Origin of the sequence: Arthrobacter sp. NicSoilB11, assembly GCF_019977375.1 — a bacterium.
GTDB lineage: Bacteria > Actinomycetota > Actinomycetes > Actinomycetales > Micrococcaceae > Arthrobacter.
The window spans coordinates 2799047-2856717 of record NZ_AP024657.1; the positions used below are offsets into that span (position 1 = coordinate 2799047).

General features: G+C 60.9%; 45 protein-coding genes and 1 pseudogene (2 of these 46 running past the window's edge). 14 read left to right on the plus strand and 32 right to left on the minus strand.

Annotated features, from left to right (window positions below; all coding sequences use genetic code 11):
• From LDO14_RS13020 to LDO14_RS13065, 10 genes and pseudogenes are all read right to left on the minus strand, one after another.
• Positions 1-670 carry the 5' portion of a phage major capsid protein gene (locus tag LDO14_RS13020; protein WP_223992051.1) on the minus strand. The gene continues 479 nt to the left of window position 1, outside the view, so 670 of the gene's 1149 nt are visible here — the first part of the coding sequence; it begins with the start codon at positions 668-670; the stop codon falls past the left edge of the window.
• Between the two features lie 559 nt (positions 671-1229).
• Positions 1230-1487, minus strand: a complete 258-nt coding sequence (locus LDO14_RS13025) for a hypothetical protein (protein ID WP_223992053.1) — start codon at positions 1485-1487, stop codon at positions 1230-1232.
• Positions 1484-1672, minus strand: coding sequence for a hypothetical protein (locus LDO14_RS13030; RefSeq protein WP_223992055.1), 189 nt, complete (start codon positions 1670-1672; stop codon positions 1484-1486). Before LDO14_RS13030 ends, LDO14_RS13025 begins: the two co-directional genes overlap by 4 nt.
• A gap of 187 nt (positions 1673-1859) precedes the next feature.
• Positions 1860-2531: a hypothetical protein gene (locus LDO14_RS13035; protein ID WP_223992057.1), complete on the minus strand. Its 672-nt coding sequence runs from the start codon at positions 2529-2531 to the stop codon at positions 1860-1862.
• Between the two features lie 2 nt (positions 2532-2533).
• Complete coding sequence (locus tag LDO14_RS13040; protein ID WP_223992058.1) at positions 2534-2722, minus strand: hypothetical protein; 189 nt, start codon at positions 2720-2722, stop codon at positions 2534-2536.
• Positions 2719-4110 (minus strand): DUF3631 domain-containing protein, encoded by a 1392-nt coding sequence (locus LDO14_RS13045; RefSeq protein ID WP_223992062.1) that lies wholly within the window; start codon positions 4108-4110, stop codon positions 2719-2721. Before LDO14_RS13045 ends, LDO14_RS13040 begins: the two co-directional genes overlap by 4 nt.
• 141 nt (positions 4111-4251) lie before the next feature.
• A complete protein-coding gene (locus tag LDO14_RS13050; protein ID WP_223992064.1) occupies positions 4252-4461 on the minus strand; it encodes a hypothetical protein in 210 nt (69 codons plus the stop codon).
• 635 nt (positions 4462-5096) lie between these two features.
• Positions 5097-6509, minus strand: a complete 1413-nt coding sequence (locus LDO14_RS13055; RefSeq protein ID WP_223992066.1) for a recombinase family protein — start codon at positions 6507-6509, stop codon at positions 5097-5099.
• Positions 6510-6550: 41 nt separating this feature from the next.
• Positions 6551-7525 (minus strand): annotated as a pseudogene (locus LDO14_RS13060) (ATPase, T2SS/T4P/T4SS family); the annotation flags it as partial.
• Positions 7526-7871: 346 nt separating this feature from the next.
• Positions 7872-8228: a hypothetical protein gene (locus LDO14_RS13065; protein ID WP_018768479.1), complete on the minus strand. Its 357-nt coding sequence runs from the start codon at positions 8226-8228 to the stop codon at positions 7872-7874.
• Positions 8229-8232: 4 nt separating this feature from the next.
• On the opposite strand from LDO14_RS13065, the gene LDO14_RS13070 reads away from it, so the two are divergent.
• Positions 8233-10731 (plus strand): GH25 family lysozyme, encoded by a 2499-nt coding sequence (locus LDO14_RS13070; protein ID WP_223992068.1) that lies wholly within the window; start codon positions 8233-8235, stop codon positions 10729-10731.
• A 109-nt stretch (positions 10732-10840) separates the two neighbouring features.
• Here LDO14_RS13070 and rfbA read toward each other — a convergent pair whose 3' ends face one another.
• Entirely contained in the window at positions 10841-11707 is an 867-nt protein-coding gene (rfbA, locus tag LDO14_RS13075; RefSeq protein ID WP_018768481.1) for a glucose-1-phosphate thymidylyltransferase RfbA, read from the minus strand.
• 55 nt (positions 11708-11762) lie between these two features.
• On the opposite strand from rfbA, the gene rfbB reads away from it, so the two are divergent.
• Genes rfbB through LDO14_RS13095 form a run of 4 tightly spaced genes read left to right on the plus strand, consistent with a single transcriptional unit; the run spans position 11763 to position 15336 of the window.
• On the plus strand, positions 11763-12761 hold the full coding sequence (rfbB, locus tag LDO14_RS13080) for a dTDP-glucose 4,6-dehydratase (RefSeq protein WP_134163811.1): 999 nt from the start codon (positions 11763-11765) through the stop codon (positions 12759-12761).
• A 3-nt stretch (positions 12762-12764) separates the two neighbouring features.
• Positions 12765-14189, plus strand: coding sequence for a bifunctional dTDP-4-dehydrorhamnose 3,5-epimerase family protein/NAD(P)-dependent oxidoreductase (locus tag LDO14_RS13085; protein ID WP_223992072.1), 1425 nt, complete (start codon positions 12765-12767; stop codon positions 14187-14189).
• Entirely contained in the window at positions 14186-14917 is a 732-nt protein-coding gene (locus tag LDO14_RS13090; RefSeq protein WP_144599918.1) for a glycosyltransferase family 2 protein, read from the plus strand. The genes LDO14_RS13085 and LDO14_RS13090 overlap by 4 nt, the downstream gene beginning before the upstream one ends.
• An 8-nt stretch (positions 14918-14925) precedes the next feature.
• On the plus strand, positions 14926-15336 hold the full coding sequence (locus LDO14_RS13095; protein ID WP_142072158.1) for a DUF2304 domain-containing protein: 411 nt from the start codon (positions 14926-14928) through the stop codon (positions 15334-15336).
• Positions 15337-15391: 55 nt separating this feature from the next.
• On the opposite strand, the gene LDO14_RS13100 is transcribed toward LDO14_RS13095, so the two are convergent.
• Together LDO14_RS13100 and LDO14_RS13105 are read right to left on the minus strand one after the other, a co-directional pair.
• A complete protein-coding gene (locus LDO14_RS13100) occupies positions 15392-16273 on the minus strand; it encodes a glycosyltransferase (protein WP_018768486.1) in 882 nt (293 codons plus the stop codon).
• A gap of 86 nt (positions 16274-16359) precedes the next feature.
• The gene (locus tag LDO14_RS13105; protein ID WP_223992078.1) at positions 16360-16830 is read right to left on the minus strand and encodes a GtrA family protein; all 471 of its coding nucleotides are present in this window, start codon (positions 16828-16830) and stop codon (positions 16360-16362) included.
• A gap of 517 nt (positions 16831-17347) precedes the next feature.
• Here LDO14_RS13105 and LDO14_RS13110 point away from each other — a divergent pair.
• Entirely contained in the window at positions 17348-19219 is a 1872-nt protein-coding gene (locus tag LDO14_RS13110) for a hypothetical protein (protein WP_223992079.1), read from the plus strand.
• 185 nt (positions 19220-19404) lie between these two features.
• Here the strand turns inward: LDO14_RS13110 and LDO14_RS13115 are convergent, their stop codons facing one another.
• Positions 19405-20340 carry a glycosyltransferase family 2 protein gene (locus LDO14_RS13115; RefSeq protein ID WP_223992081.1) on the minus strand — a complete coding sequence of 312 codons (936 nt, stop codon included), beginning with the start codon at positions 20338-20340 and terminating at the stop codon, positions 19405-19407.
• Positions 20341-20664: 324 nt separating this feature from the next.
• Between LDO14_RS13115 and LDO14_RS13120 the strand changes: the two genes are divergently transcribed.
• Both LDO14_RS13120 and LDO14_RS13125 read left to right on the plus strand, forming a co-directional pair.
• Positions 20665-21426 carry a glycosyltransferase gene (locus LDO14_RS13120; RefSeq protein ID WP_223992083.1) on the plus strand — a complete coding sequence of 254 codons (762 nt, stop codon included), beginning with the start codon at positions 20665-20667 and terminating at the stop codon, positions 21424-21426.
• A gap of 45 nt (positions 21427-21471) precedes the next feature.
• The gene (locus tag LDO14_RS13125) at positions 21472-22398 is read left to right on the plus strand and encodes a glycosyltransferase (protein ID WP_223992085.1); all 927 of its coding nucleotides are present in this window, start codon (positions 21472-21474) and stop codon (positions 22396-22398) included.
• 22 nt (positions 22399-22420) lie between these two features.
• Here the strand turns inward: LDO14_RS13125 and LDO14_RS13130 are convergent, their stop codons facing one another.
• Together LDO14_RS13130 and LDO14_RS13135 are read right to left on the minus strand one after the other, a co-directional pair.
• Positions 22421-23404 carry a glycosyltransferase gene (locus tag LDO14_RS13130; RefSeq protein ID WP_223992086.1) on the minus strand — a complete coding sequence of 328 codons (984 nt, stop codon included), beginning with the start codon at positions 23402-23404 and terminating at the stop codon, positions 22421-22423.
• A 33-nt stretch (positions 23405-23437) separates the two neighbouring features.
• Complete coding sequence (locus tag LDO14_RS13135; protein WP_144599934.1) at positions 23438-24346, minus strand: glycosyltransferase; 909 nt, start codon at positions 24344-24346, stop codon at positions 23438-23440.
• A 585-nt stretch (positions 24347-24931) separates the two neighbouring features.
• Here LDO14_RS13135 and LDO14_RS13140 point away from each other — a divergent pair.
• Positions 24932-26158: a hypothetical protein gene (locus LDO14_RS13140; protein ID WP_223992088.1), complete on the plus strand. Its 1227-nt coding sequence runs from the start codon at positions 24932-24934 to the stop codon at positions 26156-26158.
• 1748 nt (positions 26159-27906) lie between these two features.
• Here LDO14_RS13140 and LDO14_RS13150 read toward each other — a convergent pair.
• From LDO14_RS13150 to glf, 5 genes are all read right to left on the minus strand, one after another.
• Positions 27907-29922, minus strand: a complete 2016-nt coding sequence (locus LDO14_RS13150) for a DUF6541 family protein (protein WP_223992090.1) — start codon at positions 29920-29922, stop codon at positions 27907-27909.
• A gap of 106 nt (positions 29923-30028) precedes the next feature.
• Positions 30029-30754, minus strand: a complete 726-nt coding sequence (locus LDO14_RS13155) for an ABC transporter ATP-binding protein (protein WP_144599941.1) — start codon at positions 30752-30754, stop codon at positions 30029-30031.
• The gene (locus LDO14_RS13160) at positions 30755-31636 is read right to left on the minus strand and encodes an ABC transporter permease (protein WP_223992093.1); all 882 of its coding nucleotides are present in this window, start codon (positions 31634-31636) and stop codon (positions 30755-30757) included.
• A complete protein-coding gene (locus LDO14_RS13165; protein ID WP_223992095.1) occupies positions 31633-33657 on the minus strand; it encodes a glycosyltransferase in 2025 nt (674 codons plus the stop codon). The genes LDO14_RS13160 and LDO14_RS13165 overlap by 4 nt, the downstream gene beginning before the upstream one ends.
• Positions 33654-34841 (minus strand): UDP-galactopyranose mutase, encoded by a 1188-nt coding sequence (gene glf, locus LDO14_RS13170; protein ID WP_018768498.1) that lies wholly within the window; start codon positions 34839-34841, stop codon positions 33654-33656. Before glf ends, LDO14_RS13165 begins: the two co-directional genes overlap by 4 nt.
• Before the next feature lie 242 nt (positions 34842-35083).
• Between glf and LDO14_RS13175 the strand changes: the two genes are divergently transcribed.
• Entirely contained in the window at positions 35084-39169 is a 4086-nt protein-coding gene (locus LDO14_RS13175; protein ID WP_223992103.1) for an FtsK/SpoIIIE domain-containing protein, read from the plus strand.
• Between the two features lie 61 nt (positions 39170-39230).
• On the opposite strand, the gene LDO14_RS13180 is transcribed toward LDO14_RS13175, so the two are convergent.
• Positions 39231-39623 (minus strand): hypothetical protein, encoded by a 393-nt coding sequence (locus tag LDO14_RS13180; protein WP_223995223.1) that lies wholly within the window; start codon positions 39621-39623, stop codon positions 39231-39233.
• Between the two features lie 325 nt (positions 39624-39948).
• Between LDO14_RS13180 and LDO14_RS13185 the strand changes: the two genes are divergently transcribed.
• On the plus strand, positions 39949-40197 hold the full coding sequence (locus LDO14_RS13185; protein WP_003804966.1) for a WhiB family transcriptional regulator: 249 nt from the start codon (positions 39949-39951) through the stop codon (positions 40195-40197).
• 159 nt (positions 40198-40356) lie between these two features.
• Here the strand turns inward: LDO14_RS13185 and LDO14_RS13190 are convergent, their stop codons facing one another.
• Genes LDO14_RS13190 through LDO14_RS13205 form a run of 4 tightly spaced genes read right to left on the minus strand, consistent with a single transcriptional unit; the run spans position 40357 to position 48702 of the window.
• Positions 40357-41823, minus strand: coding sequence for a PAS domain-containing sensor histidine kinase (locus LDO14_RS13190; protein WP_018768501.1), 1467 nt, complete (start codon positions 41821-41823; stop codon positions 40357-40359).
• Between the two features lie 27 nt (positions 41824-41850).
• A complete protein-coding gene (locus LDO14_RS13195; protein ID WP_223992105.1) occupies positions 41851-46704 on the minus strand; it encodes an NAD-glutamate dehydrogenase in 4854 nt (1617 codons plus the stop codon).
• Positions 46705-46759: 55 nt separating this feature from the next.
• Positions 46760-48064 (minus strand): P-loop NTPase, encoded by a 1305-nt coding sequence (locus tag LDO14_RS13200; protein WP_223992107.1) that lies wholly within the window; start codon positions 48062-48064, stop codon positions 46760-46762.
• Positions 48061-48702 carry a hypothetical protein gene (locus tag LDO14_RS13205; protein WP_223992108.1) on the minus strand — a complete coding sequence of 214 codons (642 nt, stop codon included), beginning with the start codon at positions 48700-48702 and terminating at the stop codon, positions 48061-48063. The genes LDO14_RS13200 and LDO14_RS13205 overlap by 4 nt, the downstream gene beginning before the upstream one ends.
• Positions 48703-48855: 153 nt before the next feature.
• Here LDO14_RS13205 and LDO14_RS13210 point away from each other — a divergent pair, with 153 nt between their 5' ends.
• Positions 48856-49071 (plus strand): helix-turn-helix domain-containing protein, encoded by a 216-nt coding sequence (locus tag LDO14_RS13210; protein ID WP_018768505.1) that lies wholly within the window; start codon positions 48856-48858, stop codon positions 49069-49071.
• Positions 49072-49076: 5 nt separating this feature from the next.
• Here LDO14_RS13210 and LDO14_RS13215 read toward each other — a convergent pair whose 3' ends face one another.
• Positions 49077-49646, minus strand: a complete 570-nt coding sequence (locus LDO14_RS13215; protein ID WP_223992109.1) for a hypothetical protein — start codon at positions 49644-49646, stop codon at positions 49077-49079.
• Between the two features lie 139 nt (positions 49647-49785).
• Here LDO14_RS13215 and LDO14_RS13220 point away from each other — a divergent pair, with 139 nt between their 5' ends.
• On the plus strand, positions 49786-50688 hold the full coding sequence (locus LDO14_RS13220; RefSeq protein WP_223992110.1) for a LysM peptidoglycan-binding domain-containing protein: 903 nt from the start codon (positions 49786-49788) through the stop codon (positions 50686-50688).
• A gap of 104 nt (positions 50689-50792) precedes the next feature.
• Entirely contained in the window at positions 50793-51296 is a 504-nt protein-coding gene (locus LDO14_RS13225; RefSeq protein ID WP_056388089.1) for an Rv3235 family protein, read from the plus strand.
• 115 nt (positions 51297-51411) lie between these two features.
• On the opposite strand, the gene secA is transcribed toward LDO14_RS13225, so the two are convergent.
• From secA to LDO14_RS13250, 5 genes are all read right to left on the minus strand, one after another.
• Positions 51412-54153, minus strand: a complete 2742-nt coding sequence (gene secA, locus LDO14_RS13230; RefSeq protein WP_223992111.1) for a preprotein translocase subunit SecA — start codon at positions 54151-54153, stop codon at positions 51412-51414.
• 100 nt (positions 54154-54253) lie between these two features.
• On the minus strand, positions 54254-55465 hold the full coding sequence (locus LDO14_RS13235; RefSeq protein WP_223992112.1) for a crosslink repair DNA glycosylase YcaQ family protein: 1212 nt from the start codon (positions 55463-55465) through the stop codon (positions 54254-54256).
• A 32-nt stretch (positions 55466-55497) separates the two neighbouring features.
• Positions 55498-56223 carry a ribosome-associated translation inhibitor RaiA gene (raiA, locus tag LDO14_RS13240; protein WP_026265659.1) on the minus strand — a complete coding sequence of 242 codons (726 nt, stop codon included), beginning with the start codon at positions 56221-56223 and terminating at the stop codon, positions 55498-55500.
• 144 nt (positions 56224-56367) lie between these two features.
• Complete coding sequence (locus LDO14_RS13245; RefSeq protein WP_223992113.1) at positions 56368-57336, minus strand: phosphoribosyltransferase family protein; 969 nt, start codon at positions 57334-57336, stop codon at positions 56368-56370.
• Between the two features lie 116 nt (positions 57337-57452).
• A protein-coding gene (locus tag LDO14_RS13250; protein ID WP_056388097.1) for an LpqB family beta-propeller domain-containing protein crosses the window boundary here: on the minus strand, positions 57453-57671 show its 3' portion. 1497 nt of this gene lie beyond the right edge of the window; only the last 219 of its 1716 coding nucleotides appear in the window; its start codon lies off the right edge, out of view; its stop codon occupies positions 57453-57455.

Below are 57671 nucleotides of genomic sequence, written 5' to 3' on the forward strand. Positions count from 1 at the left end.
GGATCTGCGCGTTTTCGGCGTCGATCACAGAGCGGGACAGTTCGCTGGTCAGGTAAGCCAGGAAGGTACTGAAGTCAGCCAGGACTTCATCCGGTACGCCGGACTGCACTGCGATCTTCCGGGCGGTCAGGGTGGTCGGGGTCCAGTCGATCAGCAGTTCGGGCTTCAGTCCGCCACGTGCCACGGTTGCCGCAGCGCCCGTGGTGCTGGTGTGGGTGAGGAAGTCCACGGAACCGGCGGTGATGGTCTTCTGCGGGATGTAGCTGAGGATCCGGGCGGGCTCGTGGGCCTTGCCGATGAGCTGGCCATTCATCTGGGTCTGGGTCAGTGCGGCCGTTGCGGTCTTGTAGGACAGTGCGGCGTCTCCGGTCTTTGCCTGTACGCGGTAGGTCTGCTTTTTCAGGGCTGCCTCGTACATGCCCTTTACCTCGTCCTGGGTGAGGTTCAGGGCGTTGCCGGTTGCCTGGGTGCCGGGGGCCTTGGGGCTGCCGGCGCCTTTGAGCTGGGCCATAAGGGCGTCACCTTCGGCGATGCGGTCGGCCTGCTTGGCGGCTTCGATGTCGTCCTTGATGGTGTCCATGCGGGCGATCTGGGCGGTGGTCAGGGTGCCGGCTTTGCCAGCTTCTACGAGGCTTTTTGCTTCGGTCATGAGTTCGGCGTAAGTAGCCATTGTGTGCTCCAAAGAGGGTGGCCCTGTTCAGATAAGGGCGGTGAATGTTTGGCTGCGTGGCCCTGTCAGATAAGGGCTTCACGTCTTACGGCGCTGCGGGGTCCTGGGCCTTGCCCTCGGAAGGTTCTTCCGCCTTGCCCGTGAGGGTCCTAAGCGGTTCCCGTTCCTGGGTTCCTAAGCCTTGCCGCCGGCTGCTGCCGGTACTGCTCTCTCCCTGGCGGACACTTTGCTGGCGGTTCCTCAGAGTGGCTTGGCTGGGTTCCTCAGGCTTTCGCCCTTGCCCTCGCCTTGCCTGGTCCTTGACCGCGGACAAACATGCTGGCCGGTTACTGCTATCCCTTGGGTTGGGGCGCCATCTGGAGGAATGGCGCCCCTCCCTGAAAGGGGATGAGCTATGACACTCAAGTTCAGTTTAACAGGTGAAATGCTGTTTCTGTGGACGTTTTGCCAAGATTCTTACTTTCTCAGAGACGCCCGTTTGGCGTGAACAAGGAATTTCAGATATTCGCGCCGCTGGCCGTTCTTTTTCCGCTTCTGGTATCCGATGTCGTGCTTCTGCTTAGCCATGGTTGCCTTCCTGTCGGGCGTATTCGAGGATCATGCTCTGGAGTTGCCCGGCGGCGTCCGGGGCGGCGCTGGCGTAGGTTGCTGCCTGCTCAGTGAGTGCCAGGATCAGGGCGCCTGTTGCGCCGGGATCTGTGTCTTCTGCTGTCTCGGTCAGGACGGCGTCTAGGGCCAGTGAGTCGCCCTGGAGGAAGCCGAGTGTGGCGCGGAGGGCGCGGGCGCGGTCTTTGGCTTGGACGTTGGCTATTTTCACGGTGTCTCCTTGGATTCGATGCGGTCTGCCATGTCGTGCAGTTTGTCGGCCAACGTTCTGGCTTGGGCGGGGGTTAGGTGTGCTTTGAGGTCTGCGCCGCGGAAGAGTCCGACGCCTCGTGTGCCGGTGCCGTTCTGGTCTTTCCATTCCCAGAATCGGGGCTTCAGGAAGGGCGGGGTGGTCACGGGGCGGGCTCCTGGGTGGTCGGCGTGATCGGTTCATCCCAAGCGATGCCGCGGGGAATGGGGTTTGGCTGTCCTGGTGCGGCTGGTGTCGGCGCTTCAAAGGTCAGCGGGGCGTCAGGTGCAGGTGTCTCATTTGATACAGGTGCTGGGGTGACAGGTTCGGGGGTCTGGGCGGTCATGGTGGCTCCTACTTCAGGAAAATCGCCGTCGCGGCGATGCTGGCTTGGTTGGCTGTGGCGGCTGCCCATGTTGCGGTGCCGGCGCGGGTGGCAACACTTACGGTGATGGTTTGCCCGCTGGTTAGTCCCGTGAGCGTCGGGTTGAACGGCGCGGAGAGCCCCACGCCCAAGCCTGGGGCGGCTGATGAGTAGAGTTCGCCGCCGTTTACCCCGGCCACGACGGCAGACACATACAAGTAGTCCCCCGCTGTCCCTGAGTTGGTGCCCATGGCCGTGGCGTTCGCAATGACAATAGCCCTGGTGAAGCCCCCGGCCGGGACCGTGAGCGTCACGGATGCCCGGACAGTTGATGTGGTGTCGATGGCGTAGTTTGTAACGCCGTTGCTTGCCGTGGCTGTCTGCACCGGGTTAGCAAGTGCTGTATCGCTGACGCTGCCGGCGGGAAGATCAACGCTTCCGGTGACGGTCAGGGCGCCGTTGACGTTCTGCGGCCCGTTGATTGTTGACGTTCCGGTGACGCCTAGGGTCCCGTCCAGGGTCATGCCGCCGTTTTGCAGGCGGACTCCGGAAAGTCCGAACGGGTTAGCTGCGGCGAGTTCCCTGAGGGAGCGCTTGAGGTCGGCTATTTCCCTGACGATGTAGTCTTCGCCGCGGGGGCTGGGGAATCCTGGCTGTCCCATGTCTACTTCTCCTGATTCGTGGGGATGCTGGCGGGCTGGTATGCGGCCTTTAGGACGGCTAGCTGGGCTTCAGCGAGTAAGGCGCGGTTCATCCAACGGTGCTCGTCCTCACGGGCTGTCAGGGCCGGGACATCCGGGAGCGGTTCCTCCGGTGTGCCGTCTGCGGCTGTGAGTTCGTGGCGGGTGGTCATGATGCCTCCTGGAGGTTTGAGCAGGTGAAGCAGACGTTTGGTTTCGGGACGGGATGCAGCTTGCAGGCGTCGGTTTCGGCGGTTGCGGCGGTTCCGTCGGTTTGATTTGAGAGAGTGTTCCCGTCGGTTGTGGCGGTTTCGTCAGTCCCGTCGGTTTCTTTTGGAGGGGTCATGCCCATCCGACGCCACACGTTTTCGAGGTTGACCCGGAAGTAACCGCGCTTGGAATCGCCCTGCCTGGTGGAGTGGAGTTTGAACGCAGTTACGAGCATCCGGCCGAGTCGCTGGGCGTTGAGTTCCTTGCCGTAGCTGCTCAACTGTCCCCACATCGCAGGGTTGTGTTGGATCAGCCTGTGGATAAGGACCGCTGACGGAGTGAAGGCGTCGGCGGGGTCCCATACGTCCCGGATGTCCTTTAGAAGGATCACCGCGGGCGGCAGGTGGGTGATTCCGTCTTCCTTGTCCATTTCTGCCTCCGCTATGTCCCTCTTGATGAGTTCATCCGCGATAGCGGCCCATTGCTCGCCTGCGGCTGTTGCTACGCGCTTGATGGGGTTCCAGCGCTCTTTGATTCGTCCGATGCAGCCGGCGGGGAGTTCGGGGCGGGCTGTGCGTACGAAGTCCCGTACCTCTTCCGCGCCTTCGGTCAGGCGTCGGCCGAGTTCTTGGGCCTCTTCCTCTATCTCTTCCCAGTCGGAGGATTCGACGCGGCCTTCGAGGTCTGGCATTAGAAGCACTCGGATGCAGCGTGAGCGGGTGTCGTCTGGGAGGTTTGGGGCGTTGCCTGCCATTGCTACCGGGCTGAAGGTGGACATCTCGCTTACGTCCCATTCCCCGCCTTTACTGGGGACTAGGACGGGGCGTGTAGCTCCCCGCTTATATCCGGAGTTCAGGACGGCGATAAGGTCTTCTACGCCCGGTTTCTTGGGATCCAGTGACCTGTCCACTTCATCAATGAGGATGGTTCGCATTGATTTGTTGAGCATCCGTGTAAGGAGTGCCGGTGATGAGAGGGACGCGGCCTGTACAGGTTCCAGGCAGAGTCTGGAGAGGTGTTCGAGGACGGTTGTCTTGCCTGAGCCCGGCATGGATGAATCCAGGACAAGGCGCGGTGTCGTGTACGTCTCGAAAGCAAGGTGAGTGTGCGCGGCCCAGAGGGTGAGCAGGTCTAAATCCAAGTCGTCCATGACGCACACAAACCGGGACAGCCATGCTCTTACGTCGGTTAATACCCTCTCAAATGAACCGACGGGGCCGACGGAACCGGCTGAACCGACGGTCTGGGGGTCTGGAAACAAACCGACGGGAGCGACGTAACCGACAGAACCGACGTTGAAGCCTGCCGCGGCGAGGTCTTCATCTGTGAGGGGTGCAAACTTATCGTTCATAGCGGCGGTCTCCTGCCCTGGGGACGTAGGCGCTTCCGGAGCAAGAGCGGGAAGCGTGTACGCCTATCCACTCGCTGGCCCTGCGGGCGATGGTGCGAACGTCGGGAGCGTCGGCAATGAATTCGCTGAGGTCTTCGTCTGTCACAGTGACTCACCGCCGGAAACGGGCATGAGCTGGCACAGAATGACGTGCGCGGGGTGTCCTGCCATAGCGGCCCTGTCGGCGGCTGTCTGGGCGCTGGGGAGGTTGAAATAGACGCGGCGCCTATACTTGCCGGCCGGAGTTTCCACGACGACGACATGCACGCCTGTTACAAGTGCCGTAGCGGTGATGTTGTCGGCCTGCTTCATGCAGCACCACCGCGCAGCAGCCCGGCGATACGGTCAGCCTGCTCTTGGGTGAGCGGTGGGGCTTCTGACACGACGCGGCGGACGTACTCCGCTAGGTTGGCGGCTTTGAGGTCGCGGCGTAGTTCCTCATGTGAGGATTCGGGGTGGTGGCGGGTGGCGGCTGCAAGCCGGGCCCTTGCCGTTCGGATCTGAGTAGACAAAGAGAAAGCCCCTCCGAGGGATGCAAACTACTGCACCGCACCGGAAGGGCTCGGTCTAACTCCAAGACTTTCTGGGTTCCTTGGTCCCCCGCTTCAGTGTTCCGAAGCTATTACTAAAGACTTTAGCAGGTGCTTATCCTCCTAGGACGTATTTAGTCCGCCCGCGTGTCGGATTGTTTTCGAGTTCCACAGCCAGGGCCTTTACCTTGTCCCAGCTTCCCCGGAGGTCATGGCATATCCCCTTAGCGCGGCAGGCGCGGCACTGCATCCGCAAAGGAAGATCCAGCGGACGCTCTGACATCCAGCCATCACCGGACAGCACCCAACGGCCCGGCGGCTGGAGCAGCACCTTGCCGAGTTCGTCCCCGTTAGGGCAGGTCAGCACCACGAGCCCATAAAGCTGGTCTACTTTTCCGCCTTTTGTCCTAGACATGGTTACGCTGCCTTCCATTCGATGCGGATACGTTCGGGCATGAATTGACGGGGTGCTGACTTGCGTACTGGGTCCACGTAGACAGTCATAAGGGCGTCGATCACGGCGCGGCGGTCCTCAATGCCGGCGCCGTCCCACCATTCCCGCACTTCCTCCAGGGATCCACCGCGGCCGGCCAGGATGTTGCCGCTGCGCATGCTGGCAAGCTGGTTTTCCACGTCCTCCAGGTCAGCGTTTACGCGGGCGGTGATGATGCCCATCTGCTTGGCGCTAATTGCCCCGTCAGCAAAGCTGTTGGCGGCCTCATCAAGCCGTGCACGCAACGAAACGGCACGCTCCCGTAGGCTCTTGCCGCCGTCCCCGTCCGGCTGTTCCGCCAGTCGTTCCACCTTCTCCGGCTTGCTGAGGAATTGGACCACGATGTCGGCAATCATGGCTTCCACTGGTTCGGCCGTCTGGAAGGCGTGCCCCTCCCCTGTCGTCTTGCACTTGTAGTAGTAGACCTGTCCACCCTTGCCCCGGCGGCTCGATGTTTTCATTGGCTCCCCACACTTGCCGCAAAGCATGAGCCCGGCCAGCAGGTGCTTCACCTTGTTGCCGTTTTGCGTCAGCCGTGAGGGGTTTTTGAGGGTGCTGACGACCGCACGCCATTCGTCCTCGGAGATGATGGCCGGGAACGTGGACGGCCCCATGATGTCGCCGCGATAAGCGGACAGTCCGGCGTGAGTGGGGCGCATAAGCATGTTTCGTACTGCGGTGCTTGTCCACAGTTGCCCGCGGCGGGTCTTGATGCCTCGGGCGTTGAGGTCCTTCACAATGTAGCCAATGCTGCGGCCCGCAAGGAATCCGGTTACAGCCTTGCGGATCTCTGCGGCGTCGGCTTCCTCGATAACGGGTGTGCCGTCCACGATGCGCCATCCAAACGGGACCGGGCCACCGGAGAAAGCGCCGTCCTGGGCAAGCTGGAGCTTCTTCCTAACGATGCGCTCGCTCTTATGCTCGGATTCGTAACGCGCCCATGCGCCCAAGGTGCGTGCTACCGCACGGCCGGAAGGGGTGGAAAGGTCTATCTCCCCCGCCTTGACGGTGTGGGTTACGACGCCGTTTGTCTCGGATGCGTCGATATAGGATTCCAGTTCCCGCGGGGAACGGTGGAGCCGGTCAGTGTGCCACGTAAGGACGCCCGTGACGCGGCCGGCGCGCATTTGTTCCAGCAGCCTCTCGTACTCGGGGCGGCGCTTGCCCGAATAGGCTGAGATGTCGTTGTCTGTGTAGACGCGGGTGACGGTCCAGCCAAGTGACGCGGCGAGTTCGCGGCAGTCCTGTTCCTGGCGTTGCACGCCGAGTCCGGCGCCTTCCCTGTCCTTGGATATGCGGCAATAGATCGCCGCTGCCGTGTTGCTCTTGTTCCCCATGCTCCCAGTCTACTTTCTTGTAGTGACTTGACATAGAAAACACTGGAGATGTTGTCCCCCGCCAGCAGCGGCAACGTGCAGATCTTGGTCACAGCATCGTGCGCCGAGTTCGCATGGACGGTGCACATTCCGGGCAGGCCACTGTTAAGGGCAATCAGCATGTCCAGGCTCTCGGCTTCCCGCACCTCCCCTACCACCAGCCGGTCCGGACGCATCCGCAACGCTTCCTTGACCAGGCGACGGAGTGGAATTTCGCCCTCACCTTCGAGGTTCGGCTGCCGGCACTGCAGACCCACCACGTCCCGGAGCGGAAACTGAAGTTCAAAGATCTCCTCGACCGTGATGACACGCTCCCGGCTACCTATGCTCGCCGCCAGACAGTTCAGCATGGTTGTCTTGCCTGCCTGGGTGGCCCCCGACACAAGGATGTTGAGGCCACTGGACACCGCTGCGCCGAGAAATCGTGCCGACTGCGGTGTCAGCGTTCCCAACTCGACCAGGTGTTCCAGTCGGCTGGCCTTCACGACGAATTTGCGGATGTTCACGGCCCAGTGCCGGCGGGTTACATCCGGAATGACTACGTGGAGCCTGGATCCGTCCGGCAGTGCCGCGTCCACAAAAGGGGACGACATGTCCAGCCTCCTGCCGGAGCTTTTGAGCATGCGTTCTACGAGGTCACGCACGTGTTGCTCGGAGAGGCTCAGCGAGGTCAGCTCTGACTCCCCGTTGCGTGCCACATATATTTCGTTTGGCGCGTTGAGCCAGATCTCTTCTATTGAAGGATCGTCGAGGAGTGGCTGGAGCACTCCAAAGCCGGCTACGGCATCGAACAGGAACCTACGGGCAGCATCCAACGGGCCAAGGGGTGGAAGAGGCCCCATAAGCGCGCGCTCGTCATAGTCAGTGACGGCTGCTTCCACCAGCCTACGGACCTCTCCTGCCTGCCTCAGTGGGTCCAGCCCACGACGGCGGATGAGCTCGCGGACTTCGTCCTCGACAATTCCCAGCGCGTCCATATGTTCCCCCATACAACTGCCGCCCCCAGCGGAGGCAGTTCGACTGGGTACAGCTTAAGTAGAGGGTCCTGCCGCAACAAGTCATGCAGCACTCCTGTGGATAACTGACGACCCTCAAGATTCCCCTTAGTAGGGCTCAAGATTTCGCTTCGAAGACCACAGGATTCACATAAGTAACACCAGAATCACTGGTTGCGCCAGTAACACTGGTGCTATGGTGAGCGCGTTATTTATCGAAATAGCACTATCAGGTGCCTTCCTGGGGGAAATCACCTGAGCAGTATCCAAAGAGGCGCTTGGGGGAGCGCCGCATTGTCTCCGGAGCACATATGAAGCGGAACCTGTCTCAGTCCCGTCGCCCAATCATGATGTCCCTTGGGGCCGGCTTATTAGCTGCCTCCTTGCTGACCGGCCCTGGCCTGATCGGAGCAGCTTCCGCTTTGGAGCCCAGTCCCACACCAACGCCTGCCCCGTCCCAAACTGCCACTACGCTGCCACAGGCGACGCCGGCACCAACAACCACAGCGTCGCCGCAGCCTTCCATCGCAGCCAGTTCGCCGACGTCGGCTACTCCCCAGTCAATGGCCCAGGCCATCGGCCCCGGCGGGGCGGAAATGGGGCAGAGGTCCAAGAGAGTGACCTCTGCTTCCCCGTCGCCCACCGCCCAGAAGCTCAGCGCCGAATCGCTCGCAACAGAGGGCACATGGATGCCCTCCTTTGGGATACAGGGGCTTGACGTCAGTGGACACCAAACCAGCGTCGACTGGCAGCAGCAGTGGAACATGGGTGCCAGGTTCGCGTATGTGAAAGCCTCTGAAGGCAATTACTTCACGAATGATCTGTTTGGCTCGCAGTACCAAGGCGCACGAAGCGTGGGGATGCTCCGGGGTGCATACCACTTCGCGATCCCCAACTGGTCTTCCGGCGCCGATCAGGCGCGCTATTTCGTGAACAACGGTGGCGGATGGTCCGGCGACGGCTATACGATGCCGCCGGTTCTCGACTTCGAGTTCAACCCCTACGAGGGTCGGACGATCAACGGCTTCTACTTTGGCAACACCTGCTATGGCATGTCCCAGGCGCAACTGACATCCTGGGTCCAGGACTTCGGAAACACGATGAGGTCCCTCACCGGCAGACTGCCGATGATCTATACGAATACAAATTGGTGGAACCAGTGCCTGGGCAATCCCACCGGTTTTGGGGACTATCCCTTGTGGGTTGCGGCCTACCCGTACTCGGCAACCAACGATGCGGGCGCCATTCCGACAGGGAGTTGGGACACCTACAGCATCTGGCAGTACAGCAGCACCGGGCCGTTTGCCGGGGACTCCAACGTTTGGAACGGGGACTATGCGGGACTCAAGGCATTCGCTGGGACCGCTATTCCGCTTGCAGCAAGTCAGGGTATTAGTGACGTCAGAGCCCGCACGCCGGAGCTGGGGGCCCAGACATCGGCAATAGTTTGTGGTCTGCGCGACGGCGGTTGCTACCAGAACTATCAAAATGGCGCTGTGATCTGGTCGCCTGCCAGCGGAGCACAGCCGAGCCCTACGGGCCCTATCCGTGGCGTCTGGCAAGCATCCGGTTTCGAAAACGGATTACTGGGCTACCCAACGTCTGCTGTCGTATGCGGCCTGAAGAATGGCGGTTGCTTTCAGGACTTCCAGAACGGGGCGATCATCTGGACATCGGGCACTGGCGCTCAAATCAGCGTGAGAGGCCCCATCCGAACGGCATGGGCAAACTCGGGATTTGAAAACGGACCCATGGGTTATCCACTGGGAGGCCAGGTATGTGGCCTGTCCGCTCAAGGTTGCTACCAGAATTTCCAGTCGGGTGCGATCTTGTGGTCGCCCGGCACCGGAGCCAACCTCAGCCTGAACGGTCCCATTCGAACGGCTTGGCAGAAGACCGGATTCGAGGCGGGACCCCTGGGATATCCCGCCAGCGACACGATTTGCGGGCTGCGGGACGGCGGCTGTTTCCAGCGCTTTCAAACAGGGAGCATCGCCAGCTCCACCGCCACCGGAACGCACATCGTTTGGGGCGACATGGAGTCGGCTTGGCGCACTTCCGGGCGGGAAGCTGGACCGCTCGGGTATGCCACTCAGGATGAATCCTGCGGACTGAAAAACGGGGGGTGCCGGCAACTGTTCGAAAAGGGTGCCACCGTCTGGTCACCCTCCACTGGAGCCCAATTGAGCCCCAACGGACCTATCCGCACGTTGTGGCTTCAGCAAGGGGGTGAGAGCGGTCTGATGGGATATCCCACCGGACCTCAAACATGCGGGCTCGTGAACGGCGGCTGCTTCCAGGAATTCGAAGGCGGGGCCATTATTTGGTCAGCGACCTCCGGTGCGCAGCTGAGCAAGGCTGGTCCCATCAGAAATGAATGGGCTCGAACCGGCTTTGAGAACGGTGCCATGGGCTACCCCACCGCAACCGAAGTTTGCGGGCTACCCGACGGAGGCTGCTCGCAGGATTTCCAGAACGGCTCACTTACGTGGACTTCCGGCAGAGGCGTCTTGCAGGTCATGTCCCCAATTTTTGCCTCATGGAAAGCTCAGGGGCGCGAGTCCGGAGTACTTGGCTACCCCAGCGCAACCCAAGTCTGCGGACTTGTCGGAGGAGGCTGCTACCAGAACTTCCAGAATGGCGCCGTTCTCTGGTCGGCGGCCACGGGCGCCCAGCCGAGCCCTGCAGGGCCCATCCGCACACTCTGGGCTGCGACAGGATACGAAAACGGTTCTCTCGGATACCCCACCAGTAACCAGGTCTGCGGCCTGAAAGACGGTGGTTGCTACCAGAACTACCAAAACGGGGCTATTCTCTGGTCTCCCGCCACGGGCGCGCAGATAAGCCCCAACGGACCCATCAGATCCAAGTGGGGCTCCATGGGCTACGAGCTCAGCGAGTTGGGATACCCTACGGGCGGTGTGGTCTGCGGCATCAGGGACGGAGGCTGCTACCAGAATTTCCAAGGCGGAGCGATGCTGTGGTCGCAGGCAACGGGGGCTCAACCCAGCAGTGGAGCGATTCGTGCAAAATACGCCAGCCTTGGCTACGAGAACAGCTTCCTCGGCTATCCCATCGCAGCAACTTCCTGCACCTTGGCCAACGGAGGCTGCTTCCAGAACTACCAGGGCGGGTCCATCACCTGGAGCCCCACAACTGGGGCCAGCGCAAGCACAGTGCGTCGGTAACCGCTGTGGCTCCTGCTGCGGGCAGCAGGAGCCACAGCGGTTGAGCTCTTGGATTCAGAACAGAAAAGGGTTGAAGCAGCCGCTTCAACCCTTTTCTGTTTGTAGAAATCTACTTTTCGGCGAGGAGCTCGAGCAGGTATGAGCCGTAACCGCTCTTGACGAGGGGTTCGGCCCTTTCGCGGAGTTCATCGTCGGTCAGGAACCCCAGCCGCCACGAGATCTCTTCGGGCGCTCCAATCTTCAAGCCTTGCCGGTTCTCCACCGTCCGAATGAAATTGGAGGCATCGTTTAGGTCGTTGAAGGTCCCGGTGTCGAGCCAAGCAGTTCCCCGGGGCAGGATCTCGACCTGCAGCTTACCGGCGTCCAGATAGACGCGGTTCACGTCGGTGATCTCGAGTTCACCGCGGGCGGACGGCTTGAGGTTCTTGGCGATGTCAACAACATCGTTGTCATAGAAATAGAGCCCTGGAACTGCGTAGTGGCTCTTGGGTGCCGCGGGCTTCTCTTCCAGGGACAAAGCCTTGCCATCGTCATCGAATTCCACCACCCCGTAAGCAGACGGATCCTTGACCCAGTATCCGAAGACTGCTCCCCCGTCGATGGTCTTGAACCTGCGCAGCTGAGTGCCCATGCCCTGGCCATAGAAGATGTTGTCACCCAGGACCAGAGCAACGCTGTCATCACCGATATGGTCCGCACCGAGCACAAATGCCTGGGCCAGTCCGTCAGGAGAAGGCTGCTGCTTGTAGGTGATGGAGACGCCGAACCGGGACCCATCCCCCAATAAGCGTTCAAACTGCTCCGCGTCGTGGGGAGTGGTAATGATGAGGATGTCCCGGATCCCAGCCAGGATCAGCGTGGACAGCGGGTAGTAGATCATCGGCTTGTCGTAGACCGGTACCAATTGCTTGCTGACACCCAGCGTGATGGGATGAAGCCTGGAGCCGGTTCCGCCGGCCAGTATTATTCCGCGCATGTCCCCATCTTTCCCTTCGCTAGGAGCAGCAGCAAATCCGGTAGTCTAGGGAATTATGCAGCGACTTCTCGTAACCGGCGGAGCCGGCTTTATTGGCTCGAACTTTGTCCACTACGTTTTGGAAAACACCGACGACCACGTAACGGTTCTGGACAAGCTGACCTACGCAGGTAACCTCGAGTCGTTGAAGGGCCTTCCGGAGGAACGTTTCACCTTCGTCCGGGGCGATATAGCGGACGCAGCCCTTGTAGATGGTCTTGTTGCCGATTCCGACGTCGTTGTTCACTACGCTGCCGAGTCGCACAACGACAACTCGTTGCACGACCCACGCCCTTTCCTGGACACCAACATCATCGGCACCTATACGCTCATTGAGGCAGCGCGCAAGCACAACAAACGCTTCCACCACATCTCCACGGACGAAGTTTACGGAGACCTGGAGCTGGATGACCCGGAGCGTTTCACCGAACAAACGCCTTACAACCCCTCAAGCCCGTACTCGTCAACCAAGGCCGGTTCCGATCTGCTGGTGCGGGCATGGGTACGCTCCTTCGGCCTGCAGGCCACCATCAGCAACTGTTCCAATAACTATGGTCCGTACCAGCACGTGGAGAAGTTCATCCCCCGGCAGATCACCAATGTCATCGACGGCATTCGCCCCAAGCTCTACGGTAAGGGCGAGAACGTCAGGGACTGGATCCACGCCAACGACCATTCCTCCGCTGTGCTTGCAATCATCGCCGGGGGAAAGATTGGCGAGACCTATCTGATCGGCGCGGACGGCGAGAAGAACAACAAAGACGTCGTAGAGCTGATCCTCAAGCACATGGGACAGGCCCCGGATGCCTACGACCATGTGGTCGACCGGCCAGGTCACGACCTCCGCTACGCCATCGATTCCACCAAGTTGCGCGACGAACTCGGGTGGAAACCTCAGTTCTCCAACTTCGACGAGGGCATCGAAGACACAATCGCCTGGTACCGGGATAACGAAGACTGGTGGCGCCCGCAGAAGGCTGCCACCGAAGCAAAATACAAGGAACAGGGCCAGTAATCCATGTCGCTGGAGTTCTCGAAGAAGCTTGCTGCCCACCAAACCCCCATTCCCGGCGTCGTTCTCTACGACCTCCCGGTCCACGGCGACAACCGGGGATGGTTCAAGGAGAACTGGCAGCGGGAAAAGATGCTTGCTCTCGGGCTGCCTGACTTCCGGCCCGTGCAGAACAACATCTCCTACAACGAAAAGGCCGGAACCACCCGTGGGATCCATGCCGAGCCGTGGGACAAATTCATTTCGGTGGCCACCGGCCGCATCTTCGGGGCGTGGGTTGATCTTCGGGAGGGCCCCTCGTTCGGTGCGGTCTTCACGGCTGAACTCGACCCGAGCCAGGCAATCTTCATCCCCCGCGGAGTCGGCAATGCGTTCCAGACGCTGGAGGACAATACCGCCTACACGTACTTGGTGAACGACCACTGGTCCGCGGACGCTCAAGGTCAATACACCTTCCTTAACCTCGCCGATGAGACGGCTGCGATCCAGTGGCCGATTCCGCTCACCCAGGCGGAACTCTCTGACAAGGACAAAGCGCACCCGCGGATGGCCGACGTGGTCCCGATGGCAGCCAAGAAGATCCTTGTGGTAGGTGCCGGGGGGCAGCTGGGCAAGGCACTTCGTGCCCAGTACGACGGCGATACCTCGGTTGAGTTTGCAGACCGCGCTGAGTTCGATCTCACCAACGCGAACAGTTTCAAAAGCAGGAACTGGAAGAACTACTCGACGATTATCAACGCCGCCGCCTACACTGCTGTCGACGCAGCGGAAAGCGCAGATGGGCGGGCCTCCGCCTGGTCCATCAACGTCGCGGCCGTAGCGCAACTGGCGCGCACCGCCGTCGAGAATGATCTCACTTTGGTCCATATTTCCTCGGACTATGTCTTTGACGGTAGCCGCGATATCCACGACGAGGACGAGCTCTGCTCTCCCTTGGGCGTTTATGGGCAGACCAAGGCCGCCGGAGACGCGGTAGTCAGCGTGGTTCCCCGCCACTACATTGTGCGGACCAGTTGGGTTATTGGAGAAGGAAATAACTTCGTCCGCACCATGGCCAGCCTGGCGCGAAAAGGGGTCAAGCCTTCCGTCGTGAATGACCAGACAGGCCGCCTGAGCTTCACCCAGGACATTGCGGCTTTCATTCGACATTTGCTGGAGTCGGATGCAACCTATGGTTTGTATAACTTCAGCAATGACGGGCCCGTCAGGAGCTGGGCGGATATTGCGCGGGATGTGTTCGAGCAGTGCGGGGCATCCGGCAGTGACGTCACTGGCATCACCACTGCCGAATATTTCAAGGACAAGGCAGCGGCCCCGCGGCCACTTTCCAGCACGCTCGACTTGGCAAAGACGCGCTCTACGGGTTTCGACATACCTGATGCCGACGAGCGGCTGGCAGCCTATCTGAAGTTGGAAAACGATAAGGCATGAGACCTGTAGATCAGACGCAGCACACCCTTGTGATCATGCCGGCCTGGAACGAATCGGAGGCCATCGGCAACACGATTCGTGAGGTCTTCGAGTTTGGCCCGGATTGCGATGTCCTGGTAGTTGACGACGGTTCACGGGACGACACGGCACAGGTAGCCCGTGATGCAGGCGCGCTGGTTGTGCAGCTACCGTTCAACATGGGCGTTGGCGGTGCCATGAGAACCGGGTTCAAATTCGCAAAGATGCACGGCTACACCCAGGTCATCCAAGTGGATTCGGATGGCCAGCACGATCCCCGGGATATAAAAGCCGTCCTCGATGGGCTCCAGGAAGCAGACATCGTCATCGGTGCCCGCTTCGCCGATAAGGGCAATTACACAGTCCGCGGGCCCCGTAAGTGGGCCATGAACGTCCTGGCGTGGACGATATCGAGGGTCGCAGGAACCCGGCTCACGGATGTCACGTCAGGGTTCCGCGCTGCGAACACAAAGGCCATCCGGCAATACGTTGACCACTACCCTGCGGAGTACCTCGGGGATACCATTGATTCCCTGGTTGTTGCGATCCGGTCCGGGTGCACCGTGCGCCAGGTTGGAGTGTCAATGCGGGAGCGGCAGGGCGGGACGCCGAGCCACGACCCATTGAAGGCAGCCATCTACCTCGGCCGGTCAGCTTTTGCCCTCCTCTTCGCTTTGACGCGCAAGAAAAACGTACCGTCATCCAACTAGGAGTTCACATGGCCACGCTTGTTGGCTTCATCTTTGTGCTGGTCATTCTGCTCATTATCTTCGAGATGCTCCGCCGGCGTCATCTGAGGGAAAAGTACGCAGTCCTCTGGATCATCATCGGTGTTGGAATGCTGGTCCTTGTTGCGTTCCCACAGCTACTTTTCTGGGCCAGCGGCGTGCTCGGCGTTCAAGTGCCTTCAAACCTCCTTTTCGCGATGGCATTGCTTTTGCTCGTCCTGGTCTGCCTTCATCTGTCTTTCGAGCAGTCCCAGGCTGAGGACGAGATCCGTGTCCTGGCCGAAGAAGTAGGAATTCTGCGGCTCAAAGTACAGGAACTGGAAAAAGGCCAAACACGCGATCAATCTGTACCGGGCAACGAGGTGCCAAGCGCGGGAAGGCCGCCCGAAACCACTGCTTAAACTATTCAGGTGGCTGCCGGTCAATGCCTGCAGCCACCTGAATTATTTAAGTCTCCTAAGAGATAACGTGTTTCAACAGCCGGGGCAGGGAATCGGTCTTCCCAATCGCCAGGGAACGCGCGACCAGGGTAGCGGCGTTCAGACGCGACGTCGTATGGAAAGCAGCCGCGCGAGCTGTCCTCTGCCAGCCGAGTTCGCGGAATCGGCGCGCCTGGCCCTCGAAGAAGGCCCGCTCCTCATCGAAGCGCCTCCCATCCAGAGCCTTAACTGATGAGTCTGAGGCTGAATGACGGCGATAAAGGAATGCCAAGGTTGGATCAACCACCATAGATCCGTTTTCAGCAGCAATATCCAGCAATAGTGCGAGGTCCTGGACGACGTGCAGCCCCTCGGTGAAACCGATGCGGCGAATCACGTCCGTGCGCCAAGCAAGGGACGGGAAGTAAGCCCAGTCTGCCCGCATAAGGCTGGTTGCCATTCTTTCGCCCTGCAGGAGGACCGGTTCCTTGACGCTCGGGGCATAGACCTTCTTGACGATGTCGACCAGAGGCGACGCGACTCGGCCCTTCTCGTCGATCACCTGGACCCCTGGCTGCACCACGCTGGCTTGTGGGTAGGCTTCGAAAGCCTTTGATACTACTGCCAGATAGTTCGGCAGCATGATGTCATCAGCGCCCATGACGACGACGATGGGGGCTTCAGCCAGGTCCAGGGCCTTGCGGTAGTTTCCGTTGGCACCCAGGTTCTTTTCGTTCTTTTGGTAGCTCACCCGAGGGTCGGAGATGGATTCGAACCAGCGCTGAGGTTCCGGGCTTGGAAACCCATCATCCACCACGATGAGCCGCCAGTCTTCGAACTGCTGGCTCATGACGCTCTGGGCAGCGAGTTTCATCAGGTCGACGTCCCCATAGTAGGGAAGCAATACATCAATGGCCATGTGCCAGGTAGATCCTTTTCTTGTCTTCCAGCGGATGCCCGCCAGCGGTTAGTCCGAACGTGAGCCAGATGGTCGTTTGAGGAGTGCTAGTCCGTGCCTTCAGCGGTCACAGTTCCTGCACGAGCAGGAACTTTTCCGGGCTCATGCCTGAAAATCCATACCTTATAGAGCCAAAAGTTCCAAGATGTGGTCAGTACAGTCGCGAACGCCTTGCCTATTCCGTAGGAAATTCCCCAGGCGTCGAAGCCGTTCACGATGACATCTATTGCCACGATGTTGAAAACCACCAGGGCCAGATACTTGAGCAGGCTCACATGGCTCCGGTTTCTGGCACGGAACGTAAAGGAGCGCTGGAGGGCGAAGTTGAACACCAAGCTGGCGACAAAAGCGATGGGCGTGGCAATCCAGAGGTCCACTCCGAAGACTTCATGCATGAGGGCCAGTAGAGCAAGATCTACTGCGAAGGAAGCGCCTCCAACGAGCAGGAACTTGATCAGGTGACTGCGCTCAACGATCCCTGAGATCCGGGAAGCGAGTTTCTGTGCTCGATGCTTCACTGATCGCGCACTGTCTGTTGTCTGCAAGCCACTCCCAGTTCCGTATACCCCCGCAGGTTGCAGTCGGGCTCAAGCCATCATACCGGGTGGCTGTCCATGGGGTGCTACCGGCAAAGAGGTCGAGGCGGCATTCGCGCCGACGGCTTCGACCGGTTCCATGACGTTATACTTGCGTTGCCGTTGCATACGTGGCGCCCTCGCCGGGGGCGCGGGGGTTAATTCGGCGCTTCAGAAATTTGGGGAGCAACAACACATCATTCTGCGGCATCGAGCCATAGCCGGTGATTTCACCTTTGGACCCCTTGGTCTGGGCGCCAGCCGCGATCTATGGGCGGCAGGGATCCCATGCAAGTCGGTCGAAATTGTCTGTGCAGCGTCGCGCCCGGGTTATGGCACAGGTAACAGCAGTCGTTAGGCAAGAAGGAAGAGCAGAATGTCACCCCAGATGTCGTCCAGACTTCAAAGCATCAGCTTGCATGCCTGGCGTTGGGTGTCAGCTTCCGACCGAATGGCGCGAATGGCCGTCATCGCTGTATATGCATTCCTGGTGATCACCGGCGCTACGACCTCTTCAATTGGAGTGGCAGAACTCCGACAAGATCCCTCCCACCCCGAGGGATACCAAATAGGGTCAAGTTCCGTCATCCGCTCGGACGAGTTCAACGCGTTTTCTCCTATAGCGATTTCGATCATGGCTACGGGTGCAGCGCCAACGACAAGCTACCTTGCGGCCCCCGCCGATGTTGTTCACAGGTACCCATCTGGCGGCTTCTTTGAAACGTTCGTCTACTTTGATTCCACAATGCTTCGGGCGGCGGCGATACTTCCAGACGAGATGGTCTTCGCAGCCCATTGGTGGCTTCCTGCCGTCGCGCTCTTCCTCTTTCTCCCTAAATGGTTCGAACAGGTTGGATCGTCCCGCAATATGGGCTGGTTGGCAGCGTTCCTGATAGCGCTCTCCCCCGCCGCATCCTGGTGGACGATGATGCCTATTCAGCTCATTGCCTACACGGTTGCGGGCTCGAGTTTGCTTCTCTCCGCCTACTGCGGCTTCAAATCTAAACGGTCAGCTCTACCGCTTTTGCAGTCGGTTGTCGGCGGAATCCTCCTTGCCGGCATCCCTAGTTTCTACATTCCTTGGTCACTCGTTCTCGGTTTGCCCGTTCTTGCCGCAAGTGCTCTCTGGATCCTGTCCCGGAAGGACGGGTGGCTGCCAAAATTAAAAGCCGTTGGCTTCACCGCTGGTGTCGCACTGATCTTCGGCGTCGGCACGCTGCTGGAAAATGAAAAGGGCATCAATGGGCTGCTGAACACCGTCTATCCGGGTTCGAGACGGTCGACCGGTGAAGCCCAGCCATTCGGATTTCTTTTCGGCGCGCCAGCTCTCGGCGAACTCAAGGATGCAGTGCCTCTTGGCAGTAACCAGAGCGAGATGTCAACGGCCTTCACAGTGACGTTCGTCTGGGCTGTCGTGATATGGCTCGGCATCTCTGCCATGGGCAGGTGGCGCGACAATGTCGTGGCCCTGGTGCTTGCCTTCTCGGGTGGTTTATGGCTCTTATGGTGCTCTTTCAACTTCGGGCCCATGGGCGCGAAGATTCCCCTGCTGAACTACGTGCAGCCTGCCAGGGCAGCACAGGTTTGCGGAATCTTGGGGGCGCTGTTAGTCGGTGTGCTACTGTCCCGACTGCCGGACAATCGTCGCTGGCGCCTCTCGATAGCTTCGGCTCTGGCAACAGGATTGGTGACAGCGTATGCAGGATCCGAGCTTCAACTTTCTTACCTTCCTACCATGTCGAGGAAAGAAGTTCTGCTTGCCGCTGCTGGCGTCGCCGTCGTGGTCTTCATTGTGACCAGCTTTCCCAAGTCCGCCTTTTCTGTGGGTATTGCAGCAGCCCTGATGGCGATCCCTGTTTTTGGATCGAATCCCCTGATATTTGGGCTGGGTGACCTGCGTGCATCGACAACGGCTAAATATTTCTACTCTGAAGGCAAAGTAAGCCGCGCGGCAGGTTCGCTTTGGGCTTCTGACCGGCCCTCGGTCGACACGTTGCTGCTCGCTAACGGCGTACCGTCACTTACGGGAGTTCAACGTTCCGGCCCGGACGCTAGCAAGTGGACCGTCTTGGACCCCGAACAGCGCTTTGCCAACGACTGGAACAGAGGTGGCGGCTTTATCCAGTTCTTCTGGACGCCAGGGGCACCGCCGACGTTTTCAAATAACGGTACGGACAGAACAATCGTCCACATCGATCCATGCGACCTCAAGGAGTCGTTTCCCTCCCTCACCCACATCACTGCGTCGCAAGAACTTTCCGGGTCCTGCTTGAGCCTGGAAAAGGAGCTGACATGGTCGGGACAAGAAACCCTTATCTACAAAGTTTCGTAGACAAGGCGAATGATCCACTTCTCACAGTTTCACCCTAGGGTTGAGATGACAGAGCCTACTCAGTCGCAGAGAGGATCAGCCTGTCCCACCGTTGTCCAGCCTTCACAGATAGGCCGAGAAACCTGCCTCGCTGAAGATGCCGGCCCGTCTTTGCATAGCTAGGCTGCCGGCGCCCACATACTCCACTAAACGTTCATACTTTTATGTTCGAGGGCTGTGTCGCGTTCTGTAGGGCTCAATTCATCCAACAAAGTGCCCGGAAGTTCCTTACGTGCGGATTTGACGAGGCCTTGATATGCCCCGCGGACTACGCTTCGAATCCACAACTTCTTGTCTTCCGCGTGCGGCCCCTGGAGCAATGCGGCGCCGACATAACCCAGAATCTCAAATGCCTTTCGTTGGATGCTCATTTGGGGATCTGTCCGGATCAGCCAAAGCTTGTTTCGAAGGAAGTAGAACAGACGCCAGCCCATGTCTTTTGACCCTGACTTGCTGAGGGGATGCTTGATCCTGCTCTCCCGCACCATCACAGCCGGGGCTATACGAGACAAGCGAAGGGTGTACTCGGTGTCGTCAACCCAGATGAAATAATCCCTTTGCGGCAGGTGGGTTTGGCGGGCGACGTCAAGATTTACCAAAACGCCTACGAAAGTCGCCGCATCGATTGCGATCGCACCTTTGAGGTTCGCACTCACCTGGCGGCTGATGTCGTTGCTGAATACAGGCGGGTTCCCAGTGTTGATGGTGTTTCCACCCAGCGTGACCATAGATGCCAGGAAGGAGTAGGGCTCAGAAGCGCTTCCTGCAAGCTCGATCAGCGGTTCCAAGGCGTCCAGCTCCGGCTCGGCGTCATCGTCCATCAACCAGGCATACTCGTGTCCGTGCGCAATCGCCAACTCAACGCCCCACGCAAAGCCACCTGCTCCACCGACGTTGGAGCCCGTGTCAAAGAGTTTCACCTTTGGAAACAATTCCTTCACCAGTTCAGGAGCGCCATCGGTGGACGAGTTGTCGATCACAATGATTTCGTCGAGTGCTCGTGTCTGCCCCTCGAGGGCAGCAAGACATTTTTCGAGGAGGTCTTTCCTGTTGTATGAGACGACCACAGCAGCAACGGTCATTGGACTTCCTGTCGAAAGGTGAAGATGAACCCATCAACCATAGCCCATCCGCCTCGGTAAGCTCCTGGGTCGGGACCCGCTGGCTTCCCACGCTTCTGATAGCGGAGAACGTATACAGCAGAGGCTCCTGCTGCCCCGGCAAGGATGGTGTATCGGACAGGCAGACACCAGCAACGCCTCTTCGTGCAGGAACCCGGCCTGGCCTCTACCGTCGAAGACCCGCAGACCGAGTCTCGTCAGGAATACGGGTAAACTCTTATAGACCTCACGTATTTGCTACCGCGTGATTCTCCTGTCCGTGAGTTGAAGAAGGGCTTCCGACTAATGACAGAAAATGTCCGGGTCAGCGTCTGCATGGCCGCCTATAACGGCTCCGAATTCATCGCAGAGCAGATCGAGTCCATACTGCCGCAGCTCGGACCAAATGACGAACTGCTCATAGTAGATGATGAATCCACGGACGACACAGTCGCACGGATTGAGGCTGTTCAAGATTCGAGGGTAGTCCTTCATCGCAATAAGCAAAATCTTGGCTATGTGAGAACATTTGAAAAAGCGATATGGCTAAGCAGCGGAAATTATATTTTTCTATCCGATCAGGATGATATATGGGTCCCAGGCCGGCTGGACAAAATGCTCGCCGCTCTGGCCGACAAATCCATGGTGGTAACAAACTGCAAGCATTTTGGTGGTGAACCGGGTCGTTTTCATGACATCAGGCTTCGCAGCAGAGATTCCCAGAAACATTTTAGGAATCTCCTGGGAATTGTTATTGGGTATAGACTGCATTGGGGCTGCGCCATGGCTTTCAAGTCAAATTTGAAGGAGTTGGCGCTCCCTTTCCCGTCTCATATGTCTGAATCCCACGACCAGTGGTTGGCAATGTGCGGTAATTTTTCAAAGAGCATCGCCTATCTTGAGGATGACACGATACTTCACCGGCTGCACAATGAGAATCTGACCCCCAGAAAAATGCGCGGAATTAGTAAGATTGTCCGCGCCCGCGCCGCGTTCCTAGCCAACCTCGTCACTCTGGCGCTTCGAACCAGGCGGCGGCGCACATCGCCCGCAACTGTCAAAGGTTGAGTTTGCTGCGCGCTAAATCCGCCACACATCGCGAAACGGATACCCATGTTTGAAGCAGGACCCCAGCATAAAGTTGCCGCCGTCGTCACCAGCTATAACCCCTCAGTTGACATCATCTCCCGTGTAACTCTCCTCCGGAATCTTGTACCCTACATATTGGTCGTGGACGACGGCTCCAATCAGGATGCGTCGCCCATTCTTAGCGTTCTGGAAGAAGACGGCATAACAGTTCTCCGCCAGCCGCGGAACTCAGGAATTGCCAGTGCGCTCAACGAGGGCATCCGGCAGGCGCGCACCCTATGGGAGCCCGACTGGATCCTTACTATGGACCAAGATTCGACACTCGGCGAGAACTACGTGGAAAATGCACTTCGCAGCTTCCGTAATGCGGCTGCCCAAGGAATGCGAGTTGGCCTGGTTTCACCGGAGTCGCACAACGCAAAGCCAGTCAAGAGGCTCCATGGAAACGAAGACGTAGTCCAGGCCTTTGACCCGATGCAGTCGGGTTGTCTTATTCCAGTCAGCGTATTGGACGACGTCGGGCTTTTCGATGAGAGCCTGTTCATAGACTGCGTTGATACCGACTTTAATCTCCGAATCCGTGCAGCAGGTTACTCAACCCCTGTCGGCGTCGGCTGCGACATCGAACACTCCCTTGGAGAAACACGGCCTATGTCTATAATGGGGCGCCCTTTGCGGGTTGACGGTCAGGATCTTCAGATTATCCATCACTCTCCTGTTCGCGTTTATTACATAACCCGAAATATCTGGCTCATGGTCGTCCGCTACTTTTCTACGAATCGTATTTGGATGTTGCGACGCCTTTGGATGGAAGTCGAGAGCAACATTGTCCGCGTCGCATTTGGGCCACGCCGCATCGCGTTCGTGCGCGCGTGGCTTACTGGTATCCGGGATGCAGTCGCCGGTCATTCTGGCCGCATTCGACCACAAGATGCCGCGAAATTGAAATAGAAGCCAGCGATGACCAGCGGGGTTATCGCCGAAGTACCGATGCCACGGCAGCGCCTGCTGCAAACGTTATGGCTGAGGGTATCGAGACGTGCTTGCTTGAAACGGCGGACCATAGAACTGCCAGCTTCTTGATCCAGTATTTTCTGGGCGTCACAACTTCCAGGAGCGGCTCCAATGCCTGGAGGCGTTGCGGCGCTCTCCCTCGAAGCTCAAGGACCATGGTACGAGACCAGCCGAACTTGATGTTCATCATCACGCGCAAAAGCGATGACAAATTACCCGCACCTTCGAATTTGTGACCCATTCTTCGGAAGTTATCGATCGAACGCTTTACATTGAAACTCCGGTCCGGCTCACCCAGAACGTTCCCTCCATGCTGCACATAGTCCTGTACTAATGCGTCAGCAATATAAGCCCCTTCAGCGACGGCCGCGCAAAGCCCAATCCAATGGTCGTGGTTCTCGGATGGATTGCTCAAACGAGGAAACGGAAGAACGGTAGCAAGTAGTTCCCTCCGGAAGACGGAAAGGCCCCCGGTTATCTGATTGTCAACGAGAAGATGCGCCGGCGGGACGTTGCATCGATTAGTGGATTCAGCGAGGACAGCACCCGTCTCGGTGACTACACGAGCTTGGCCAGTCGCCAGTGAATAGTGAGTAAGATAGGGAATCAACGTGTCCAACTTATTTGGATACCAAAAGTCGTCCTGATCCGATAGAGCAATCCACGTGGCATCCACCGGCACATGCTCTAGAACTCGTTCGAAATTTCCATAGAATCCCAAACGCTCATCAAATCCGATAACCTGGAACCGAGTGTCGCCCATAACAGTTTCATCGACGAAAGCCTTGATTTCATCACAGCCACCGTCAGCCGAAATTAAGCATAGGAACTCATCATGCGATTGATCGCGAATCGATTGCAGTTGACGCCGGAACAGGTTCCAGTCAGGTTTGTAGGCCGCTAGGGCGACAACACCAAAGCCCGTCCGAACCTGATCGTTCAATTTATTCCCCTTCACCCCACCAAAAAACACAGGCTAGCTCAACTTCTGCATGTCGCTGGCCCTAATAATACCATTTCGAAACATTGAGGCATCGCGGACTCCGAAGAGCATGGCCCGTAAAATTTCCTTCTTATTTTTACTAAAAAGAATCCTTCGAGAATGGTTGACCAGCTCGTAGTAGCTTTTACGCGCAACCCAAATTGGGTCCGCCAAGAAGTAACGGAAGAAAATTAATAAATTGTTTCGAGTGATGTAATAGACACGTACCGGCGAATGGTACGTATAGAGCCTCTTCTTTCCCCAAAAACTAACCGTACTTTGTTGTCCCAGAGAGTGCGCCATATTGCACCCACTGCCGCAAAGAACTGCAAGGCCGGCCTTCCGCACTCGTAGCGTAAATTCAGAGTCGACTGCGTCGATAACGAGCTTCTCATCCAAGCCCCCTACCGCGTTGAAGGTCGAGCGGGGTATTAACATTCCCGATTGCCATGGATCGAAGGGCTGCTCGAATCCGAGTAAGGTTCCGTTTCCGAGGACTGGGCTGTTGTTATATGTCGCAGCACTTACGAACCCCACTGGTATGTTCAGCTCACGCGCAAGCCTGTCCGTCTTCAAAGCATTGCTGACATAATCCTGGTCCGGTATGGAATCTTGGTCCAAGGTCAGATAATAGTCAAACCGGCCGATCGCTGCACACCTGCTTATACCTATATTGAGCGTTCTGGCTATGCCGGCGTTGTTTGGTGAATGAATTACTTCTGCACCCAAAGACCGTAATTCTTCAAAAACTGGCATTGTGGAGGAATCATTTGATCTGTCATCTACGACAACAACCAAATCCACCTGCCCAACAACGGCCCTAAAAACATCAATGACCTTCTTATCGGGATTATACGCCGCTATAATCGCGGCGACGCGAACGCTCTCCTCTCCCTGCGTCATGAAAATTTCCTCAATTCATCGTGTAGCTGTTTATCTTGCAGCGCCCGCCGCCGCAGTTGTCAGCATCCGAGCTGAAACTCGAGATATTCGGAAAGATGGGCTGCATACTCGGCAGCATTCATGCCCACCACGACAGCCCGAGTACGATCCGCAGGCAAAGCCGAACGCCCCGAACTTTCCCGCTCAAACGGCTCTGTCGTCAACCAATTCTAAGGGACCATGACCCAAGCACCATGATGCTGGCACGTCTCACCGCCCCTGCAAGTACCACGAAGCAGACTTCCGGCCATTTTGTTGAGCCGTAATGTGGACTTCCCTATGTAGCTGACACAGAGCCTTGGACAGCACTAGCGGCTTCAGCGCCTCTTAGTGTGGCGAGATGTGCGGACATTCTGCGAAGCAGCAGCCCTCTGCTTCCATCCCGCGAGTCCACCAATCGGGGCTGTACAGCGCTGCCTCCGAAGGTGGGATTAGTATCACGTGGCCCATCAGGCAATCCTGGCCCCACCGCGTGGTGAACTATTATTGGGTACTTGGCCTGTTCAAACTCGAGGAACGCGAGAAATCTTGTCAGCGAAACCGATCATGGCCTCCTTGGCACGTCTTGCAAGTTTTTCCCTAACAGTTGGCGTCGGAACGATCGTTGGGCTTGTGTCAATTCCGGTGATAACCGGGATCGCCGGAGCACAGCTTTGGGCAGTTCAGGCAATGGCCCAATCTGTGTCGATCATGTTCGGCATCCTTGTTGCCTTCGGTTGGGGCACTACCGGTCCGTCGATGGTTGCCTCGATGAACAAGGCACTTCGACCCCAGCTCTTCGTTGATTCGCTTGTTAGTCGAGGCTACCTATATTTGATCGCGGCCCCGGCGATGGCAGCCGTCATGATCATCCTGCAACCTGAACATGTGCCTCTCGTTGTGCTGGCCTCGATCGCGTATTTGCTGCCGTTCCTTGGCGGAAACTGGTACTTCATAGGTGAAGCCAAGCCCAAGAGGCTATTTTTCCTCGATGCACTCCCGCAGTTTGGTGGGACTTTGATCGGCCTGGCAGTCCTGGCTCTAACCCGCGAGATCATCTGGCTGGTAGCGATACAACTGCTCTTCAATATTCTTGCTCTGGCCCTTACCTGCATGGTCATAGTTAAACCTGCGAAGGCAAGTATTACGGCAAACTTCAGGGTAAGGGAAGCCTTTAGCCGGTTGGCGCACCAGAGACACGGCGTCGTCACAGCCGCGACCGGAAGCTTATACGTGAACCTGCCACTAGTGGCGATCAATCTATTCCTGCCCGCGCAGCTGGGGGTCTACCTCATGGCGGATAGAATTTTTCGCTACGGCGTTTTGGCGCTTTCCCCGCTCCTTCAATTCATTCAGGGCTGGATCCCCGAAGGGGGTCCCGAAAACCTAAAGCATAGGCTCGTGCGGAGTGCTCAGGTTGCACCCTTGTTTGGATTTCTTGGCGGAATGGGCATCTTCCTACTAGGTCCGGTCGCAAGCGAGATATTGTCCAACGGTTTAGTTATTTTCCCGAGTTCACTGAGCGCTGCTGTGGGATTGATGTTCTTGTCAGTGGCAGTTTCCCAGATCCTTGGGTTGGCTTGCCTCGTGTCCGTGGGACAGGGAAGAATCCTTGTCCAATCAACCGTTCTCGGTGCCGTCTGCGGCGCGCCTGCTATTGTGTTGGCGGCGTTGTTCACCGATGTCACCGGAGTAGCGTGGGCAGTCGCGGTTTCTGAAATACTAGTTGCCGCGTATCAAGGCAGAGCCCTCCGACGATACTTCGTCAGGAACACGGCTCTCTCTTATCCCTAAATCCAGCCACCGACTTGGGCGTGCGACTTACGCAACCCAGTTCCAGGGTTAACCCAAAAGTCTCGCTGCCGGGCCGCGTGTAAAAGCCACGGGGCGTGGTTGTGCTGCAGACATACACGATGACACGGGCGACGATTTTATGAAATTGAGTGTAGCCAGCGCTGCAGACACGGATGTTGACCACGCCAGCCCAAAATGCGCCCCGGAAAATGTAGTTCATCCACTATGTTCGACTTCTCCGCTAGGCAGCGCGTCAGTATCCCGCAAGTGAAATCCACCGACGGCCGTTCCTACTCTCAGCAGCCTAGATGTACTGAGCAGAATGGTGGTTATCATGAATGGTTGAGGACCTCTTAGATCCGTACACTTGGCGGAAACCACGGTTCTGGGAATCTGCGCGATCGGCTGGCTCCTTCTATGAGCCCACTCCCGTGAGCCATTCTTTGACGTGGGTTCAGGGGACTGAAAGGGCTTGCCACCAGAGTCTTACGCGGCAGACGCTGATTCCGATGCATTTCTGTGATCCAGCGACCCTCTGGCAGCACGGCTCAGGCGAGAATAGTGATGGCCTGCTCCGGCGGTACTTCCCGACAGGAACAGACTTCGACGTCCACAGCCCCAAACACCTCACCAAGGTCGCGGCCGAAATTAATCGCAGCCCCCGCGAAGTCCTGGGTTGGCAGAGTCCAATGGAGCACCTGGCTAGACGGACTTCACCGGCGACAGAACCATAAACCGTTGCATCGACCGCTGAACTCCGCCGCCGTCACAAAGGCTCGCCTATCGACCGTCACCGACAGGTAGACGCATCATCATGAAAGCGTGTTGTCACCGGACGCGCGGTCGCCCACGCGGCCAGGGGACTGGGCTTCTCAAGGGACCCGCTCCCACCACTGGACAAGCCGATACCGCTTCCACGGCTGGGAAGACCTTGAGGACCGGAGTTCCCGTCCAAAGTAGTGCCCTCTCGCCACCCGGGCCACATTCCTGTCAAGCGGGTGATGTATCGGGAGGGGCCGACGGCCTCGTCTTGCGCTGCGTGTCCCGTGCCCGGACGGTCTGTAGGATTCTGGCCCGCGCCGGCATGCCCCGGCTATGCGACCCGGATCCGAGCTTCTCCTGCCAAGGACCACCGCTATGAACGTGACATCCCGGACACATGATTCACATCCACGCCGAGGATAGTCGACCGTATTCCCGACAGCGGCGGTCAGCAGACAGACCTTTCCCAAAGCCGGGCCACCCACTGCCCTTCGGGCAGACCTGGATCGTACTACGTCCTCGCCGCGGTTGCTTGCTCCCCCGCTTCGCCTACGCCGGGTCCTGCCCGACGAGAAAAGCCCAACCGGCGCCAGATTCCTCGCCCGCTCAAGAGCCGCCAGACAGCCAACCCTGCTCCGGTAACACGCGTAATGACTGACAGCGCCTTCGCCTACCTGCTCGCTCGGGACTTCCACGACGCGCTGGCCGCGTTGGGGGCCAAGCACATCCTGAATAGATGCCGCCATCTCTGCAAAAGGCAAAGCAAAACGCTTCAACCGCACCTTCCAGAAAGGCCGGGAGCACCGACAGACTTGCATCTCAAACCAGGCCCGGACCGATGCGTTGCAGTCGTGGCTAAACTTCTACAACACTCACCGGGCCCACCGCAGCCTCGGAGCGAGTCCACCCACCAGCAGGTGTCAACTGTCAACTTACCGACTGGGCACACCGAGGCACCACGGACGCACTGCAAAGACCGCCCTAACTCAAACAGCAGGACATAAATCCAGCTTGTAGAGCTTCGCTTCACCCTGTGAGTCTTCGAGCGTAGCTAGCCCGGCACCTATCAGGGCGTCCAATCCTTTGTAGCCGCTGTCTCTTCCATGGACTTCCCGGTGCCCGAAGTCGAGGATGTACTCGATCTTAAGGCGCTCAACTGTGGGGCATACAGCGGGGTCGCCCTTGGCTGGAGTGGGACCGTTGAGCAATGGAGCTGCGCCTTGGGGAACAGCACTGAGGATGTGAAGTTGGACGAGCTTCCGGTCGGCAAAGGCATACGCAAGGGAACTTCCATTCCAAGGATTTCCCACCATAAGGGCGTTTTTAGGCACTTCGCCCGGCAAACGCTTGATAAGCGCCATTTCGTCGCTCGATATCAGCGGCGAATTCTCGGACAACCGGTAAGATCCAGCCATAGATGCCTCGGCTTGGCCGACATTGCCGCGTTGAGTACCCACAATCAAAGCAAAGACCATCGCGGTAGCCGCCAGGGCAACCAGTAGTTCCGGCTGTGATGTCCTTCCCCCCTTTGCAGGCGCCGTGCTTCGAACAGAACGACCCCTCAGCAATCCGGTAGAGCTTGCCAGGATGGTTGTCAGCTGAGTCCACACAAAGACGGCGCCTTGGCACGCGAGCGGGATGGTCACCACGGGTAGGAGTGCCGCCAGCCGGGGCGGGTCGTTGTACCAGATGCCAGTGAGAAAGAGCCGGAAGTCGTCGGCCGGAAAGGAGCTGACTACAACGAAGAGAAATGCTGCGACGGCATAGGATCCCAGTAGCCACAGCTGCCGGCTAGACCGGATGGTCAAATAAATGCCCATGAGCGTCAGAAGCATGATCACCCACGCTGCGGGGCGGCCGATAGCTGAGCTGGAGATCACCTCTCCAATTGCCTGGCCTGTAGACTCTACCGGCGGCCAAAAGGCGGTTTCCGCCGGAGGGCGTACCACATCCCACAGCATTTTGATCAAAGCGATGCCGGTAAGTAAAGCAATGGAGAATACCGTCGCCACCAGAATGCGTGCTCTGCCTCTCCTAAACTTCAGCGCATTGGCAAAAACGAGGGCATAGACGTAAAGGGCCGGCGGCAACATCAGCGCCAGCCACGCCATGGCGACACTCGGGTGGGCAAGCGCCATACCAGGAAGCACGGCAAGCAGCAGAAGAAGGCTCAACAGCTTGGATCGGTTCGAGATGGCGGACAAACCCATTGACTCGAGGCCTAGAGCAAACACCAAGGGCAAAAGCGCGAGCGCAAGGAAATTGGGGTAAAGAACGCCGAAATCCAGCAGAGAGATAGGAAAGGCACCAAAGGCAGCGGAGAGTACGCCGGCCGCGAAACTCACGGCAGGACGTCGCCCCCAGATAGCGTGCGAAAGATAAATGCAGCCTAAAGGCCATACGAAGGCGGCTATCAGAAGATTGATTACATTTACGGAGGAGGTTATCTCCCCTCCCCCGATGAGGACGACCAAGGATACCACGTCGTGCCAGGCAGCAGGGTAGGAACTACCACCCGTCATTCCGCTCAGAGTAAGTGACGAACCGGAACCGGTGTCAAGAATGTACCGTATAGCGTTCAGATGAAAGACATTATCGAACGTCTGGGAGAACGATTCGGGGGATCCTATAGCGCGCAGCAGACGGCCACCTATGAGGACGGCTGCGACGGCCGCCGCCGCTACAGAAGCCACGATCCAGTGTCCCGGTTTGTCCTCCAATTTCGCATCACCCGCGCCGGCCCGCTTCCTGAGCAGGAGGGACACCGCAAGAGCTACGGCAGCCACCCCAATGGTTACGGCGATTACCGGCAGGAGCGACCATGCGATTCCAGCGAAGGGTGCTGCGATTGCAGCCACAGCAATTATTGAAACGCTTATCCCGGGAGCTGTGGCGGCGGCCCGGGCTGCGCCGAGCCGGGCCGCCATGCCGACGGCGAAACCGGGGATAGTCAGCAGGGCCACCGCGAGGACACACTGCGGTACTGCTTCAAACCAAGACAAGAGTCCTCCGTACGGCTACTGGAGCGCGGGTATTCTGCATGCCGCTGCTGCCCGTTGAAACATCGCGGCCGGTTAGGATGCTAACCGCGACATAAGGTTACTTAGCTCAATGACGCAACAGGCCGACGGCCTCGCGTATCGGGCCGTCGTAGATCATTTCTCCGTGTTTGAGGAGAACACCCCGCTGACAAATCCGGGAGACAAGGTCCAGGTCATGGCTTACCACGACCAGGGTCTTACCGTCCCGGGCCAGCTCCTGGATCTTGTCAATACATTTGCGCTGGAAAGGTTCGTCTCCGACCGCAAGGATCTCATCAATAAGAAAGACTTCCGGGTCTGTGTGGACAGCAACCGAAAACGCCAGCCGCAAGTACATGCCGGAGGAATAGAACTTAACCTCTGTATCGATGAATTGCCCGATCTCGGAAAACTCGACGATATCGTCGAACCGGTCCTTGATCTGCTGCTCAGTCATTCCCAGGATGGCGCCGTTAAGGAACACGTTGTCGCGTCCGGAGAGGTCCGGGTGGAAGCCCGCGCCGACTTCGATCAGTCCTGCGACCCTGCCCCTTGTCTTTACCGTTCCTGAATCAGGAAGCATGACTCCGGAAATGTGCTTGAGCAAAGTGGACTTGCCGGAGCCGTTCAGGCCCAGCAGCGCCACAGTTTCCCCCGCCTCGACGTTGAGAGAAACGTTCTTTAGTGCGTGGAACTTCTCCGAAAGATCCCCTTTGCGCCCTTTCACGAGCCAAACGACGGCTTCCTTGATGGATCGCGTATGACGAAGGACGAATTGCTTGCTGATGTCAGAAACTTCAATTGCGTTGACCACTCAGAGCTCCTGCGCGAAACGGCCCTCAAGGCGGCGGAAAGTGAATTGGCCCAAGACGAGGATCGCCAAGGCAACACCCAGCCCAACCAGCAGCCAAATACTAAACAGATTGGGGGGCATGGAAACGGAACCGTCAGTCGTCGGGAACCAAAACGCGTAGTGAAAAAGCTCTACGCCGATCGTGATCGGGTTCGCTTGGTAGACAGCGAACCATCCTGCTCCCAGCTTCTCCTGCACCATGGACCATGCATACATGACGGGCGATGCCCAGGTGGCAACCATCAGGAGCATGTCCACCAGGTTCTCGGAGTCACGGAAGTAGACGTTGGCCGCGCCGAACAGAAGACCCAGGCCCGTCGCAAGGAGGGCAACGATAGCAAAGCCGGCCACCGCAGCGAGCAATTGAAACACGTTGGGATGCCAACCGGCGAATAGGCAACCGACGATGAGCACCACCAGCTGCGGGAAGAAGTGCACAGCAGAAACCCACACTGACGCCACAGGAAAGAGCTCGCGCGGAAGATAGATCTTCTTGATGAGGTTTCCGTTATTGACGATGGACCTGGCCGCATTGCCCAGGGCCTCTGAGAAGAAGTTGATCAGGACAATTCCGGAAAACAGGTAGACCGCATAGTTTGTCAGCCCCTCCGGATTCCGTGAGCTTCGTTCCAGTCCGAGAAAGACTCCCAGGGCCACGTAGAAGACGATGAACTGCACGCCGGGCTTCACATACGACCAGAGCAGGCCCAAGACCGACCCTCGGTAGCGCACTTTGAGTTCTTTCCGTACCAGCAGCTTAAGAAGGAAGCCTGACTGCCTGATGTCCCGCAGGCCACCCCCCAGTCCGGGAGTGGTCAACTCACCGGATGCGATTGCGCTCACTTGATCTCGTTCTGGGTATGTTGTTCGAACGTCTTCCTCCAGGACTCCATGGAGGTGAGGTCCGAGACTGCTGCTTTGTACTTCCTGCTTAGGGCCGGCCAGTCCTTGAGGAGGGCAGAGTGAAGACGGGCACTTTCGGCCAGCATCTTCCTCAGTTCCTTGGGATCCCGGCGGTACCAGGAGGCTCCGGTGCCTTCAGCGTTGGACACTACAGCGCTGTCGTACTGCGCCATGCGCCACCACCGGTTGTCTTGGTGGGCGATAGTTGTCTGCGGGCGCTCTGCGCTGGTGCCATGGACAGGGCTCGCCAGTTGCCGAACGACGGTCTTGGCAGCCCAGGGCAGAAGTGTCAGCTTTCCCGGCTTCGAGGGACCGTGGCCCCGGCGGGGAGGCTTATCCATCTTGGGGGCCGGAAAGTCTTCCGGATTAGGACGGAAGACAGCATCCGAATGCGCGGACATCATCTCGCGGATCTGCGGCAGCTTGGCTGACAACAGCCCTGGCAAGGCTTCCGGCCCCTTCAGCACATCTTCCAGGGCCCATTGCCGGCCCTGGGCGGTGGCGTACTGCATGGACACCAAATGCTTGATGTCAGCGTATTGCGACTCCTTGATGACCCTGCCGCCGAACTCGTAGGGACTGTGAAGGAGGGCGGCCACCACCCTGTTGCGGGCGTGGAAGTAGGCCTGCCAGCCAACGAGGTCGTCCTTATCAATCCAGGACACGTGCCAAACAGCTGAGCCCGGTAACGACACCGTGGGGTATCCGGCCGCCTTGGCCCGCAGCCCATATTCGGAATCGTCCCACTTGATGAACAGCGGGAGTGAGAGTCCGATCTCCCGGATTACCTGGGTGGGGATCAGGCACATCCACCAGCCGTTGTAATCGACGTCGCAACGCCGATGCAGCCACGGGGTTTGGCGAAGGTTGGACGACAGGAAGTCGTGGCCCAGGATCATGTCCTCGCTGGGTAGCGAAGGCTGGAACCGGTAAGGGTTTACCACTTCGCCGAAGGTGTGCAGGACCGTCCGGTTGTAGAGGTCGAACATGTGCCCTCCGACGAGGGTCGGAGTCTTGCACCGGTCCGCGAACGTCAGAAGGCGAATGATGCTCTCAGGCTCAACAACGACGTCATCGTCCATCAACAGGGCGTAGTCGCTGCCGTTCTCGACAGCCTCGAACATGCCCCGCGCAAACCCGCCCGAACCGCCCAGGTTGGACTGGTTGATGATGCGGAGCTTGCCCCTGAGGGAACGCTTGACGTCGTCGAACCCCTCAGCGTCGGAGAGTTTCTGTGTGCCCTGGTCAACAATCAGGATTTCCTGCACGTGGGCCAGCGCTTCTTCGCTGTCGGCAAGGAGCCGCAGGTTGTTGAGGCAGAAATCCGTTTTGTTCAGGGTGGTGATCTGGAGCGTGACGGACCCCGGCGTTGTTTCGACCGCCGGACCCTGCCATTCCGCGTCGAGCATGATCAAGGGCTCGGTTCCGGCCAGCAGGTCGAACCAGTACCACCCGCCGTCGCCGAAGGGCGCCAGTGAAAGTTCAAACGTGCTCTCCGCGTTGCCTTCAACCCGGCGGGTGTCCACCCGCTGCAGGGAACCGCGGGCGTTCGACTTGTAGACGATAACCGAGCCGGCGCCCTGGGTCCGGACCTGGAGTCGGATCTTGTCTACTGTCGTCCACCGACGCCAGTAGCTGGCGGGGAAAGCGTTGAAGTAGGTGCCGAAAGACACCCGTTCGCCGGAACGGACAGACGTTGAGTGCCGCGAAAGGAAGTCTTCAACGTGCGCTTCTTTGGTGGGGCTGCTGATGGTCCGGGGCTTCGCGGTCTTACCGTCGCGGTCGCCGGCGGTGGGCAACTGAATGCCCGTCGCGGTGCCCATGTCCATATAGAGGGGCACCGTGTCCATCTGGCTGGCACTGGGCAGGATCACACGCTGAAGCGTCTGCCACGCTCCCCGGTCCTTAACAGCGTCAGCCCTCACGGTGTTCTTCGTCTTGTTGTCGGTAGGGACGCTCATGCGTCGACTCCCCCGCTTTCAAGCTGTACGCCGCTTTCGAAGTGCGGCCGGATCTTGTTGTCAAACATGCTGAGAGCGGCGCCGATGGCCATGTGCATGTCGAGGTACTTGTAGGTGCCCAGCCTGCCGCCGAACAATACGTCCTTTTCGGCCGCAGCGAGGTCTCGGTACTTCAGGAGGCGTTCCCTGTCCGCGGAGGTGTTGACCGGGTAGTAAGGCTCATCGCCCTTTTCGGCAAAGCGCGAGAACTCGCGCATGATGACCGTCTTTTCGGTCTGGTAGTCGCGCTCCGGGTGGAAGTGGCGCGGTTCGATGATGCGGGTGTAGGGGACGTCTGCGTCGTTGTAGTTCACAACCGACGTGCCCTGGAAGTCGCCCATCTCAAGGACTTCTTCCTCGAAGTCGATGGTGCGCCAGGACAGGTCGCCCTCGGCATAGTCGAAGTACCGATCCACCGGGCCGGTGTAGACGACAGGAATGTTGCCCACGACCTTGTTCTTGCTGTACTCGTGGGACTCATCGAAGAAGTCGGTATTGAGCCGCACCTCGATGTTGGGGTGCTCTGCCATCTTTTCGATCCAGGCGGTGTAGCCGTTGGTCGGCAGGCCCTCGTACTTGTCATTGAAGTACCGGTTGTCATAGTTGTAGCGCACAGGCAGCCGGGAAATGATACCGGCCGGCAGGTCCTTGGGATCTGTCTGCCACTGCTTGCCGGTGTAGTGCTTGATGAAGGCCTCGTACAAGGGGCGGCCGATCAGCTGGATGCCCTTGTCGTTCAGGTTCTGGGGGTCAGTTCCCGCCAGTTCCCCTGCCTGTTCCTGGATGAGGTCGCGGGCCTGGCCGGGGGTGAGATTGGCCCGGAAGAACTGGTTGATGGTGGCCAGGTTGATGGGAAGCGAATAGACCTCGCCCTTGTGGACGCCATAGACCTTGTGCACATAGTCAGTGAAGGTGGTGAACCGGTTGACGTACTCCCACACCCGCTCGTTCGAGGTATGGAAGAGGTGGGCGCCGTACCGGTGGATCTCGATCCCGGTCTGCTCTTCCTTTTCGCTGTACGCGTTTCCGCCGATGTGGTGGCGGCGGTCGATGACAACGACCTTCAGGCCGAGCTCAGTGGCGGCCTGTTCTGCGATTGTCAGGCCAAAAAAGCCGGACCCTACGATGACGAGGTCAGCGGTCACAAAATCTCCTGGTTCGAATGCGGGCAGCGCAATGGTGCGCAGTGTCTGCTGCTCTAGCCTACCCGAGTGACTGCAGGGCCCGTCGAATCAGCATTCCCGCTGTGACCCGGCACACGGGGTCCCGATGGGCAGGCGAAGGACCCCGTTATCCCAGTGCAGGTTATCCACATAGGCGCAGAAGCCAATGCCCCGCACTGAGGCCGGTGGCTAGCGTGGGTGCATGCACGAGGGACCAACTACCCATGACGCTTAATTGCACTCTGGTGGGCGGACCGGGATCACCGCGTCCCCAGCCACCCGTGGAACTGTCCATTGATGCACCGGCCGGCACGGCAGGGTACGTCATTCACGAACAGTTGGTCCGGAAGTACGGTGCGGGCTCAGTCAGAGTGGACGGGCAGGATCTGCGTTCCCTGGTCCTCGGCGTGCCGCCGCTCGTAGAGGCGGCAATCCTTGTCGACGGCGGCACCCCACCTTCGAGCAGGCGGCCACGGCGCCCGCCAATTGCCGATGCCGTCCCTCCCCTGGTCCTCGCCATCGACAGCGGAGCAGCAGCGGGAACCGTTGTGCCATTACGGCGTGGCACCTACACCATCGGTCGAAGCGGCACACGGATTGTCATCCCGGACCCGGAGTTGTCCCGTGAACATGCCAGTGTGGTGGTCACTGACACGGAGATCATATTGGTTGACCTGGACAGCGCCAACGGGACGTATGTCGACGGCCAAAGGATACGGAACACGGTTATCTCAACGGACTCAACCATCAGGTGCGGTCAATCGAACCTATCGCTGGTGTTTGCAGATGTGCCCCATAGAGTCCTCTCGGAAGCAGGAAAGTCGGTGGCGGAACCTATCGTGGTGTCCGGCCGCCCTGATCCAGGAAACCGCACGGCACTCCTTCTGACCGCGATTCTCCCACTGGCACTTGGGGTACTGCTGGCATTTCTCACCGGCATGTGGATGTTTCTGGCCTTTTCCGCGGTTTCGGTGTTTTCGGTCCTGGTGCCCGCGGTCAGCGGACGGCGGCACAGGCGGGACCTGTCCGCGGCCCTGAAGTCGGCTGTTGAAGATGACAGGGAACGCCGACGACGGTGCGCCCCTTCCCTGTCCATCGTTGCTCTTGCGGCCCGGCTGACTGAAGGGACGTCCAGCCCGGATTCCCCCGGCGACGGGGTGTGGCTGCGGCTGGGACAGGCAGAACAGCCGGCCAATGTCAGGATCGAACCGCCCGGTGCTGCCGCGACCATCCCACGGGCAGGAATCGTCCCCGTCGTTCTGGACCCGGACGTCCCGCTCACCACCCTGGGCGGCCCGCGCTTTGCCACCGATGGCACCCTCCGCTCCCTTCTCATGCAACTTGCGGCATACCCGCGCACGGGCACGATGAATGTCGTCGTCCACGGGCTGCCGGAAGCCCTACCCCTCGCAGCCCGGTATCTCAGCAGAGTGACGCTCACTGCAACACTGTCCGCCGCCCTTAATGCAGTGGACGGCAGCGAGCAACAGGGCTGCGGGCGGGGAGTCCTTTTGATCCGGGGGGATAACTCCGGAGCGGTGGTGGAAAAGTCGCTCCGGGAAGCAGCGCTCCAGCGGGGGTGGCAGGTTCTTCACTTCCTGCCTGAAGACGGCGATTGGCCTGCACCTGACGTCCTCCTGTCCGAGCGCGCATCAACCGTGGTGCAGAACCACCGCGGTACTGTGTTTGTCCCTGACCTGGTCCCGGACGAAGTCTTTACCGCTTTCTGCCGGCACCTCGCCGGTGCCCTGATTCGTGACAAGGAACAGGCCAAGACCGTTCCCGCTTCCTGCAGCCTTGACGAAGTCCTGCCACTGACGCTCGCGGCTACCGCAAGCAGATGGGACTGCAGCGCCCGAAACATCGGATTGCCAGTACCCTTGGGCGTTTGCAGGTCGGGAACGAAGACCTTCGACCTCCTGGCCGACGGTCCGCACCTCGTGGTGGCAGGCACCACAGGCTCAGGGAAGTCGGAACTGCTCCGGAGCATGGCCCTGGCGCTGGCCTTGTCCTATCCGCCGGACCGGGTCAACTTCTTCTTCATCGATTTCAAGGGCGGTTCAGGTCTTGGTCCGCTCAGCGGGCTCTTCCATTGCGTGGGACTGCAGACGGATCTTTCCGATTCCGAGATGGAGCGGACACTGACATCGCTTCGCGCCGAAGTGAGGCTGCGGGAGAGCTGCCTCGCCGCGGCCCGCGTCCCTGACGTCTCCACGTACCGCTCCGCACCGGCGGCCAAGGATTTTGTGCTCCCCCACCTCGTCATCGTCATCGATGAGTTCAGGATGCTGGTTGACGACGCGCCGGAAGTGCTTCGTGAGCTGCTGCGGATAGCATCGATCGGACGGTCACTGGGCATCCACTTGATCATGGCCACTCAGAGGCCGCAGGGAGCGTTGACAGCTGACATCCGTGCAAACGTCACCTCGAGCATTGCACTTCGCGTGCAGTCCGACATGGAATCTGTCGACATCGTCAATTCCAGGGACGCTTCGGCCATCAGTGTTAATACCCCCGGCCGCGCCTTCCTGGCGCGCGGAACGGAGCCGGCCGAGGAGTTCCAGGCCGCGTCCCTGTCGTCAGTCTCCGATCGCAAACAGCCAAGTGCCGTTTCTGTCCAGCGGACAATGGACTATCTCGCCTGCCAGGCAGCCGAACCAGGCGACAGACGAGCCCCTGCACCCACCCCCGCACAGGCAGTGGAACCGCTGGCAGCCTTGGTGAGGAGCCTGTGCGCTGCCCAGCAGAGACCAGCACCGAGAAGGCCTGTCGCACCTCCACTGCCGACTGAACTGGAAAAGCCCGACCCGAACGCGCCATCCTCGGATTCGGGAACCGCTGACTCACTGGCCCTGGAACCCGTGGCTGTGGCGGGCCAGATCTGCCTCGGCCTGATGGATGTTCCCGAGCAACAAGAACTTCAGCCCCTTCTGTGGAGCCATGCCAAGCACGGTCACGCAGCCTTCATTGGCAGTCCAACTTCCGGGGCCGGATCGGCACTGGAATTAACTGTCCATGAACTAATGGCCAGTCCTGATGGAGCCCATTTCTATTTCCTGGACGCGGACGGGAGTCTTTGCCCGCTGGCAGGTGAAGCACGGGTGGGCGCCCACGCCGCCTTGCACGATCTGCGGCGTGGAGTGCGCATCCTGGAGCGGCTCGTCCGTGAACTGGGGCAGCGGTTGAGTCAACCCGCCTCCAATCCGGTACCTCTCGTCCTCGTCATCATCGGCTGGGGATCCTGGGTTTCGGCATTCCGGTCCGGACCGCTGGCCTGGGCGGAAGATCTGGTTCTGGACCTCGTGCGCGACGGCGCCAGGGCAGGGATAACGCTCCTGGTCCATGGGGAGCGGGAGCTTGTCACCGCCAGGTTCTTTGGTGCGCTTCCCAATCGTTTCTTTTTTCCAGCCTGCTCCACCGAGGAGAGCCGCGCCCTGTGGCCGCGGATGCCTGCCGTCCCGGCCGTCAAGGGCAGGGCTGTAGCCTTCGGCCCTGTCTCGGGCGGCAACCCCGTTGCCTGCCAGTTCTACCGCACCCCCGATCTGCAGGCTGGCACAGGCCGGAGAGGCGCCGGATATCCGCCAGCCGCATCGACTCCATTCCGCATTGAACCCCTCCCGGCGAAAATCACGGTCCGGCAGGTCGCAGCGGTCATGTCGGCGGCGGGGACACCCCAACGAGCCCTGCGGTCCCCAGACCAGGACCCGCCTGGCGGTACGCACTGCTCCGAACTATCGGAACCGCCCCGCCGGCCACGCAACGTCCTCCTAGGTGTAGCCGGAGACGAACCCGCTCCAGCGTCCTTGCGGATGCCTGGCAGCGGAGTCACCGCCATTCTTGGCAACCCGGGAAGCGGCAAAAGCAATACCCTGCTCGCGCTGGCAGCACTCAACCCGGGACAGCAGTGGTGCACGTGTCCGGTACCGGCAGAAGGCGCAGAAGATTTTTGGCGGGACGTGCTTATGCAGGCGGAGAGCGGGGGGCTTTCGCGGGAGACCGTACTGCTGGTTGACGACGTTGATCTGCTGGCCCTTCCGGCGTTGAGGGCTCTGGAGCAGCTGGCCGCTTTGGGCCACTCCCTGATGGTCACTGCTGCCTTCAGCCCACTGCTTTTCCAACGCGTTCCGCTGGTCATGAACGCAAGGGGCGCCGGCGCCGGACTTCTGCTGGGGCCACGTTCCCTGGCGGATGGCGACCTGTTTGGGATCAGATTCGAAGTTGAGTCCAACGCTCCGCCGGGGCGTGGCGTCCTCATCTCCGGCGGGCGGTCCTGCCCCGTTCAGGTGGCCTGGGCGGGCGCGACAGGCTGAGCATGCCGGTTGCCCGTCGAACGCCGTCCCGCGGAGAGGCGGCCAGGCCCCGCGCTGCAGGTCAAAGTGCGGGCGGAGCACTTCCGGTTCGGGAGGCATGGTTGATCACGTTGTTGGAGAACAGGAAGACGATGGCGATAACAGCGGGTACCAGCATCGCCAACCCGGCAAGGACCAGGCCGCTGGTTATGGCAGGTACGCCTATGGTCAGGACGAACAGTTGGGCCACCAATGCGGCCGCCCGGGTCCAGCGGTAGCCCCTGTACAAAAAGACGGACACCGCAAACAGCCACGCGGAGAAAGCAAGCAGGAGCCCCAAGGTGAAGACGGCACCCCAGAAGGACAGCACAGGGCTCCCGCTGAGCAGCTCGTAGGCGTACCACCCGGCGGCTGCCAGCAAAGCCGTCGCCTCTGCAGCAGTCACAATGGCCACCACCTTGGCCGCGGCCGGCACGGTTGCCGGACGATCGCCGGCCCAGGGGTCAGCACCGTCACGGGGCTCATCAGGAGAAGAGGGGGCGCCTGCTGGGTTTACCGGGGGTCTTGACACACTGGCACCCTACCGGACATAGTCGGACACTGGTGAGGGCGGGAGCCGACACTGTGATGCATCGCTCAGGTTTCAGCGGATATCAAGCGTTATTACCCCTTGTTTACACAGCGTTAACATGACAGGCTTGATGCAGATGACCAAGGGGGCCCTGAGGGCCCCTTTCCTTTGTAGCCACTAGTGAATAATTTCACAAAGGCATTTCCCAGAAATGGAGCAACTGATCAGCATGGATTGGCGTAACCGCGCAGCGTGCCTTGACAAGGACCCGGAACTGTTTTTCCCCGTTGGGAACACAGGACCTGCCCTCCTGCAGATCGAGGAAGCCAAGAGCGTCTGCCGCCGGTGCCCTGTCGTAGACACCTGCCTGCAGTGGGCCCTCGAGTCCGGCCAGGACGCCGGCGTATGGGGCGGCATGAGCGAAGACGAGCGCCGCGCGCTTAAACGGCGCGCCGCCCGCGCGCGCCGCGCCTCCTAGGAAGGCACGGCACCGCAGGCCGGTCAGCATCGGACCTAGCAACCGCAGAACAGAGGCCCCTGGACAATCCACATGGATCGTCCAGGGGCCTCGATCTGTTCTACGGTGCCTGTATTACTCACCGTCCGGCCCTTGGATCTGTGGCCGGACCGGTACCCCCTACTTCCCGGCCAGGCTGAGCCGGATCTTGACCTCGGTCCCGCCGCCCTCGCGGCGCTCCCACGTGATGGTCCCGCCCAACTCGCTGGTGACAAGCGTGCGCACGATCTGAAGCCCGAGCCCCTCAACGTGCGGAGTCTGCGGAAGACCCACCCCGTCATCGGCGATGGTCACAGTCAGTTCTTCGCCGTCGTCCCCTTCGGACCGGTCGGCAACAAGCCAGACTGTTCCTGCCCTTCCTTCAAGGCCATGCTCCACAGCGTTGGTCACCAGTTCGTTGATGACGAGGGCCAGCGGGGTGGCAAGATCGCTGGGAAGTTCACCGAAGGTCCCTGACCGTTCGGTCCGGACCTGCTGCGACGGGGAGGCCACCTCAGCAGACAGCCTGAACTGGCGCCCGATCAGTTCGTCGAAATCAACACTTTGCGTCAGGCCCTGCGACAATGTCTCGTGGACCAGCGCGATCGTGGCAACGCGCCGCATCGCCTGCTCCAGGCCCTGCTTCGCCTCATCGCTGACCATGCGCCTGGACTGCATCCGCAAGAGCGCAGCCACGGTCTGGAGATTGTTCTTGACCCGGTGGTGGATCTCCCGGATGGTGGCGTCCTTGGTCACCAGCTCCATTTCGCGTCGGCGCAATTCGGAGACGTCACGGCAGAGAACCAGGGCGCCGAACCGCTGCTGTTCGTCCCGGAGCGGAATGGCCCGCAGGGACAGGCTGACCCCGCGGGACTCGATCTCGCTGCGCCATGGCATGCGTCCGGTGACAACCAGCGGCAGGGTCTCATCGACCATGCGCCGGTCCTTGAGCAGGCCGGCGGTGACTTCGGCGAGCGAGCGCCCTTCCAGGGATTCGCCGTCACCCAGGCGCCGGAAGGCCGACACTCCGTTGGGACTGGCGTACTGGACCACGCCATCGGCATCCAGCCGGATGAGGCCGTCCCCTACGCGGGGCGCGCCCCGGCGGGAGCCGGTAGGTGAGGCGAAGTCGGGCCACAACCCAAGCGTGCCCATCCGCAGGAGGTCGTAGGCGCACTGGCGGTAGGTCAACTCCAGCCGTGACGGCATGCGTGAACTGGAGAGGTCCATATGGGTGGTGACTACCGCAAGGGTCCGTCCGTTGCGGACCATGGGGACGGCCTCCACCCGCAGCGCCATCTCGCTGTTCCAGTTCGTCTCGCTGGAGCGCTCAATGGAACGGGAGTTCCAGGCTTTGTCCACGAGCGGTTGCAGGTCTGACCGGATTCCCTCGCCGACGAAGTCGCTGTGGAACGCCGTGTGTGTGGTGGACGGGCGTACGTGCGCCAAAGCGATGTAGCCAAGCTCCGGGTGGGGGAACCAGAGCGCCAGGTCGGCGAACGCCAAGTCCGCGACCATCTGCCAGTCCCCCACCAGGAGGTGCAGCCATTCGGCATCGCCCGGCCCGAAATCAGCATGTTCCCTGATAGGGTCCGTAAAGATTGCCACTGCACCTCCATTTGCGACGCCGGATTGCTAGCGTCGGACGATTGACCTCAAGAGCCTCAATGCTACCGACAGCGAGGCCATGTCGTCGGCCTCGAGTGCATTCACCTCGTCGAACATGCTCTTTGCCCTGCCCAGCTGCTCGGCATTTTGTGCCTCCCAGTCCTTGAGCCGTGCATCGGGGGCGTCGGCGGCAGACGTAGCGTCCAGCACCGCCGTCGTCATGTCCGACACCGTTGAGTACAGATCGTCGCGCAGGGCAGCCCTTGCCAGCGCCTGCCACCGGTCCTGTCGGGGCAGGCTGCTGATCCGCTCCAGCAGCGAGTCGGCATGGAACCGGTTGAACACCGTGTAGTAGACGGCGGCGATCTGCTCCACCGGGTCTTTCCGGGTCCGGGCGATCTTTGCGATGTCCAGCAGCACGAAGCTCTCGAACAGTTCTGCCCAGCGCAGGGCAAGGCCTTCGGGCAGTTGCCACTCGCGGCCCTTCGCCAGCCATTCCGCCACCCGCTCGCGGTCGTCGCCGCGCAGGTAGTCCAGCAGCCGGGCCCGCATGGGATCCATGAGCGGCTTGAACTCGGCCACCACGTCGGCGATGGGGCGTGAAACGCTCTCCTGGCTCAGCAGCCACCGGACCGCACGGTCCAGAAGCCGGCGGATGTCCAGGTGGACGGTGCTCCAGTGCTCCGTGGGGAACGAGGCAGGCAGGCTGTTCAGCTCGCCCACCATCGCATCCAGTTCGTACACCTCGCGCAGCGCCACGAATGCCTTGGCCACGGCCACTTCACTGGCCGAGGTTTCCTCCATGACGCGGAAGGCGAAGGTGATGCCGCCCAGGTTGATCATGTCGTTCGCCACCACGGTGGCGATAATCTCGCGGCGCAGGGGGTGGGTGTCCAGTTCCGCATCGAAGCGTTCCCGCACCTGGTGCGGGAAGTAGGAACGCAGCGTCTGCCGGAACCACGGGTCATCGGCAAGGTCGCTGTCCCGCAGCGCCGATGCAAGCTCGATCTTGGCGTAGGCGGCCAGCACCGAAAGCTCGGGAGAAGTCAGGCCCTGGCCTTGCTGCAGCCGGTCCCGGAGCATTGCCGTGCTGGGCAGCGCTTCCAGGTCGCGATTCAAGTCGGCGCTCTTCTCCAGCCAGTCCATGAGCCGCTCGTAGCTCGGGCTCCACTCCGCGACGCGGGTCCTGTCGTTCAGCAGCAGGATGTTCTGGTCGATGTTGTCTTCGAGGACCAGCCGGCCCACCTCATCGGTCATGGAGGCGAGGAAGTCGGCCCGCTCACCGGCCGGCAGTTTGCCAGCCGCAACCATCCGGTCAACGAAGATCTTGATGTTCACTTCGTGGTCCGAGCAGTCCACGCCGGCGGAGTTGTCGATCGCGTCCGTGTTGAGAATGACGCCCTGCAACGCTGCCTCGATACGTCCGCGCTGGGTCATGCCCAGGTTTCCGCCTTCACCCACCACCTTGACGCGCAGGTCCCGGCCGTTGACGCGGATGGCATCGTTGGCTTTGTCCCCCACGGATGCGTTGGATTCGGAACTCGCCTTGACGTAGGTACCGATACCGCCGTTGTAGAGAAGGTCGGCAGGCGCCAGCAGGATGGCACGCAGCAGCTCGGGAGGGCTGAGTTCAGTGGTGTCCGCCGGGAGCCCCAGCGCGGTCCGAACCTGCGTGGACACGGGAATGGACTTGGCCTGCCGGGCGAAGACCCCGCCGCCTTCACTGATCAGCGACTTGTCGTAGTCGTCCCACGAGGACCGGGGCAGCTCGAAAAGTCTCTGCCGCTCCGCAAACGAGGACTCCTCGTCCGGCTCCGGGTCCAGGAAGATGTGCCGGTGGTCGAAGGCAGCCAGCAGGCGGATGTGCCGGGACAGGAGCATCCCATTGCCAAACACGTCACCGGACATGTCCCCCACACCCACCACCGTGAACGGCTCGGTCTGGGTATCCAGGTCCAGCTCGCTGAAGTGCCGCTTGACCGATTCCCAGGCGCCGCGGGCCGTGATGCCCATGGCCTTGTGGTCGTACCCCACGGAGCCGCCGGAGGCGAAGGCGTCGCCAAGCCAGAAGCCGTACTCCGCGGAAAGGCTGTTGGCAATGTCTGAGAAAGTAGCCGTTCCCTTGTCCGCCGCGACCACCAGGTAGGAGTCGTCGTCGTCATGCCTGACAACGTTCGACGGCGGCACGAGCCGTTCGCCGCCGCCTTCCGTGAGAAGGTTGTCAGTTAGATCCAGCAGCCCACGGATGAACGTCTTATAGCTTTCGACGCCCTCGGCCATCCAGGCGGCGCGGTCCGTGGCGGGATCGGGAAGCTGCTTGGCGAAGAAGCCGCCCTTGGCACCGGTTGGCACGATGACGGCGTTCTTGACCGTCTGCGCCTTCACCAGGCCCAGGACCTCCGTCCGGAAATCCTCCCGCCGGTCAGACCAGCGCAGTCCGCCACGCGCCACCTTGCCGAACCGAAGGTGCACACCCTCAACTCGTGGGGAGTAAACCCAAATTTCAAACATGGGCCGCGGGAAGGGCAGTCCTTCGATCCGCGCGGGATTCAGCTTGAAGCTCAGGTGCGGCTTGTCCTGGTAGAAGTTGGTGCGAAGCGTGGCCTCAATGAGGTTGACGAAGGTGCGCAGCACGCGGTCGGCGTCCAGCGTTGCCACCTTTTCGATGGATGCTGCCAGGTCCCGTCCCACGGAGGCCTGTGCCTCGGACCGGTCTCCGTCAGTCAAGGCCGGGTCAAAGCGGGCGGCAAAGAGCGCCGTGAGGCCCCTTGTCACGTTGGGGTTCGCGAGGAGCGTGTCCGCCATGAAGCCGAAGGAGCTGCTGTTGCCCATCTGGCGCATGTAACGGGCATAGGCGCGCAGTACGGTGATCTGCCGCCAGTGCAGGCCCTCCCTCAGCACCAGCCGGTCAAAGCTGTCCGATTCCGCAGCGCCGGTGACAGCCGCCCCGAAGGATTCCGCGAGAAGCTCTCCGGTTGACATCGGGTCCACGCCGGCCGGGTATTTCAAACCCAGGTCGTACAGGAAGAAGTCGCGGTGGTCTGCTGTTTCGATTTCAAACGGCCGTTCATCCAGGACCTCGAGTCCGAGATTATGGAAGTACGGCAAAATCTGGCTCAGGCTCTTGGGCTCCAACATGTAGAGCTTGACCCTTGCATCCTCTTCCAGGGTGGCGCCGGCCCCTTCTGGAAGGTACACGTGGACGCCCGGCCGTTCCTGCCGCGCGCCGGTGGTCCGCTCCGCGGCGGCCCCGTACTTTTCGAAACGCGCAATGTCCTCAAGCGCGTCCTCTACTTCGTAGTCCACGCGGTAGCTGGCCGGGAACGCTTCGGCCCAGACAGCGGCGAGTTCCTTGGCTTCGGTCGCATCCCGCCCTTCACGCAGGACTTCCGCGATGCCTTCACTCCATGACCTTGCGGCCCGGACCAGCCGCTTTTCCAGCTCATCGCTGTTGACGTGGCTGACGTCGGCATCCTTGGGCAGCCGAATACGGAAGAACAGCCTGGCGAGGGCGGACTCCGTCATACGGGCTTCGTAATCAATCGAGACCGCCTGGAACGTTTCCCGCAGTTCCTGTTCTATGCGAAGCCGGACGTTGGTGGTGTAACGGTCGCGCGGCAGGTAAACGACGGCGGACATGAACCGGCCGTAGATGTCCGGCCTCAGGAACAGGCGGGTACGCCGCCGTTCCTGCAGCTTCTGGATTCCCAGCGCGGTGGCGGCAAGGTCGGGAATTTCGATCTGGAAAAGTTCATCCCGGGGGTAGGTTTCGAGGATTCCCAGGAGGTCCTTGCCCGAGTGCGAGTCCGGCGGGAAACCCGCGCTCTGCAGCACGGCATCCACTTTCTCCCGGACAATGGGAATATCGCGGACGGAGCCGGCGTAGGCGCTGGTGGCGAAAAGACCGATGAAACGGCGCTCCCCGTTGACGTTGCCCGCGGCGTCGAAGCTTTTGATGCCGATGTAGTCCAGGTAGGCCGAGCGGTGGACGGTGGACCGTGAATTGGCCTTCGTGATGACCAGTGCACGCTTTTCGCGGGCCTTCTTACGGCCGGTATCAGTGAGGTGCTGGATGTGCGGGGAGTCGGCGGCCGCGCGCAGCAGCCCGAGGCCGCTGTCCTCGCGCAGTTCGAGGACGTCTTCGCCGTCCACGTTGAGAAGGTCGTACTCACGGTAGCCGAGGAACGTGAAGTTCCCTTCGTCAAGCCACCGCAGCAGGTCCTTGGCCTGCCGCAGTTCGGCAATCTGGGCGGGATTGGCTACCCGGTCCAGGCTTTCGGCGATTTCCAGGGCCTTTTGGCGCATTTTGGGCCAGTCTTCGACGGCGGCGCGCACGTCTTTCAGCACGCGGGTCAGGCCGGCGAGCAGGGACGCCTTCACGTCGTCGGAGACGCGTTGGATTTCGACGGCGATCCACGACTCCATGTGCGACGCGTTCTCACCCTGCGCGATGAGGTGGGAGAGGTTTGGCATTGCCGCGGTATCCCCACTTGATATGCCCAAGTGCGCGGGGACCCTGTTGACCTTGACCAGTTCGCCCGTTTCCCGGTTCCTGGTGGCCACGAAAAGCGGGTGGACCACAAGCTTGATGGCGGCGTGCTGCCTGACCAGTTCTGAGTTCACGGAGTCGACAAGAAACGGCATGTCGTCGGTGACGACAAAGATGACGCTGCTGTCCTCTTCGTCGACGATCGAGATCTTCGCCTGCCCGGGCTGCCGTCCTGATGCTGTCCGGCGGTGTTCCTCGGCCCGGGACTCCAGTACGTCGCGGGGGTAGCTTCGGGCATCCTCCTCAGCCAGGTGCTGGTAGTAGTCCCCCATGAAGCCTTCAAGGCTTTCAATGGAGAGGGGCTGGTCCTCCACACTGGATCCAGACGACATCGACAACGCCTCCATCAGAAATTCTCGCCGCACCTTTGCAGCTCTTATGGCGAGCCTAGTCCTTTGCCCTTCGCCGCGGTGTGGAAGAAAATACAGATGATTTGGACTTTCGCTGGTCGGGTGCACAAACCAGTTCCCGGATAGCGCGCCGGAGGGTCGATTCGGGCGACGCTTCGATCAGCAGTGATCCCGCCAGGAGTGCGGCGTCGGCGGCGACAGGGTCGTAAGGCAGGAATGCCTTGAGGCTGGACGCGGGGCCGTACCGTTCCCACGCATCCCGCAGTTGGCGCTCGGGGGCCCTTCCCACGGACGACGAACGCACCTTGTTCATTACGACTGTGGGCGATGCGTGCGGGACTGCGCCCTCCAGCTCGGCAAGTGCACGGACCAGCCGTGGAACACCCACGGGATCAGCAGCGCCGACGGCGTACACAGTGTCCGCCAGTTCCAGCGGACGCAGTGTCGCCGCGTTCCGTCGAGGCGCCGTGGTGTCAAAGCTCAGTTCCTCATCCGCCTCAAGGCAAAACCCGGTGTCCACCACCACAACGTCGGCAATCTGCCGGGCCCGCTCAAGGACCAGTCCCAGGGCAGGGGCGCGGAGTTCCGTCCACCGATCGGCCCGGGTTATGCCGGTCAGCACCCGGAACGTCCCGGCCGTGGTGGCGACCGTGGCGGCCACCTTCCGCAGTGCCTCGGCGTCCAGCAGGCCCTGGTCTGCAAGCCTGCACGCCTGGGCAAGCCCGGCTGACTCATCCAGGAGTCCCAGCACTGCCGCCACGCTTGCGCCGTACGTGTCGGCGTCGACCAGCAGGACTGACCGGCCGTCGGCTGCCATCTCACCGGCGATGTTCACAGCAACCGTTGTACGTCCCGGAGATCCGGCGGGACCCCAAACAACGATCAGCTTCCCGGCCCCGCGCCCCTCCTCGTCCACCGCCGGCACAACGGGATCCGGTGCCAGTGCAGCAGCGGTATCGGCGGGCGCGCTGAGGTTCGCCGGACGAAGCGCGCCGGTCAGCTGGGCGACGGCGTCCGCGATCCTGTCCGAAAGCTCCGCGGACTCAACGCCCGACAGCGCCGAAGCGACACCTATCGTGCGGAGTCTGGCTGCCTCCTCCGCGTTATCGGTCAGCGCGACGATCGCCACGCCAACAGCTCCAAGACGGTCAACCAGGGACGCGGTCAGCCCCTCTGAACCCTCTGCCACGACTGCCGCCCTCGCCAGCCCGCTCTGGCAGGCAGCAAGCAGTTCGGGAAGTTCAGCGCACCTGCGAACCACCGTGACCGGGCCGTGGAGTCTTTCGAGCCCGCCCACCAGGTCCTCGCGGCTCTGGCCGACGGTGACAACGGGAATGTTCATCGGGCGCCGCCCGGATTCCACACCACGGAGATCTTGGCCTCGTTTGCCTGGGCCCCCAGCAACGCAGGCATCTGCTTGTCCTCCACCAGGACCATCAGCACAGTGGTCTTTGACGATCCAAGAGCGGTGGATCCCGTGGAGACCTCTGCAATTTCCGCTCCGGGAAGGATCAGCCTGGGCTCGCTGAATCCATTCTTCGCATCCGGCTGTGCCACCCAGACGTCCACGCGGGCACCGGCAACTGCCTGTGACGGCAAGGTCGGCTCAACGCTGAGGGCGACGGGCTTCCGGTCCAGCCGATCCACCGTACCGAGGCTTGCCCTGGGAACCAGTTGGTCTTTTGCGATTCTTTGCAACGCGACCACGTCCTGGGGCAGGCCGGCCTCGACAGTGATGTAGTGCTGTTCGGCATCGCCCAGCCGGACCTTGGCGCGGACTACATTGTCGGGCGTCAGGCGCTCACCAACGGCTATGCCGTCCCGTGCGGCGTAGACCTCGGTGGTGCGGTCTGCACTTCCGACAAGGAAGACGACTCCGGCGACGGACACCAGGACCAGGAGAACGCCAACCAGCAGCCGGGGGTCCTTCCACGATGGACGCTTAAGCCGCGCTGCAGTTGCACTTGAATCAGGAACCATACCGTTCTCCCCCCCAGGTATACCGAACCTGTCCGCTCTGGCCGGACTCCTCATTGTTACCGCATGGCCCGGTGAACAAAAGTCATTTGTCTAAATGGCGCCAATCTGTGGATAACAGCCACAAAATGAGCCACTTGATGGCAAAATGGATACATGCCCAGGTTCCTCACACTCGCCGACGTCGCGGAGCAGCTCCAGATCAATTCCCCTGCCGCCTACGCCCTGGTCCGCAGCGGTGAGCTGAAGGCTATCCAGGTGGGTGGCCGCGGGCAATGGCGGGTCGAAGAGAAGATGCTGGAGCAGTACATCGAGGAACGCTACGCCGAGGCCAGCCGCATGATCCAGGAATCGCGCTCGAAGTCCGTCTGACGCCGCTAGCTCCCCCCGGGTTTGTATGACCTGATCATGGCCAGGGCCGTGAAAGGTATTGCTGAAACCTGGCCTACACTGTGACCCCTCCGGGGCTCCCCGGTATTGACCATGGCCAGGTCGATGTAGTCCCTGCCAACACGGTCGATCACGCCTGCCAGCCTGCTGGTCCCGGCTCCACCACCAATCGTTACCGAGAGCTCCGCCCGGTCGCGCGCCAGGCCACGCAGGGCATGCGCCAATCCGATCGACCGGCGGACCGGTGAAGTCTCCGCCAATACGTGCCTGCCCAGGCCAACGTAGCGTGCCGCCGCCGCATAGGGGATGAGCACCTGGTGCTGGCCTTCATCCAGGACCAGTGCATCCGCTCCAGCATGCGTCAGTTCCCCGTGCACCGTTTCGCCGCAGATGAGCTGAACACCGATCCGGTACCCAACAGCGGCGCGCAACCTGCCTTCAAGGGGCAGGCTCACCATTTCTGCCCGCGCGCGCTCGTTGACCTCACTGTCCAGCGCCAGCCGCTCAGCCTCCGCAAGCTGGCTTTCCATGTCATTGAAGAGTGCATCCCAGCGCATTCCGCCAGCGTAGGGTCCCCCTGTCCGGCCCGTCAATGCGCCGTCTTTTTCATTCCAACGTATGGACAAATACTTTGATCGCGGTCCAAACTGATTCAAACATCAATAAACAGCATTAAACGCTATCAAAGGAGTACTAATGGGCCGGGGAGACAAAATCCAATGGTCGGATGCCTGCATGGTCCTGGCCCTGTTGGTACTCGGCATTCTGCTCTGCTTCCTCGGAACGGGCCTGTTGTCCCAGTGGCAGGAATCCATGGCCCGGCACCAGGGCGAATCCGTGGACCTCCTCCTGGGTGGGACCACAGCGGCCACCGGCATTGGCCTTCTCCTCTGGTGGGGTGTCTCGATCCTGACCGCCGGGGCATCCGTTCTGCTGGAACGCCTGGGACGACGGCGGGCCGCAGCGGCCGCGCGGAGGCTCTCGCCCGCTTTCATGCGGAGGGCAGTTGTCGCGGCACTCTCAATACAACTTGCGTCAGGTGTCGCCGCACATGCGGCGGTCCTAAGCGCTCCCGGGCCCGAGTGGACGCCTACACAGGCACACGTGGCGTCGTCGGCTCCGTCAGACCCGGCGGCTCCCCAAGATGGTCCGCTGCCCAGGGTCAGCGACAGCCCGGGCGGTGTGCGCGTCAAAAACCCGCCTCTCCCGGTTGCAGCAGCGCCAGCCGGCCAGGAAGGGCCGTCGCCGGCAACGAATTCCATTGCGCCGCCAACCGTCACTCCGATCGACCCCGGTTGGCAGCCCGCTCCCCCTGTGGTGGAGCCCGGCCTGCTGGCCGCACCGGAAACCAGGACCGCCGCGGAGTGGGACGGCAGTGGCCCTGGTGCCAATGGCAGGGGTGGCCCTGTAAAGGCAGTGACGGTCCTCGCGGGCGACACGCTGTGGGACATCGTAGCCACCCATTTGGGCCCGGAGGCATCGGATGTGGACATCGCCCTTGAATGGCCGCGCTGGTACGCCGCGAACCGTGCACTGATCGGTGGAAGCCCGGATGTCCTGCTTCCAGGCCAGATACTCCAGGCGCCGGCAGCGTCGTAGCCGCTGCCAGTGACCCGGTCGCACCAATAACCGGTCAAAGCACCAACATCACGTCGAACCAGAAGCAAGCCTAATCACCAGTCACACCAACCAAGGGGAACGCCATGACCGCAGTGACACCTATCCGGGCCGTTGAAGGTCCGGCCGCCGAGTCCAGGCAGGGAGGTGCCGGTTCCGCAAAGCCGCTGCCTGTGTCGACGCCAACCCGCTCCGGCCAATCCACCGGGGCAACCCCTCCATCGCTGCGGCCAGTTAGCGAGGCTGCGGAGGTCAGGGCCATTACCCGCGGGACAGTTCAGGCTTCCATGGAGGTCCTGGCCGGTACCCGCCCCATCCAGCAGTTGGCGCGGCGCCTGGATCCGCGCTGCCTGGCATCGCTGCAGCACCGGGCAGCGCTGATCAGGCGCGAGCTCACCAGGACCGGCAATCCTGCATTGGCCCGGCTCCACCGGAATTCAACAGTCCGCTCCGTGCGGGTCTGTGAAGTGGCCGACGGAATCTATGAGGCCAGTGCTGTAGTGGTGGATGATGTGCGGGCCCGTGCCGTAGCTGTCCGGCTTGAGCGCAGCAAGCAGGTGTGGCGGGTTGTTGAGCTTGTCATCGGCTGACCCGTCGAAATACCTGGGGCGTGCGGTGGTACGGAACAGGCGGCGGCAAACAGGGCAGGGACGCGTCCGTCCCTGCCCTGTTTGCCGCCGCCGGCGGGTACCTGCAGCTGTCCTGCTAGCGCTTCTTCTTTTTCGCGGGGCGTTTGGCTGCATCCTGGGCAGCTGCCTTGGCAGGATTGCCGGAGCGACCGCTTCCGCCGCGCGTTTCCACGCGTGTCTGGGTTCCTCCACTTTCCGAGGGAGCCGTGTACTGCAGCTGCGCAGGCTTCTCGGGGGCTTCGAGGCCGGCGGCGTGAACCTGGGGGTCAACGTGCTCGGTATGCCCGCCGGCGGCATCCTGTACTACTACATCCTGGGCGGGGGTTACTTCCACCTCAAGGTTGTAGAGGAATCCAACGCTTTCCTCGCGGATGGCTTCCATCATGCTTTGGAACATGGCGAAGCCCTCGCGCTGGTACTCCACCAGCGGATCGCGCTGTGCCATGGCGCGCAGGCCAATCCCTTCCTTCAGGTAGTCCATCTCGTAGAGGTGTTCCTGCCATTTGCGGCCGATGACGGACAGGACCACCCTGCGCTCGAGCTCGCGCATGCTTTCGGAGCCGATGACCTCCTCGCGGGCCTGGTACACCAGGCGGGCGTCAGAGAGGATTTCCTCCTTCAGCAGCTCCACGGTGACCCTGGACTTGCCCCCGGCTTCCTCGATGATGTCTTCCGCCGAAACGCTGACCGGGTAGAGCGTCTTGAGGTTGGTCCACAGCTGGTGGAAGTCCCAGTCGTCACCGTTCCCCTCCGCCGTTGCGGCGTCGATCAGCGCCGTAATGGTGTCTTCGATGAAGAACTGCACCTTCTCGTGCAGGTCATCGCCCTCAAGGATGCGCCGGCGGTCGCTGTAAATCGCTTCACGCTGACGGTTCAGGACGTCGTCGTACTTCAGCACGTTCTTGCGCTGCTCGGCGTTCCGGCCTTCCACCTGGCCCTGCGCGGACGCGATGGCACGCGAGACAAGCTTGGATTCGAGCGCGACGTCGTCCGGGACCGAGCTGTTCATCAGCCGTTCCGCGGCTCCCGAGTTGAAGAGCCGCATAAGGTCGTCTGTCAGCGAGAGGTAGAACCGGGATTCCCCGGGATCGCCCTGGCGGCCGGAACGGCCGCGGAGCTGGTTGTCGATGCGGCGTGACTCATGGCGCTCGGTGCCCAGGACATAGAGGCCCCCGAGGTCCAGGACTTCCTCGTGTTCGTCCTTCACGGACTGCTTGGCAGCTTCAAGTGCCGCAGGCCAGGCTGCCTCGTATTCTTCCGAGTTCTCCTCGGGGTCCAGCCCGCGCTTGGCAAGCTCGGTCACGGCGGTGAACTCCGCGTTGCCCCCGAGCATGATGTCGGTGCCGCGGCCGGCCATGTTGGTGGCCACGGTGACTGCGCCCTTCCGGCCCGCCTGGGCGACAATGGCGGCTTCGCGGGCGTGGTTCTTGGCGTTCAGGACTTCGTGCCGGATGCCTTCCTTGGCGAGCAGCTTGGACAGGTACTCGCTCTTCTCCACGCTGGTGGTGCCCACGAGGACAGGCTGGCCTTTTTCGTGGCGTTCGGCGATGTCCCGCACCACGGCGTCGAACTTGACAACCTCATTCTTGAACACGAGGTCCGGCTGGTCTATCCGCTGCATGTCCCGGTTGGTGGGGATGGCCACCACGCCGAGCTTGTAGGTGCTCATGAACTCGGCCGCCTCAGTCTCGGCGGTGCCGGTCATGCCGGAAAGCTTGTCATACATGCGGAAGTAGTTCTGCAGGGTAACTGTGGCCAGGGTCTGGTTTTCCGCCTTGATCTCGACGCCTTCCTTGGCCTCGATCGCCTGGTGCATGCCTTCGTTGTAGCGTCGCCCGGCCAGGATGCGGCCGGTGTGCTCGTCAACGATCAGGACTTCACCGTCCAGGATGACGTAGTCCTTGTCCCGCTTGAACAGTTCCTTGGCCTTGATGGCGTTATTCAGGAACCCGATCAGCGGCGTGTTCGCGGATTCGTACAGGTTGGAGATGCCAAGGTAGTCCTCGACCTTTTCGATTCCGCTCTCCAGGACGCCGACGGTGCGCTTCTTTTCATCGACTTCGTAGTCTTTGTCCGGCTGCAGCCGGAGCACCACTTTGGCGAACTCGCTGTACCAGCGGTTGGTGTCCCCCTGGGCAGGGCCGGAGATGATGAGCGGCGTACGCGCTTCATCGATAAGGATGGAGTCGACTTCGTCGACGATGGCGAAGTTGTGGCCGCGCTGGACCAGTTCGTTCCGGTCCCAGGCCATGTTGTCGCGCAGGTAATCGAACCCGAACTCGTTGTTGGTTCCATAGGTGATGTCCGCGGCGTACTGCTGGCGGCGCACGGCAGGATCCTGGTTGGCGAGGATGACGCCGCTGGTGAGGCCGAGGAAGCGGTAGACACGGCCCATGAGTTCGGACTGGTATTCGGCCAGGTAATCGTTGACGGTGACCACGTGGACACCCTTGCCGGTGAGGGCGTTCAGGTAGGCGGGAGCGGTCGCCACCAGGGTCTTGCCTTCACCGGTTTTCATTTCAGCGATGTTCCCCAAATGCAGGGCAGCGCCGCCCATCAGCTGGACATCGAAGTGGCGCATCCCCAGGGTCCGCGAGGACGCTTCGCGCACGGCGGCAAAAGCCTCCGGAAGCAGGTCTTCGAGCTTTTCACCGTCCTGGTGGCGTTCGCGGAGACGGTCAGTCTCCTCACGCAACTCTGCGTCGGTAAAGGTCTTGAATGAGTCTTCGAGGGCGTTGATGGAATCGGCATAGTTCCGCAGCTGCCGGAGTGTTTTCTTGTCACCCGTGCGGAGAATTTTTTCGATAAGTGATGCCACGTGAAGATGCTCCCAGTCTGATGCCGCCGAATTCTGGCGTGTTCAGTCTACGGGAGAGACACGCGGCCGGTGCCCCCTTTTCCCTGAGAGCGGATACTCCTTACAGCCGTGCCAGCTCATGGGCAAGCTTTGCAGCGAGGTCTCCTGCCGGCCCCACTTCCACATCCGGCAGGCCAAGCCACTGCCTCATCAGCCTCAGCTCGGCAGCGAGTTCGACGGCGGTGTCCGCGGGTGCGTCCGGCTCGGCAAAGGCGGCTCTCACCAGCAGACGGCCACCCGTCCGGTCCGCCTTCAAGTCAACCCTGGCCACCATCCTGTCGCGCAGCAGGAACGGCAGGACGTAATAGCCGTAGCGCCGTTTGGGCTCCGGGGTGTAGATCTCGATCCGGTAATGGAAGCCGAACAGTTCCAGCAGGCGCCGGCGTTCAAAGACCATGGAATCAAACGGGCTCAACAGGGCCCGGCCGGTGGCACGCCGCGGCAGTACAGCCTCGACATGCCGGAACACGTCCCTCCCCCACCCCGGCACGTTGACCGGTTCCAGCCTGCCCTGCTGCACCAAGTGCGCAACGGCGAGCGCCGTTGCCTTGACGGGCGTCCGGAAGTAGTCGGCGAAGCAGCGGATGCTTCCGATCCCATGCGCCCGGGCCGCCGCTTCGGTCAGCCGGCGGAGCGCAGCTGTTGGGTCGACTTCCCCTCCTGCTTCGGCAGGGCGTGGGAGGACTTTGGCTGTCAGCGTGTACCTGCGCTCGAATTGCCCGGTCCTCGAGGCCGCCGATACCAACCCTTCTTCGAAGAGGTGTTCAAGGACCCGTTTCACCGCGTTCCAGTTCCACCCCCAGTCGGTTGTCTGTTTTTCCTCAACGTGGCCAATCCGGGCGGTCAGTTCGGAGGCCGTCATGGGCCGGGACCTGGCCAGGACCGCCAGGATCCGGTCTGCGACGTCGTTGCGGAGCCCGGGATCCAGCCGGGAGGCGCCCACCCAGGAGCGCTTTTGCCACAGCAGCAGATCCTGGTAATGCTCCGGCCGGATGTAGCTCGCTTCGTGTGCCCAGTACTCCAGCATCCGGCGGGGGTGGCTGGCAGACATGCGCTGCAGGATGTCCCGGTCATAGTTGCCAAGGCGGGAATAGAAGGGCAGGAAATGGCTGCGGACCAGGACGTTCACGGAGTCGATCTGGACGAGTTGGAGGCGGGCAAAAGTACGGCCCACCGCCCGTGCTGTCACGGGGCCGGTGGGCCGTACTTTATGGAGTCCCTGCGCTGCCAATGCGATCCGCCGTGCCTGGTGAAGGCTCAGCGTTGCTGACAATTCAGTCCTCTCTGCTGGTGGTTTGGTCCACCCTAAGCGTTGGCGGCGGCGTCGTCGGAGCGGTAGGCAAGAATCTTTTCCTCCACCACGGTGTCTCCCGGCTCGCATTCATGGTCCAGCGTAATGACCCCATAGGTCCAGCCACGGCGGCGGTACACGACGGAGGGCGTGTTGGTCGCTTTGTCCACGAAGAGATAGAAGTCGTGGCCCACAAGCTCCATATTGTCTACGGCGTCGTCGAGGGAGAGGGATGCGGCGGGAAAGACCTTGCGCCGGATCAGCACCGGTGAGTTTCCGGCCGGGATGTCGTTGTCAACATCGTACGGCGATTTGTCTTCGGGGGCTGCCACCGCTTCATTCCGGTGGTTGGCCTCAAGATACAGCGGTTCATGGGCACTGGCGGGCTCGAGTGAGGCGGTGGCCTCACGGACAGCCTTGGGAGTGTGGCGGCCGTGGTGGACCTTCTTGCGGTCCTTGGCCCGCCGGAGCCGCTCAAGCAGTTTGTTGTAGGCGAGGTCAAAGGCGGCAAACTTGTCTGCGGCGCTTGCTTCGGCACGGATTACGGGTCCGCGGCCCAGGACTGTCACCTCGACGGTCAGCTGGTCGCCGGTCTGCCGGGCATTGGTCTCCTTGGAGACTTTCGCGTCGACCCGCTGGACTTTGTCGCCCAGCGATTCAATTTTCGCGATCTTTTCCCCGGCATACTCGCGGAACCGGTCTGAAACTGTCAGATTTCGTCCGCTGATCATAAACTCCATGGTGCCCTCCAAATGACTTCGGTGACACGACGGCGGCGCTTCCCTGGGCCGGGCTGTGTGACAGTCGAGCCCCTCTCCGAGCCGCCATCGAAAGGTACATTCTGTTCTTGGTACCCACCTCAGACGTTAGTTCATAGCCACCCGTTATTCATCCTTTCCCGGTTTATTTTTTTCTAAGTCATGCGGGCTTTCACGCAGGGCGGCGGCCCGGCAGCCCGGCTGCTGGGTATCGGGCGGGCGTGTCGCGGCAAGCACGACGGCGCCCCTCACCACAGCGCCGGCCAGGTGCAGTGCGCGGGCTGCTTCGCCCACCGTGGCACCGGTTGTGAGGACGTCATCAACGATGATGCAGGGGCGCCCTGCCACCTTTGCCCGGGCCCCGGGCTTGACCCGCATGGACCCCCGGACGCGCTGGGAACGGGCTCCCCTCCCCAGGCCTTTTTGGCCGGCCACGCCTCTTCCGCTGCCGGATCCGCGGGTGCCGGGGAGGACGGGGCCAGGCCTTGGAGTCTTGCCCAGCACATCCGCGACGTCGAGCCCTGGATGCTGCCGTGCCGCCGACTTCAGGAGCAGGTGGACCGGGCTGAAGCCCCGGCTGACGTAGGCCGGCGTGCTGGTGGGCACGGGGACCAGGAGGCATCGGCCGGGGCCAGGGACGGCGGCCCTGACTGCACATGCGAGCGCCCGGCCAAGGCTTCTGCCAAGCTGAGGCTGGCCGTGCCGTTTGAACGACAGCAGTCCCTGCGCCAGCTCGTCCCGGTACACCCCCGCTGCCACGACGGGAAGCACGACGGAGCCGGCGACATCCATAAGGGCCGGAGCTCCGCTTTCGGCCCGGAATGGCTGCCTGGTCAGCTGGCGGATGCGGCTGGCACAGGATGGGCACAGGGTGCTGTCTTCGGCCCCGCAGCAGACACAGTCCACAGGGACGGCCAGGGCGAGCAGATCCGCCACGGCGCCGGCCAGCCAGTCGGCAAGGCGAAGGAGGGCGGCCGCGTGTTCACCCCGGTGCAGCGCCGCCCAGGGCGGGGGCGGTTGAAGGTCCGGATCCACCCTCCGGGTCCCCCGGTGGCCGGAACCGGCCGCGCCGTTCCTGCGGATGAGCCGTTTCATGGTTCCACTGTCGCCTGAAGCCCAGTCACAGTTGGAGGGCCAGCCCGGGCTATGTGCATAAGGCAGGCCCCATCGGGACGGCGGAGGCAGAACCTGGCGATACCGCCAACAGGGTGTCAGCCGGGAAACGCGGGGTCGATAGGGCCCTTGATCTGCGGGGACCAGCCATTGCCGAGGCGCTGGAAGATCCCTTCCCCGGACTGGACATAAATGTCGTCGGCGCCATTCCCGGCACTGATGGCTACCAGGCCCGGCCACGGGGCAAGCTGCTGCGGCTGTCCGGAGGTGAGGGACAACAGCTCCGGTGTGACGTTGGAACCCGAAGCCCCCTTCAT

What these genes read in the sequence shown, in the direction of transcription:
- LDO14_RS13070 (WP_223992068.1), top strand. Translation starts at nt 8,233, where the DNA reads ATGCCCTCCTTTGGGATACAGGGGCTTGACGTCAGTGGACACCAAACC.
- LDO14_RS13040 (WP_223992058.1), bottom strand. Translation starts at nt 2,722, where the DNA reads ATGACCACCCGCCACGAACTCACAGCCGCAGACGGCACACCGGAGGAA.
- rfbA (WP_018768481.1), bottom strand. Translation starts at nt 11,707, where the DNA reads ATGCGCGGAATAATACTGGCCGGCGGAACCGGCTCCAGGCTTCATCCC.
- LDO14_RS13225 (WP_056388089.1), top strand. Translation starts at nt 50,793, where the DNA reads ATGACCGCAGTGACACCTATCCGGGCCGTTGAAGGTCCGGCCGCCGAG.
- LDO14_RS13140 (WP_223992088.1), top strand. Translation starts at nt 24,932, where the DNA reads ATGGCCTCCTTGGCACGTCTTGCAAGTTTTTCCCTAACAGTTGGCGTC.
- rfbB (WP_134163811.1), top strand. Translation starts at nt 11,763, where the DNA reads ATGCAGCGACTTCTCGTAACCGGCGGAGCCGGCTTTATTGGCTCGAAC.
- LDO14_RS13125 (WP_223992085.1), top strand. Translation starts at nt 21,472, where the DNA reads ATGTTTGAAGCAGGACCCCAGCATAAAGTTGCCGCCGTCGTCACCAGC.
- LDO14_RS13135 (WP_144599934.1), bottom strand. Translation starts at nt 24,346, where the DNA reads ATGACGCAGGGAGAGGAGAGCGTTCGCGTCGCCGCGATTATAGCGGCG.
- LDO14_RS13245 (WP_223992113.1), bottom strand. Translation starts at nt 57,336, where the DNA reads ATGAAACGGCTCATCCGCAGGAACGGCGCGGCCGGTTCCGGCCACCGG.
- LDO14_RS13120 (WP_223992083.1), top strand. Translation starts at nt 20,665, where the DNA reads ATGACAGAAAATGTCCGGGTCAGCGTCTGCATGGCCGCCTATAACGGC.
- LDO14_RS13115 (WP_223992081.1), bottom strand. Translation starts at nt 20,340, where the DNA reads ATGACCGTTGCTGCTGTGGTCGTCTCATACAACAGGAAAGACCTCCTC.
- LDO14_RS13095 (WP_142072158.1), top strand. Translation starts at nt 14,926, where the DNA reads ATGGCCACGCTTGTTGGCTTCATCTTTGTGCTGGTCATTCTGCTCATT.
- LDO14_RS13185 (WP_003804966.1), top strand. Translation starts at nt 39,949, where the DNA reads ATGGATTGGCGTAACCGCGCAGCGTGCCTTGACAAGGACCCGGAACTG.
- LDO14_RS13100 (WP_018768486.1), bottom strand. Translation starts at nt 16,273, where the DNA reads ATGGCCATTGATGTATTGCTTCCCTACTATGGGGACGTCGACCTGATG.
- LDO14_RS13055 (WP_223992066.1), bottom strand. Translation starts at nt 6,509, where the DNA reads ATGGGGAACAAGAGCAACACGGCAGCGGCGATCTATTGCCGCATATCC.
- LDO14_RS13050 (WP_223992064.1), bottom strand. Translation starts at nt 4,461, where the DNA reads ATGAAGCAGGCCGACAACATCACCGCTACGGCACTTGTAACAGGCGTG.
- LDO14_RS13215 (WP_223992109.1), bottom strand. Translation starts at nt 49,646, where the DNA reads ATGCGCTGGGATGCACTCTTCAATGACATGGAAAGCCAGCTTGCGGAG.
- LDO14_RS13090 (WP_144599918.1), top strand. Translation starts at nt 14,186, where the DNA reads ATGAGACCTGTAGATCAGACGCAGCACACCCTTGTGATCATGCCGGCC.
- LDO14_RS13175 (WP_223992103.1), top strand. Translation starts at nt 35,084, where the DNA reads ATGACGCTTAATTGCACTCTGGTGGGCGGACCGGGATCACCGCGTCCC.
- LDO14_RS13110 (WP_223992079.1), top strand. Translation starts at nt 17,348, where the DNA reads ATGGCCGTCATCGCTGTATATGCATTCCTGGTGATCACCGGCGCTACG.
- LDO14_RS13195 (WP_223992105.1), bottom strand. Translation starts at nt 46,704, where the DNA reads ATGTCGTCTGGATCCAGTGTGGAGGACCAGCCCCTCTCCATTGAAAGC.
- LDO14_RS13200 (WP_223992107.1), bottom strand. Translation starts at nt 48,064, where the DNA reads ATGAACATTCCCGTTGTCACCGTCGGCCAGAGCCGCGAGGACCTGGTG.
- LDO14_RS13205 (WP_223992108.1), bottom strand. Translation starts at nt 48,702, where the DNA reads ATGGTTCCTGATTCAAGTGCAACTGCAGCGCGGCTTAAGCGTCCATCG.
- LDO14_RS13210 (WP_018768505.1), top strand. Translation starts at nt 48,856, where the DNA reads ATGCCCAGGTTCCTCACACTCGCCGACGTCGCGGAGCAGCTCCAGATC.
- LDO14_RS13220 (WP_223992110.1), top strand. Translation starts at nt 49,786, where the DNA reads ATGGGCCGGGGAGACAAAATCCAATGGTCGGATGCCTGCATGGTCCTG.
- LDO14_RS13165 (WP_223992095.1), bottom strand. Translation starts at nt 33,657, where the DNA reads ATGAGCGTCCCTACCGACAACAAGACGAAGAACACCGTGAGGGCTGAC.
- raiA (WP_026265659.1), bottom strand. Translation starts at nt 56,223, where the DNA reads ATGGAGTTTATGATCAGCGGACGAAATCTGACAGTTTCAGACCGGTTC.
- LDO14_RS13085 (WP_223992072.1), top strand. Translation starts at nt 12,765, where the DNA reads ATGTCGCTGGAGTTCTCGAAGAAGCTTGCTGCCCACCAAACCCCCATT.
- LDO14_RS13045 (WP_223992062.1), bottom strand. Translation starts at nt 4,110, where the DNA reads ATGAACGATAAGTTTGCACCCCTCACAGATGAAGACCTCGCCGCGGCA.
- LDO14_RS13035 (WP_223992057.1), bottom strand. Translation starts at nt 2,531, where the DNA reads ATGGGACAGCCAGGATTCCCCAGCCCCCGCGGCGAAGACTACATCGTC.